Below are 55,288 nucleotides of genomic sequence, written 5' to 3'. Positions count from 1 at the left end.
GGCGGTGCTCACGCAGCTGGAACCGGCTGACCGGCAAGCGGTAAGGCAGATCGTCTCCACCCTCAGCGAAGGCATGGAATTCGACCTGCGCACGTTCCCCGACGAGCGCGCCGGCCGCATCGTGGCACTGCCCGACCTGGCGGCGCTGGACCACTACACCTACATGGTCGCCGGATGCGTCGGCGAATTCTGGACCCACATGACCGCGGCGCACGTGCCGGGTGCGATCAATGGAGACCTCGGCGCCATGCTGCGCAGCGGGATCCGCTTCGGCAAGGCGTTGCAGATGACCAATGTGCTGCGCGACTGCGGCAAGGACCTGCGCATCGGCCGCTGCTACCTGCCGGCGTCGCTGCTGGTTCAGCACGGGCTGGGTCCGCAGGACTTGCTGCTGCCGGACGCCTCGGTGCGCGCGCATGCCCTGATGCGGTCGCTTTCCGGCATGACGCTGGCGCATTTCCATGAAGCCATGGCCTATACGCTGGCCATCCCGCGGCGTTTCGTCCGGCTGCGGCTGGCGTGCCTGTGGCCGATCCTGATCGGCATGGAAACCTTGCTGCTGCTGGTGCGCAACGAACACTGGCTGGACCCGGCCAGGGCCTCGAAGATGCCGCGCCGCGAGGTCTACCGCATGGTTGCGTCTTCACTGCCGATGGTCTGGTCGAACGGCTTGCTGCGCAGCTGGTTTGCGCGGCAGGTGCGCAGCATCGAAGCCGTCATCGGCTGACCTGGTCCCTGGCCTGTTCCCTGCCCCGGCGCCAGCCCGTTCAATGGCTGGTGAATACCGTCAGCACACCGGTATAGCCATAGAGGTGATCCCGGGCGATCTCGCCGCCTGCAAAGAAGCCTGCCAGCGGAAGGTCACCCAGTGCGCCGCGCACGGTTTGCAACTCCGCATGCGGCGCGCCGAAATGCGGCCCGCCCCGGCCTGAGCAGCTGATGTAGAGCGCGCCTCGCGCGTGGCCGCCGCCTTGCTCGATGTCCGTGCGGATTTCCGTGGCGATGCGTTCCAGGTCCGCGCGAGCCGCGGCGGCGTTGCGCATGCAGAACGCCAGCCGCATGCCCGGCGCGACCTGGTCGGCCAGCGCGAGCACGCGATGCTGCACATCCAGGCCGATCAGGTGGCGCACCAGCGTATCCGAGCCGAACCTGCCCGGCTGCACCGGCGCATCGTCGGTGGCGGCGTTCAATCCCGCAAGCGTTCCCGACAACGCTTCGGCCATCGCTTCCACGGGTGCGTCGCGCTCGACGCCCAGGTCTTGCAGCACGCAATCCAGCGCGGGCTTGCCGTCTAGTGCGAAGAGCAGGTTGTGTTCGCTGCGCGTCACCGCGCGTGCCGGCCCGATCGGCTGGCAGCCCTGCGTGACGCGGGAGACGAGTTCGACTTCCGGACCAAACAGCACGCCGGACAGTCCGCCGGAATACACACCGTCTGCAATATGCAGGGTACGGTTGCGTGCCGAGCTCAGTCCGCCGAACAGGTAGCCGGTGGCGGTGCGCGCGCTCAGTTCGTGCAGCAGCTCCTGCACGTCCGGTGTGCTGCACTCGGCATGCACCAGCGCGGTATGCGGGACGAAGTCCGAAGACGCGGCCGGCAAGGGCTGGCGCCCCGAGAACAGCTGGAAGCTGCCGCGCGGGAACGGCGCCGCCAGCAGCGCCATGGCCGGCTGGTCGAAGTATTCCACGCCGCTCGCCGACACGCCGAGGCCAACCGTGCCGACCCACGACACCCCGGGCCAGTTCTGCTGCAACGCGGCGAGGATCGCCTCCGCGGCCAGCGCGTAGTAATCGCTGAGGTAGCACCAGCCGAGCGTCAGCGGCGGCGCATGGTCCAGCCGCGCCTGGCGCAGCAGGTCCTGCGTGTCCAGTTGGCGCTGGCAGTCGGCCAGCGCAACCTGCCACTCGGTATGCGCGGCGTCAGCGTGAACAAAGGTCAGGTCATGCATGGCTTGCCTCCGGGTCCAGGCTGGCGTCATACCATTGGACTCCCGCAGGCAGCAGGTGTTCAGGGCCCGCGTGATGCGGATGGCGCTCGCTTATTCCGCCTTCGCGCCCGAATCGCGCGCGACCCTGACCCACTTGTCGGTCTCGGCGCGGATAAACGCCGCGAGCTGCGGCGGCGTCATGTCGCCGGCGGTCACGCCCTGCTCTTCGAAGCGCTTCTGCACGTCCGGCGCCCGCAGCAGCTTGCCGAGTTCCGCCGACACACGCTGCCCGATCGCCGCCGGCGTGCCACGCGGCGCCATCAGCGCGAACCACGTGGTGACTTCGTAGCCCTTCACGCCGCTCTCGGCCAGGGTCGGCACGCCCGGATAGGCGCCGGAGCGCTTCGCGGTGGTGACGGCCAGCGCCTTGACCTTGCCGCTGCGCACGTGCTGCGAGGCCGACGGGCTGGTCTCGATCGCCATCTGGATCTGGCCGGCGATCAGGTCGGTCATCATCGGCGCGCCGCCCTTGTACGGCACGTGCGCGATATCGGTCCCGGTGAGCGAGCGGAACAGCTCGCCGGACATGTGCTCGGTGCTGCCGATGCCGGCCGAGCCGTAGTTGACCTTGCCGGGGTGCGCCTTGATATAGGCGATCAGCTCCGGCACCGACCGCGCCGGGATCGCGGGATTGACCACCAGCACATTGGGCGTCAGCGCCACCAGCCCCACGGGATCGAGGTCGCGCGTGAACTCGTACGGCAGGCTCTTGTAGATGGCCGGCGCCATGGTGTGCGCCACGGTGGCGAGCAGGAAGGTATAGCCGTCAGGCTGCGCGCGTGCGACGTTGGCCGCGCCGATGGTGCCGCCGGCGCCCGGACGATTGTCGATCACCACGGGCTGCTGCAGCGCCTCGCCCAGCTTCAGGCCGACGGTGCGCGCGAGGATGTCGGTGGTGCCGCCGCTGGCAAAGGGCACCACCAGCGTGATCGGCTTGGCCGGCCAGCTGTCGGCGGCGAATGTCGTGCTGATGGCGGCGGGATTGGCCAGCACGGCGCCGGCGGCCAGCGCCGCCAGCACGCCGCGGCGGATGCGCGAAACGGAAGGCATGCAGTCTCCTTTGCGGGAAGTCATGTTGTTATGGGACGGCGGGCAGGCGCCCGCTTCGGGTGGGGCGACTCTACGCAGCCGCCGCGGCGCGCGCCATCGGGCGGGCGTTAAGGGGTCTTCAGGATTCGTGAACCGTGGCGGGTTTTCCGTTACCATGCCGCCAATTTGCGGCAGCGGGGACGCGACATGGAACTGAGGCAACTGCGCTATTTCGTCAGCGTGATCGAGCATGGCAGCATGGGCAAGGCGGCGCTGGAGCTGGGCGTGGTCACCTCCGCGCTGAGCCAGCAGATCAGCCGGCTGGAAGGCGAACTGTCGACGCGGCTGCTGCAGCGCACCTCGACCGGCGTGGTCGCCACCGATGCCGGCCTTGCCTTCTGGCGCCAGGCCCAGCTGGCGCTGCGCCACATCGACGACGCCGCGCTCGCGGCGCGCCAGGCGCGATTGTCTGGCCACGTCAGCGTGGGGCTGCCGCCCAGCACCGCAGGCGTGCTGGCGCTGCCATTCATGCAGGCCATGCGCGAGCGCTACCCAGACGTGCGGCTGCGCATGGTGGAGAGCCTGTCCGGCTATCTCGGCGCCATGCTGAGCGCGCGCCAGATCGACCTGGCGGTGCTGTTCAGCGAGGAGCCGGCGCAGCGCTGGAGCGTGCTGCCGCTGCTCGACGAACGCCTGTTCGTGATCGGCGCCGAGGGGCTGGCCGGCATGCCGCGCGGCGAACGCACCTCGGTGGCGGCGCTGGGCAAGCTGCCGCTGATCCTGCCGAGCGGCTCGCACGGATTGCGCGCGCTGGTCGCCGCCTGCTTCCGGCAGGCAAAGCGCGAGCCGCAGGTGGCGGCCGAGATCGACGGCCTGGCGATCCTGATGGATGCCGTGCAGGGTGGCCTGGGCGCCACCATCCAGCCCGGCGCGGCACTGGCGCGCAGCCAGGGCACGCCCTACCGCAGCGTGCTGCTCACCGACGCCGGCGCGACCCGCCCCAACCTGCTGGTGAGCCTGTCCGACGATGAGCTGTCCCCGGCGGGGCTGGCCGCGCGCGTGGTGCTGGCCGACGTGGCCGCCACGCTGGTGCGCGAAGGGCGCTGGCCGGGCGCTACGCTGCGGCCGCGCTGATCGCTTCGACGCCGGGCGAGATCGAGCCGCCAGGGCTTCACGAAAGCTGAAGCCCCCTTGCCGCGTCCCTGCTGGCGGCTTCGCGCCTTGCCGGCCAAGATGGCGCCAGCAAGGAGACAATGCCGATGGTCGACGTATTGGTGGATGTATTGATAATTGGCGGCGGCAACGCGGCCCTGTGCGCGGCGCTGATGGCGCGCGAAGCCGGGGCCTCGGTGCTGATGCTCGAATCTGCGCCGCGCGCCTGGCGTGGCGGCAATTCCCAGCACACCCGCAACCTGCGCTGCATGCACGACGCGCCGCAGGACGTGCTGGTCGACGCCTATCCCGAAGAAGAGTACTGGCAGGACCTGCTCAAGGTCACCGGCGGCATCACCGACGAGCATCTGGCGCGGCTGGTGATCCGCGCCTCGTCCACCTGCCGGCCGTGGATGCGCAAGCATGGCGTGCGCTTCCAGCCGCCGCTGTCGGGCGCGCTGCACGTGGCGCGTACCAACGCCTTCTTCATGGGCGGCGGCAAGGCGCTGGTCAACGCGTATTACCGCAGCGCCGAAGCGATGGGGGTGCAGGTCCGCTATGAAACCCCGGTCGACGCGATCGAGATGGATGGCGACCGCTTCGTCGCCGCGCGCAGCGGCGATCAACGCTTTGCCGCGCGGTCCTGCGTGCTGGCAGCGGGCGGCTTCGAGTCCAACCGCGAATGGCTGCGCGAGGCCTGGGGCCAGAACGAACGCGGCGAATGGCCCGCCGACAACTTCCTGATCCGCGGCACGCGCTTCAACCAGGGCGTGCTGCTGCGGCACATGATCGAATCCGGCGCCGATGCCATCGGCGACCCTTCGCAATCGCACTGCGTCGCCATCGACGCGCGCGCGCCCTTGTATGACGGCGGCATCTGCACGCGCATCGACTGCGTTTCGCTGGGCATCGTCGTCAACCGCGACGCCGGGCGCTTCTATGACGAGGGCGAGGACTTCTGGCCCAAGCGCTATGCAATCTGGGGCCGGCTGGTGGCGCAGCAGCCCGGGCAGATCGGCTATTCGATCATCGACAGCAAGGCCATCGGCCGCTTCATGCCGCCGGTGTTCCCCGGCGAGAAGGCCGGCACGCTGCCCGAACTCGCGTGCAAGCTCGGGCTGCCGGAGGCGCAGTTCGTGCGCACCGTGCAGGACTACAACGCGGCGTGCCGCGTCGGCACGTTCGACCATACCGCGCTGGACGATTGCCATACCGAAGGCCTGGCGCCGGCCAAGACACACTGGGCACGCCCGCTGGACCAGGCGCCGTTCTACGGCTATGCGCTGCGGCCGGGCATCACCTTTACTTACCTGGGGCTCAAGGTCAACGAGCGCGCCCAGGTACATTTCGGCGGCAAGCCGAGCGGGAATCTGTTCGTGGCAGGGGAAATGATGGCGGGCAACGTGCTGGGCAAGGGATATACGGCCGGGGTCGGCATGTCGATCGGCACCGCTTTCGGGCGCATTGCCGGCACGCAAGCCGCGCAGGCGGCTGGCATCAAGTCGGGAGTGATCCATGCAGAAGCTTGAAGCCCTGGCACGCGAGGCCGCGGAACTGGCAGGCAAGGACGCTGTCGCCAGGCACGGCAACGCACGCGTGATTCGCGTGCTGCCACTGACCGACAACGAAGCCGAAGTCGCGCGGCAGATGCAGATCTGCAATGCCTGCCGCTATTGCGAAGGCTTCTGCGCGGTATTCCCGGCGATGACGCGGCGGCTTGAGTTCGGCAAGGCCGATGTCAACTACCTGGCGAACCTGTGCCACAACTGCGGGGCGTGCTACCACGCTTGCCAGTATGCGCCGCCGCATGGCTTCGGCGTCAATGTGCCGCAGGCCATGGCCAAGGTGCGGCTGGAGACGTACAGCGAATACGCGTGGCCCGCGCCGCTGGGCAAGCTGTACCAGCGCAACGGCCTGACGGTGTCGGTCGCGCTGGCGCTCGGGCTGGCGTTGTTCCTGGTGCTGGCGGTGGCGACGGGTGGTGCCCTGTGGCAGCGGCATGCCGGCGGCAACTTCTACGCGGTCTTTCCGCACAACACGCTGGCGGCGATGTTTGGGGCGGTGTTCGGGTTCTCGGTGCTTGCGCTCGGGGTTGGCGTGCGGCGGTTCTGGCGCGATGTCTCGGCCGGTGCGGCGTCAGCGCCTGCGGTGGCCGAGGCGGCGAAGCATGTGCTGGCGCTGACCTACCTGGACGGTGGGCATGGCGATGGCTGCAATGAGGCGAGTGATCGCTTCACGCTGGCACGGCGGCGCTTCCACCATTTCACGTTCTACGGCTTCATGCTGTGCTTTGCCTCGACGGCGGTCGCTACCGGGTATCACTACCTGCTGGGCTGGCACGCGCCATATCCGGTTGCCAGCCTGCCGGTACTGCTGGGCATCGCTGGCGGGCTGGGACTGCTGATCGGGCCGGCTGGCTTGCTGTGGCTGAATCTGCGGCGGCATCCGATGCAGGGCGACAGGCGGCAGCGCCCGATGGATCGGGGATTCATCGCGCTGCTGTTGTTGACCAGTGCCACCGGGCTCGGGTTGCTGGCGTTGCGTGAGACGTTGGCGATGCCGTTGCTGCTGGCGGTGCACCTTGGCGTGGTGATGGCGTTGTTTGCGACGCTGCCTTACGGCAAGTTTGCGCACGGTATCTATCGCAGCGCGGCGCTGCTCAAGTCTGCGATCGAGAAGCGGCAAGGGGGCGGGCCGCAGCTGGGAAGCGACTGAGGCTTGCGAGCGAGCCTGTGCTCCACTACGCATCGGCATGGCAAGCCAGCGCGGCGATGGCCACCAAAAAGCAAAACCCCACATTCCGAAGAATGTGGGTTTTCAGCCAATCGGCCCGACGGGACCGGCGATTTTCAGGCTAGGGCAGCATCGGTCTCAGTCCACCGTAGCGCCCGAGGCCTTCACAACCTTGGCCCACTTGGCGGTTTCCGCCTTCATGAACGCCGCCAGCTGCGCCGGCTTTTCCGGGTTGGGCTCGGCACCCTGATCGGCCATCTGCTTCTTCACTTCCGGCATGGCCAGGATCTTGACCAGTTCCGCGTTCAGGCGATCGACGATGGGTTGCGGCGTGCCGCCCGTCGCGTAGAGCGCGAACCACGAAGTCGCCTCATAGCCCGGCACGCCCGATTCGGCCACGGTCGGCACGTTCGGCAGTGCCGGCGAGCGCTTGGCCGAAGTCACGGCGATCGCGCGCAGCTTGCCCGCCTTCACGTGTGGATACGACGACGGCATGTTGTCGAACATCAGGCCGATCTGGTTGCCCAGCAGGTCGTTCACCGCCGGGGCGCTGCCCTTGTACGGGATGTGCTGGATATGCAGGCCGGTCATCGAGTTGAACAGCTCGCCCGACAGGTGCATCGACGAACCGCTGCCCGACGAGCCGTACGACAGCTTGTCCGGATTGGCCTTGACGTAGGCGATCAGTTCCTTGACGTTGTTGACCGGCACCTTGGGGTTCACCACCACCAGGTTCGGCACCATCGCCACGCGGCTGATCGGCGCGAAATCCTTGACGGGATCATACGGCAGCTTGGAGTACAGCGACTGGTTGATCGCGTGCGTGCCGATGGTGCCCATGAACAGCGTGTAGCCGTCGCCCGGCGCCTTGGCCGCCAGTGAAGCGCCGATGTTGCCGCCCGCGCCCGGACGGTTGTCGATCACCACCGGCTGGCCGAGCGCCTTGCCCAGCTGCAGGCCGACGATGCGGGCCAGGATGTCGGTGGTGCCGCCGGCCGAGAACGGCACGATCAGCGTGATCGGCTTGGTCGGGTAGCCGCCCTGTGCGTGCGCGGCACCGGCGAAGCCGGCAATGGTGGTGGCCAGCGCCACGCCGGCGGCGAGCAGGCGGCGGCGCGTGGTCGAGGTCTGGGAATCATGTCTCATCGGTATTACTCCGGTAAAGCTGTCCCGACGGAGATTGGGGCCCGTGCAGGACGTTGTGCTGAAATGGCGTGATTGCCGTTCCCGAACGGATGCCGCGCAAAGGCAGGCATTCCGGTTGACGGCCTGGCTCTGGGCCGACATGCGTGACGTTTGGTTAACGTCTCTTCTTGTTGAATCCTTGAGTGACGGCGCGCGCTTATACCGGCGCAACCCCCAGCGTAGTGCCGCCGCACACGTACATCACCTGGCCAGTGACAAAGCCGTTGTCAGGCGACAGGAAGAACAGCGCGGCACGCGCGACATCTTCCGGCGTGCCCATGCGCTTGACCGTGATGCTGGCGAGGATGCGCCTGGTCTGCTCCGCGCCTTCCGGATTGCTCTTGCGGAACAGCTCGGTGGCGATCGGGCCCGGGGCCACGGCGTTGACGGTGATGCCGTCGCCGCCCAGTTCCATCGCCAGCGTGCGGGTCATGCCGATCAGGCCGGCCTTGGTGGCCGAGTACACCACGCGCTCGGGCTTGCCCAGCGCGGCGCGCGAGGCCATGTTGACGATGCGGCCGAAGCCTGCGGCGCGCATGGCGGGCAGGCAGGCTTGCAGCAGCAGCAGCGGCGCTTGCAGGTGCAGGCCGGTTACGTAGTCCAGGTCGGCAACGGTGGCGCTGTCGGCGGTGCCGGGGCGGGTGGCGCCGGCATTGTGCACCAGGCGCGTGATGGCAAAGCGCGACGTGACCTGCTCCGCCGCGGCGCGGGTCGCCTCGGCATCGGTCAGGTCGGCCTGGAAGAAGGTCATGTTGGGATGCGACCAGGCCGGCGCGGCGTAGTCGACATTGACCACCTGGGTCACGCCATCGGCCAGCAGCATTTCACAGATGGCGCGGCCGATGCCGGAACTGCCGCCGGTGACGAGGGTGGCTACGGGGAGGGACATCTTTGACTCACTTTCAAAACTACTGCGGTCTTGCGCCCTCTCCCGCTTGCGGGAGAGGGTTGGAGTGAGGGCAGGCGTTTGCAGAAACGACCTGCACGGCAATCCGTGCTGACGTGCGTCGCGATTGCATGCGCCGGCCCTCACCCCCGGCCCCTCTCCCGCAAGCGGGAGAGAGGAGCAAACAAGCGGAAGAGCCTGCGCTTAAACGCGCTCGATCACCATCGCGATACCCTGGCCCACGCCGATGCACATCGTGCACAGCGCGAAGCGGCCGCCGGTGCGGTGCAGCTGGTACATCGCGGTGGTGACCAGGCGGGCGCCGCTCATGCCGAGCGGGTGGCCCAGCGCGATCGCGCCGCCGTTGGGGTTGACGCGCTTGTCGTCGTCGGCCACGCCCAGCTCGCGCAGCACGGCCAGGCCTTGCGCGGCAAACGCTTCGTTCAGCTCGATCACGTCGATCTGGTCCAGCGTCATGCCCAGCTGCTTGAGCAGCTTCTGCGAGGCGGGTGCCGGGCCGATGCCCATCACGCGCGGCGCCACGCCGGCGGTGGCCATGCCGACGATGCGCGCACGCGGGGTCAGGCCGTGTTGCTTGATGCCGGCTTCGCTCGCCAGCAGCAGCGCGCAGGCGCCGTCGTTCACGCCCGAGGCGTTGCCGGCGGTGACGGTGCCGTCAGGACGGACCACGCCGCGCAGCTTGGCCAGCGCTTCCATGCTGGTGGCGCGCGGGTGCTCGTCGCGCTCGACCACGATCGGGTCGCCCTTCTTCTGAGCGATGGTGACCGCGGTGATTTCTTGCGCCAGCGTGCCGTCGGCCTGCGCGCGCGAGGCCTTTTCCTGGCTGCGCAGCGCCATCAGGTCCTGGTCTTCGCGGCTGATCTTGTAGTCGGTGGCGACGTTCTCGGCGGTTTCGGGCATCGAGTCCACGCCGTAGGCCGCGCGCATGGCCGGGTTGATGAAGCGCCAGCCGATGGTAGTGTCGAAGATCTGCGCATCGCGCGAGAAAGCGCTGGTGGCCTTGCCCATCACGAACGGGGCGCGGCTCATGCTTTCCACGCCGCCGGCGATCATCAGTTGCGCTTCGCCCGCCTTGATGGCGCGCGCGGCGGTGCCGGTGGCATCCATGCCGGAGCCGCACAGGCGGTTGATGGTGGCGCCCGGCACGTCTTGCGGCAGGCCCGCGAGCAGCGACGACATGCGCGCCACATTGCGGTTGTCTTCGCCGGCCTGGTTGGCGTTGCCGTAGATCACGTCGTCGATGACCTTCCAGTCAACGTTGGGATTGCGGGCCATCAGCGCCTTCAGCGGCACCGCGCCAAGGTCGTCCGGGCGCACCGCGGACAGGCTGCCGCCGTAGCGGCCGATGGGCGTGCGGATGGCGTCGCAGATAAAGGCTTCGGTCATGGTGTGTCTCTCTCTTTGTGATGGATATCGATGCCGGCGCTCAGGCCTGCTTCAGGGGCACGCCGGTCAGGCGCTGCAGTTCTTCAAAGCTCAGGCCCTCCACCAGGTCGCGCGCGACCAGTCCGTCGGCGGTCACGTCGAGCGTGGCAAGGTCAGTGTAGATGCGCGTCACGCAACCGATGCCGGTCAGCGGATACGTGCACTGCGGCACGATCTTGCTCTCGCCCTGCTTGGTCTGGTGTTCCATCATCACGAACACCTGCTTGGCCCCGATCGCCAGGTCCATCGCACCGCCCACGGCGGGGATGGCGCCGGGAGCGCCGGTGTGCCAGTTGGCCAGGTCGCCCTTTTCCGACACCTGGAACGCGCCCAGCACGCAGAAGTCGAGGTGGCCGCCGCGCATCATGGCGAACGAATCGGCGTGGTGGAAGTAGGAGCCGCCCGGCTTGATCGTCACCGGCTGCTTGCCGGCATTGATCAGGTCGCCGTCTTCCTCACCGGCCGCGGGCGCGGGGCCCATGCCGAGCAGGCCGTTCTCGCTGTGCAGCAGGATTTCCTTGTCTGCGGGCAGGTGGTTGCCGACGAGCGTCGGCAGGCCGATGCCGAGGTTGACCACGGCACCTTCGGGAATGTCTTTGGCCACGCGGGCGGCCATCTGGTCGCGGGTCAGGCGTTGCATGCTGTTTCTCCTGTTGCCGCGCTCAGGCGACCTTGACGACGCGCTTGACGAAGAGGCCCGGCGTCACGATGTGTTCGGGGTTCATCTCGCCCAGCTCCACCACCTTGTTGACCTGCACGATGGCGCACTTGGCGGCCATGGCCATGATCGGCCCGAAATTGCGCGCGGTCTTGCGGTAGGTGAGGTTGCCCCAGCGGTCGGCGGTGTCGGCCTTGATCAGCGCGAAGTCGGCGTGGATCGGCGCTTCGAACACATAGCCCTGGCCATCGATGATGCGGGTTTCCTTGCCCTCGGCCAGCGGCGTGCCGTAGGCGGTGCGGGTGAAGAAGCCGCCGATGCCGGCGCCGGCGGCGCGGATGCGCTCGGCCAGGTTGCCCTGCGGCACCAGTTCGAGCTCGATCTCGCCGGCGTGGTACAGCGAATCGAACACGTACGAATCGGTCTGGCGCGGGAACGAGCAGATGATCTTGCGCACGCGCCTGGCCTTCAGCAGCGCGGCCAGGCCGGTGTCGCCGTTGCCGGCGTTGTTGTTGACGATGGTCAGGTCGCGCGCGCCTTGCTCGATCAGCGCGTCGATCAGTTCCGCGGGCATGCCTGCGAGGCCAAAGCCACCAATGAGGATGGTGGCGCCGTCGTGGATGCCGGCCACCGCCGCTTCCACCGTGTCGTATAGCTTGTTGATCACTTGCGTTCCAGGTCGGAAGATCCGCAGGCTACCGGAGCGGGCCGCAAGGCGCGGCGCATGAAAGACTGTCTCCGATAGTCCTGCCGGAAGGATGTTCGTTCGCGGCCGGCGGCATTGGCGCCGCCGGTACCGCCCGTTGAACGGTCCAGCAGTCTGCGTGGTGTTGTTTGGGGCCGCGCGGTCGGCACAGCCGCGATCCGAAAGCTGCCAGCGGTGACCGGCTATTGTTCGCTGTTCGAACTTGAATTCGCAGAATGAACAGATTACACCTGCGCGCGGGCGACGGTCAACCCGCCGGCCGGCCTGGCGCATATACGTTGGGCGATCACCGCGCGGGGTGACGGCGGCGTCCCGTGTAGGACAGAACCGACAGGGGAATCGGTTCGCTGTCGATGTTGCGCCGGGGCCGCGGCGGCTATTGTGGAATCAGAAGAGGCAGCGCCCCGACAGCATCCCCCGGACCACCCGGCTCAGGCGCGCCGCCCGGCAACAGACAAGAAAGAGGAGTCCGACCATGGGCACCGCCACCGTCCCGAATGCCTCCACACAACATGCCGCAGCCCTTGCGCGCATCCTGCAGGTCACGCAGCGGGCGTGGGGATTGGGCCACGCAAGCGACGAAACCTTCGCGGCCGCGACAGGCCGCGGCGCTTGCGCGCAGCGCGCGCCCAGGCTGTCGCGACGCGCGCGGCTGGCGCAGGCCGCCGCACGCGCGTTCGAGGCGCAGGTCATGGCGATCCGCTGCCGCCAGGTGTTCGTCGGCTGACCGGCATGCCGGCCGGTCCCGGCCGGCAAATACTCTCAGGCCGCGGCCGCCACGCCGCTCAGCGTGGCGCGGCTGCCGCCAACCCCCGGCCGCACTTCCAGCCGCACGTCGATGCGCTCGCGCAGTTCAGCCACGTGCGAGATGATCCCGACCAGCCGACCGGCTTGCTGCAAGTCCAGCAGCGTACGGATGGCAAAATCCAGGCTTTCCGGATCCAGCGTGCCGAACCCTTCGTCGACGAACAGCGTATCGAGCTGGATGCCGCCGGCGCGCGACTGCACCACGTCGGCCAGGCCAAGCGCCAGCGACAGCGACGCCAGGAAGCCTTCGCCGCCTGACAGCGTATTGGCAGGGCGCGGCGCCCCGGTGTCGTGGTCGAACACTTCGATATCCAGCCCGCCGGCACTGCGCTGGTCGGCCTGCTCGCGCACGCGCTGCAGCACATAGCGGCCCCGGCTCATCGCCAGCAGCCGCGCGGAGGCGGCTTCCAGTACCTCGTCGAGCAGCGTTGCCAGCACGAAGCGCTGGAAGGTCATGCGGCGCGGGTTGTTGCCGTTGGCGACCTCGGCGAGCCGGCCCAGCACCGCATAGCGGGCTTCGATATCGCGGCCTTGCGCGTCGAGTTGCTGCAGGCGCAGCTGGCATTGCTGCAGTGTGTCGCGCGCGCGGCCGCGATCCGCCTGTTGCCTGACCAGGGCTTCCACCGCATCGGCGGCGGCCTGCCCGGCGGCGCGCAATCCGTCCAGGTCCGGCACGGCGAGGCCCTGCGCGGCGGCTTCGGCGCGCTCGCGCAGCCGGGCGGCGGAGACCAGTTCCGTATCGAAAACACGCAACAACTGGTCGATACGCGCCATGTCGGCATCGGGCAGGCTGGCCGCGGCGTGCGCCTCTGCATCGGCAAGACCTTCACGCGCCAACGCTTGCGCCAGCGCGTCTTCGGACTCGGCGAGGCGTGCGGCGGCTTGCACCTGGGCCTGCCGGGCCGAGCCGAGCGCGGCATGCGCGGCGGCGGCGTCCGTGGCGGCCTGCCGTTCCGCCGCCTGCGCGGAGGCGAACGCGTGCTCCAGCGCGGCGGCATCGGCCTGCGCCTGGCGCAGGGCTTCGGCCAGCACCACCGGGTCGCGCGAGTCGTCCGGGACTTGCGCGCAGGCAACCTGCCATTCAACCTGGCACTGCGCCAGCGCCTGCGAAGCGGTTTCCGCAGCGGCGGCGGCTTCGCGGCCGGCGAGTTCCGCCGCCGCGCGCGCGCCACGGCTGGCGGCGATGGCGGCCTCGCACTGGCCGACGCCGGCCGCTGCCTGCTGCCCTGACGCCAGCGCGGCTTCCAGCGTTGCAATCTCTGTCTTCAGCTGGCGTGCGGCCTCGTTCGAGGCGTCGCCCAGCGCCTGCGCGAGTTCGTCGGCACGCTCGCGCGCCTGCGTGGCCGCGGCCTGCGCGGCCTGTACGTGGGCGGCGCAACGCACTGCCTGCGACTCGGCCTCGAGCATGGCGCCGCGCGCCTGCTCCAGCGCCTCGTCGGACAGCGGCGTGTCGACATGCTGCGCCGGAAGGGGATGCGAACTGCTGCCGCATACCGGACACGCCTCGCCGGTGGCAAGCGACGCCGCCAGCCGCGCCGCCTGGCCGGCGCGCCACGCGGCTTCGGCTTCGGCCAGCGCGGCACGGCGGCGTTCGCGCAGGCGCTCGGCCAGTTGCAGCGCCGCCTCCACGTCCGCCGCCTGCGCGACGGCGCTGGCATGCGCCTGCACCGCCTGCGCATGGCGGCTGAATTGCCGCGACTTCTCCTGCAGCGCGGCGAGCTGCAGCTGCGTACCTTGCAACTGCGCGGCAGCAAGCTGCGCCTGCGCGAGCGCGGCTTCCGCCGCGACGGCATCGGCCTGGCTCGTTGCCAGCCTGGCATTGGCACGCTCGCGCGCCGCGACGGCGGCGGCTTGCTTGCGCTGTGCCGCGTCCAGGGCCTCGCGCAGCGTGCCGAGCTGGCGCGCCCGCGGCAGCATGGCGTCCAGTTCCGTGCAGCGCCGCTGTGCGGCCGAGCGCAAACCGGCACGGCCGGTCTCGGCCTGCAATGCGGCGGCGGCCTGCGCGGCTTGCTGCGCGGCACGCGCAGCGCCCGCATCGGCCCGGTCCAGCGCGGTCCCGGCCGCCGCATGGTCGCGCTGCGCGAGCTGCCACCGCTGCAACGCCGGGTTGACGCGCGCCGCCCGCTGCGCCGCCTGCAGCCGCACACGTTCCGCCTCCATCGCGGGTTGCCGTGCCAGCAACGCAGCGTGCGCGGCTTCGGCCTGCTGGCGCTCCTGAAGCCGCGCCGCCACCTGTTCGCCCGCGCCCAGCGCCGCCTGTGCCGTGGCCAGCGCCTGGCGTGCGCCCTGCTCCTGCCCCTGCAGCGCATGCATTTCCGCCTGCAGCGCGGCGATGCCGTCGGCGAGCGCCTGCACGCTCTCCATGCCGGCCTGCCGCAGCGCTTCGTCGCGCTGGATGCCGATGCGCTCGGCATCGCGGCGGATGCCGGCTGCGTGGGTCTTCAGCAGTTCTTCCACGCGGCGATAGAGTTCGGTGTGGAACAGCCGCTCCAGGATCGCCTGCCGCGCCTGCGAACTGGCGGTCAGCAGTTCACGGAAGCGCCCTTGCGGCAGCACGATGACCTGCCGGAACTGCGCGCTGTCGAAGCCGAGCAGCTCGCGGATGGCATCGCTGACCTTGCCTGGCTGGCCAGCCTTGCTGACCCAGCCGTTGCCGTCGTGCTGGTCGAGTTGCGCCTTGGCGGGTTCCGTCAGCCAGCCCTCGCCGCGTTGCTTCGGCCGCTCCTGCGCGGGCGAGCGCACCACGCGCCAGCGCTGCGCGCCCAGGCTGAATTCCAGCGTGACTTCGGTGCGCAGCCCCGGCGCGGCATTGGCGCTGCGCATGGCCTGCGCGCTGCGCTCGCCGCCGGAGGTATCGCCATACAGGGCAAAGCAGATCGCGTCGAGCAGCGTGGTCTTGCCGGCGCCGGTGGGGCCGTGGATCAGGAAGAAGGCCTGGTCGCCAAGCCGCGTGAAATCGACCAGCTCGGTCGCGGCAAACGGCCCGAAGGCCTGCAGGGTCAAATGCAGCGGTCTCATGCCGACTCCCGCTCCGCCGCCGCCATGCCGGCCAGCAGCTGGTCCAGCACTTCGCGGTGGCCCGGCTCCAGCTCGGCATCGGCCACCTCGCGGAAAAAGCTGGCAAACAGCTCGCCGGTGCCAAGCTGGCGCAGCTGGCGGCCCGCTTCCGAGGCCGTGCCGCTGCGCGCCAGCACCGCGCGCTCGATCGCCAGCGCATTAGGGTAGACCTGGCGCAGCTTGGCCATGGGGTCGAGCAGCGCGCCGGCATCGGTCAGGCGGGCGTGGATATAGTCGTCGCGCTGCGGATCATCGGCGCCGGCGGCAAGCAGCGCGGCCAGTTCGCCTTCGACCACGCGCACGTCGCGCAGCGGCTGCAGCGGCACCGGCGTGATCGACACGGTGCCGTCGGCATCCAGCTCGATGCGCGACACCGACTTGTGGTGCGCACACTCGGACAGCGAGTACTTGAGCAGCGAGCCGGCGTAATGGATGCGCCCGCCGCCCAGCGTCTGCGGCCGGTGCAGGTGGCCCAGCGCCACCAGGTCGAACCCGGCGAACAGGTCGGCCGCCACGGCGCCGCTGCCGCCGACCGACAGCGGCCGCTCCGATTCGCTGGCCGCGCCGCCGACCACGAAGGCATGGCCCACCACCACCGCGCGCACGCCCGGCGGATGGACCGCGCGGATCGCATCGAGCTGCGCGCGCAGCGCGGCTTCGTGCGAGGGCAGCTCGGCGCCCATGGCGTCGCGCACCACCGCGGGCTCGGCATAGGGCAGCGCGTAGAGGCGCACTTCGCCGTGCGCGTCGTGCAGCGTCACGCTGGCGGCCTCGGCCAGCGTGCGGCCGGCCACGTGCAGGCCCTGCGCGCGCATCAGGCGCGCGCCGAATTCCAGCCGCTGCGCGCTGTCGTGGTTGCCGGCGATCATCACCACCGGCACGCCGGCATCGACGACGATGCGGCCCAGCACGTCGTCGAGCAGCGCCACGGCCTCGGGCGGCGGCACGGCACGGTCATAGACGTCGCCGGCGATCAGCACGGCGTCGGGTCGTTCGGCTTTGACCAGTTCAACGAACTGGCCAAGGATATGGGCCTGGTCTTCCAGCAGGCTGCGGGCATGGAAGAGCCGGCCGAGATGCCAGTCGGCGGTGTGCAGGAAACGCAATCTGGGATCCGGTGGAAAGGTGGATGCGGCGCGCGCAGCCCGCAATGATAAATCGTTGCGGGGGCTGCGCGGCCATTCAGCGACGGTTCAGCCGTGCCGGCGCATCATCCATGCCATCGCCCCCGGGTTCCAATCTTGATGGAGAACGCACATGAAACACATCCTGACCGCCACCGCTGTAGTCTTCGCCCTTGGCCTTGCCGCCGCCGGCGCCAGCGCCAGCGCGCAGTACACCGGCCCTTCCTCGATCCCGGCCATGACCGTGAAAGCATTGCAGGCCGATGGCAAGGACGACCAGCACGCGGTGCTGCGCGGCAAGATCGTCAGCAGCGTCGGCGACGAGCGCTACCTGTTCGCGGACGGCACCGGCCAGATGAAGGTGAAGATCAAGCAGAAGGTGTGGCCGGCACAGAAGCCCGTCGACGCCAGCACGACGGTGGAGCTGGTCGGCGAGTACGACAAGGAGCTGATCGGCGAATCGCACTTCGACGTGAAGGAGATCCGCCTGCCCTGAGCCGGCGGCGATGCGCCAGCATCAGACCGGCTCGGCCTCGCTGTCGGCGATCTGGAACTTGCGCATCTTTTCCCACAGCACCTTGCGGCTGATGCCCAGGCTCGCCGCCGTATCCTGCCGCCGCCAGCCATTGGCATCGAGGGCGGCCAGGATGCGGCGGCGTTCTTCCGTATCGGCGCGCAGGTCGTTGCGCTCGCCAGCGTCGAATGCGCCCGGATGCAGCGCGCGGAACAGCGGCCGGATACGTTCCTCGTCCCAGCTTCCGGTCTGCCGCACGGTGATGCCCACGCGCTCGGCCAGGTTGCGCAGTTCGCGCACATTGCCGGTGAAGTAGGCGGTGCCGACCGCGCCCCGGAGCCAGTCGGGCATCGGCGGCAGGTCGTCGAAGCCGGACGGCCCCAGCATATGGCGCAGGAACGATTGCAGCAGCGCGATCTTGTCGGCCGGCCCGCGCTCTTCCAGGCTGGGGATGCGCATCTCGATCACGGCCAGCCGGAAGTACAGGTCGGCGCGGAAGCGCCCTTGCCGCACCGCGTCGCGCAGGTCCTTGTTGGTGGCGGCGACCAGGCGGAAGTCGAGCTTGACCGAGAGCGTCGAGCCCAGCCGCGTGATGGCGTTCTCTTCCAGCACGCGCAACAGCTTGACCTGCTGGAACAGCGGCAGGTCGCCAATTTCATCGAGGAACAGCGTGCCGCCGTTGGCCTGTTCGAAAAAGCCCCGATGCGCGAAGGCAGCGCCGGTGAAGGCGCCCTTGGCGTGCCCGAAGAACTGCGATTCGAACAGCCCATCTGGGATCGCGCCGCAGTTGACCGCGACAAACGGGCCCTTGCCGTAGCTGCGGTTGCGTTCATGGAACAGGCGCGCGATGCGCTCCTTGCCGGCGCCGGTCTCGCCGTACAGCATCACGTTGCTGCCGAAGTCGGCAAAGGTCTCGACATGCTGCAGCAGCTGCCGCATCGCTGTGGAACCGGCCACCAGCTCGGCCTCGCGCGCGCCGCCGGCGTCGGCGGCCAGCAGTTGCGGCAGCAGCTTGCCGATCTGGTTGCGCAGGTCCGCGCCGGTGAAGTCGTCGGTGAGGATATGCGCGTATTCGGGCGGGAAGCGGCCGGGATCGGTCTCGCGGCCCGGTGCCGCGACCCAGATCACCGGCATGCCGTGCGCCGCCTCCCAGTCGAGCGTGAAGCGCGCCGCGCCGATCACCGAGACGCTGATCACGGCGATGCAGGGCTTGGTGCGCGGCTCGGTGGGCAGCGCCTCGAGCGCGCCGGGGCGGATCACGTCGACGCCCAGCGGCGACAGGAAGCGGGTCACGCGGTCGGCAATCTCGTACTTGCCTTCCCACACGTAGACTTCGAGGTTTTCGTAGGCCCAGCGGTCGGTCTTCATTGCATCTCTGCCATCAGGCGGTTGTGGGGCACGGCCATGGCTCAGTACACCAGTTCGGAGTTGTTGCAGTCGATGCTGTGCAGCCAGAGGTCGGCGGTGCCGAGCTGGATGCCGAGGCTGGCGAGCAGCGGCGGGACCAGGGCATCGAGCGCCGCGCCCAGGGGGGCCAGCAAGGGTCCGATGTCGAGAGGCACGCTGAGCAGGCCCAGTACCTCCGTGCGCACCTTCAACGACAAGACTTGCGAGAACAGGCCACCGAAGGGGTCGGCCGTGCCGATCTTTGCTTGCCCGCCCGGCGCAAGGGTAACGTCCTGTCCGACCGTGTTGCCGTAGCGCTGGCTGTCGGTGGTGGTGACCTTGACGACATTGAGCCCGCCGAGCGCCTTGGTGTTGGCGAGCATCACGGTGCCACTGCAGGCGTCGGTCAGGCACGCGGTGACCAGGGCGCTCTTGACATGCAGGGTGGCGCGCCGGTCGGCGGGATTGGCGGCGCACTGCAGCCGGGTCAGGTCGGCGGCGGCATCGGCGACTTCAAGATGCACCGGGACATTGATGCCGACATCCACCACCGGCGCAAGCACGTTGGCATTAACCTGCAGCAGCAGGTCGAGCTTGACCTGCGACGTCCTTGCCGTCGTCTGCCAGGTCTCCGGGCTGGCGGAGAGCTTGCGGGCCGGTCCCACGGCCATCACCGGCGGCTGGATCACGCGCAGGCTGGCGCTCATGCCGCCCAGCCCCGCCGGCAACGGCACGTTGAGCGGCACTGTCGCCGCCGCATCGCCCCGCGCCACTTGCGCCCCCAGCATCAGCAGTTGCGCCACGTTCAGGCCCACCTCGGCCGCCGACGAGGCGGCGGGCGCCAACACGCCCAACTGCAGCAGCTTGTCCAGCGACACCGCCACGCCCGCGCCCGCCGCGCCCAGCGTTGTCGGCGGGCTGCCCAGCATGGTCGTCAGCAGCACGTCCCGATTCGCCGCACCGAGCACCAGCGCGTAGTAGTCGCGCAGGCTCAGCGACGTCTTCAGCAGCTCGTCGACGGTGCCGGCCTCAGCCTGAAGACGCAGCTGGTCCAGCGTCACCGTGGTATTGGCGAGCCCCTGCCAGTCCACGGCGGACAGCTGCACGGCGTTGCCCAGCAGCCAGCTCAGCATGCTGTTGGCCGTGCTGACGTCGAGCAGCCCGGTTCCCAGCGAAAACGCCGCCACCGGCGGGCTGCCGCTGGCGATCGCTTCGGCGCGCAGCTGGCGGCCGCCGCCGCCGCTGATGACGAACAGGATTGGCACCGTCTGCGTGGCCTGCACGCGCACGGCGTTGGGCGACACCTTGGTGGCATCGTACGCAGCGCTGAAATGCCGCTGTCCGCCGCTGGCCGGGTCCCACACGCCCACGCACGCCGTCATGCCGTCGGCATTGCCCGCGGCGGCGTCCGCGCAGCCCAGGGCGATGCCGGACGGATAGCCATTCTGCGCGCCGATATTGCTGACGGTGGCGCGCACCGCCGTGTTGAGCTGGTCGGCGCTGGCCGCCTGCTTGAGCTGCTGCGCGGCCGACATCGCCGCCAGGTCCACCATGTTCTGCAACTGGCGCTGGCGCATGAACACATGGCCGACGTCGATCGACACCAGCGCGGCGATCGCCACGGTGGCAATCAGCAGCGCCGCCATCACACTGATGGCGCCGCGGGCGGCAGGCCGCGCGAGCCGCGTCCGGTGCCTGCACTGCATTGTCGGCGCGCGCCAGCTCATTTGCCGTTCAGCATCTGTCCGGCCGATCCGGCGCGCGCGGTGCTGGCGTTGGCCTGCCCGGTGTAGAACTCCGGCAGCGCGAAGCGGAAGCTGTTCATGTAGCGCTCGTAGCCCAGCGCGGCCTGCTCGCCGTGCATCGGCAGCAGCGGGCCGGCCTGCGTGCCTTCGCGCTGCACGGCCAGGATGGCGCGCGTATCGGCGCCGATCTCGCGCGCGGCGGGCCGCTCCGCCGGCATGCCGATGGCGTCGGCAGGAGCTTCGGCCGACGGCGTGGCGGGCTGTGCCTGCGCGGCCGGCGCCAGCAGCAGGCATAGCGCCACGCACAGTGCCGGCACTGCCGGCGTGGGGAAGGCAAGGCGGATCATGTCGGTCATGGGCTGGCGCTCTCGGGGGCGGCCACGGCCGGCGACCGTGCCGCGACGGCCACGGTGGCGGGAGTGCCGGAGGTTGAAGGTTTGGGTACGGCGCGCACGGCCGGCGCGGACCGCACCGCCGCGCGTTCGCGTGCGGCCGCGGCACGGGCCACGCGGTCGGCTTCCTTGCGCACAGCACTGCGGGTCGCTTCGGGCATGGCGGCCTTCTGCATCATCGCGTTGGCCTGCACGCGCTTGCCGTCGGCCATCAGCCATACCGCGGCATTGCTGATCACGCGCGGGTTGCGTGCATCCAGCTCCAGCGCCTGCATCACCGGCACGCGCGCGTCCTGCAACGCGCCGCTGCGCATCAGGGCATAGCCCAGGTCGCTGGCGATGCGTGCGTTCACCGGGTCGAGCGCGGCCGCCGCGCGCAGCTCGGTCACCGCCTGCGCAAAATCTTCCTGGCGCCCGGCCAGCAGCCCCAGCCCGTGGTGGGCATGCGCCGCCTGCACGCCCTGCGAGCTGGCGGCCAGCTGCTGGTAGGCCTCGGTGGCGGCCTTGTCCTGCTCGGTCTCGCGCAATGCATCGGCGCGCATCACACGGATCTCGTTGTCGTTGCCGAAGCGCTGCACGTAGACGTCGATATGCGCCAGCGAGGCAAAGTACAACCCGTCCTGCTGCATCTTGCGGATCAGTCCCAGGTAGACCGCCTGTTCGTTGTACTCGGCACGGGCAGTCTTGTCGCGCATCCTGGCCAGTTCCACCTGCGCCTCGGCCTGCTGCTGGATCATGGCGGCGCCGATGTCGCGCGTGGCGCAGCCCGCCAGCGCCGCCGCTGCCGCTGCCGCTGCCGCGGCCGCGGCCATGAATCTGGAAATGCGGCCGAACGACGGGCCGGCTGTGCGCATCATTGCATCGCTCCCATATTTTTGATCATGCGGATCACCCCAAGGAAGCCGGGGCCCGCGGTAATGATCAGCAGCACCGGCAGCAGGCTCACCACCATCACCGCTGTCATCTTGACCGTGAGCCGGCCGATCTGGTCCTTCAGGCGTGCCTTGCGCGCCTCCTGCAGGCGCAGGCCGAACTGGCGCAGCGGCTCCTGCACCGCGCCGCCGTGGCGGTCGACCTGGGTCAGCAGCATGATCAGGCCCTTCAGGTCTTCGTTGTCGAACAGCCGGCCGATGCGCAGCAGCGTCTGCTCGCGCGAACGGCCCGAGGCAAACTGCTGGTTGGCGCGCGCCAGTTCCGGGCCCAGCACGCGCAGCATGCTGCCGAACTCGGCCACGATCACCTGCAGGCTCTGGTCGATCGACAGGCCCACACCCTGCAGCAGCCGCAGCATGTCGATCAGCACCGGCAGTTCGTCGTCGACCAGGCGCAGCCGGGACGTGGCATGCCGGCGCAGCAGGGTCTTGGGCGCGAGGTAGCCCACCGCGAACACACCGAAGCCCCACGCCAGCATGACGGCGGCACCCGCACCGACGTGCCACAGCATCGCGGCCAGCGACAGCGCCAGCGGCAGCGCCAGGCGCAGCACGCCGAACAGCATGCGCGCGTTCAGCCCGTACCAGCCGCATTGCTCCAGCAGTTGCTGGTCTTCGGGCGTCACCACCGCGCGGCCCAGGCGCGATTCCAGCCAGTGCGCATCGATGCGTTCGCCCACGTGAGCGCCAAGTTGCGCGCCCAGCTGTACGCCGATGGCCGCCGCACCCGGCCGGCCCGGCTGAACCGGAAGCGCCGCGCCACGTGCGCCAGGTTGGGCGGCGGCAGCGCCCGCATTCGGCTGCGCTGCGTTTGCCGGCGCGCCCTGCGCCGCATCGGCAGCGCGCTGCCGCGCCAGCGCGGCGTCGATGGTGCGCGCCGCCAGGCGCCGCTGGCGCCAGTCGCGCAACAGCGGCAGCGTCAGCAAGGCCACGCCGCATGCGGCGGCGAACAGGCTCAGCGAGATCAGTGTCAGGCGGTCCATGTGTGCGTGGTTCCGTGCATGTGCCGCTCAGATCGACTTGGCCAGCCGGTACAGCATCAGCACGCCCGCGGCTTCCAGGCCGAGCGCGCTCAGCAGCATGGTCTTGCCGGCCGGGTCCTTCCACATCAGCATGATGTAGCCGGCATTGAGCATGAACAGGCCACCGGCGACCACCAGCGGCAGCAGCCCCAGGATCCATGCCGACAGCCGCGTCTCCGCCGACAGCGCCAGCAGCTCGCGCTGGGCCGCCTCGCGGTCGCGCATGAAGGCCGCGGTACGCTCCATCACCATGTCGGCGCGGCCACCGTAGCGCACCGACAGGCGCAGCACGGAGGCCACCAGCACCAGTTCGTCGACCTTGTACGCGCGCCCCACCTGCAGCACCGCCTGGTCCAGCTCCTTGCCGGCGCGCTGCAAGTGCACCGCCTGCACCAGGCATTGCCGCAGCGGTGCCTCGGTATTGGCAATGGAGTTCTGGAACGCCGCCGGCACGCTGCTGCCGATGGTCATCAGCCGCACCACGCCATCGAGAAAGCCGGGCAGATGCGACAGCAGCTTCTTGTGCAGCCGGCGCACGCGGTTCCACAGCAGGCAGGCTGCGATTGCCAGCGCGACGATGCACGCCGCCGCTGCGCCCAGCCACTGCCCCGCGAGCGCGCCGATGGCGGTGAACAGCGCCACCGGCGCGCCCCACAGCATGGCGGTGCGGCGCGTCGGCGCGAGGTCGGCGCGGCGCAGGAAATCCTCCCAGTGGCGGCGCAGGTCGCGCGCGGGCAGCTGCGGTGCCGGGTCCGGCGCCTTGGCGTAGCGCAGCCGCACCTGCTCGGTCTGCGCGCGCAGGAACGCCTGCGACTGCTCGCGGCGCGCGCGCGCCTGCGCGCTGGCCAGCAGCAGCAGCCCCAGGCCGGTGACGACCAGCGCCACCGCGGCGAGCATCAGCGTGGCGCTAGACATCGAAGCGGTCGTCCAGCATGAAGCCCGGCCCGCGCATGCGCGCCAGCTTGGGCGAGTGCGGCAGGATGCCGAGCGAGAGCCAGCGGTCGGTCTCGGTGCCGTCCGCGTTGATGGCCGGCTCGTGCCGGTACAGCTCCTGCGTCGAGACGATGTTGTCGCCCAGGCCGGTGACCTCGGTGATCGAGACGATGCGGCGCTTGCCGTTGGAGAGCCGCGCGATCTGCACGATAAAGTCGATGGCATTGGCGATCTGCCGGCGCAGGCTCGCCTCGCTGCCCTGGAAGCCGGCAAACCCGGCCAGCATCTCCAGCCGGTACAGGCATTCGCGCGGGCTGCTGGCGTGGATGGTGCCCATCGAGCCGTCGTGGCCGGTGCTCATCGCCTGCAGCATTTCGAGCACCTCGCCGCCGCGCACTTCGCCGACGATGATGCGGTCGGGGCGCATGCGCAGGCTGTTGCGCAGCAGGTCGCGGATCGACACCACGCCGGTGCCCTCGAAGCCGCCGGGCCGGCTTTCCAGCCGCACCACGTGCGGGTGGTTCAGCGCCAGCTCGGCGGTGTCCTCGATGGTGATGACGCGCTCGCTGGCCGGCACGAAGGTCGCCAGCGCATTGAGCAGCGAGGTCTTGCCCGAGCTGGTGCCGCCGCTCACCAGGATATTGCAGCGGGCCTGCACCGCGGCCTGCAGCAGGTTGGCGATCTCGGGGCTCATGGTGCCCAGCGCCTCCAGGTCGGCCGGCGTCATCGGGTCCTTGCGGAACTTGCGGATCGACACCACCGGGCCTTCCAGCGCCAGCGGCGGGATCACCACGTTGATGCGGCCGCCGTCGGGCAGGCGCGCGTCGACCATCGGGTTGGATTCATCCAGGCGCCGGCCGATCGGCGCCAGGATGCGGCGCACGATGCGCAGCAGGTGGCCGCCGTCGGCAAAGCGCACCGGGATGCGCTCGAGCACGCCGTGGCGCGACACGTAGACGTCGAGATGCCCGTTGACGAGGATGTCCTCGACCGCAGGATCGCTGAGCAGGTCTTCGATCGGGCCGAAGCCGGCCAGCTCCTTGGTCAGCGCCTCGGCGATCTGGCGCAGCTCGGCTTCGTTGATGGGGATGCGGCGCAACCGGGTAAAGCTCTCGAGTTCCAGGTCGACGAAGCGCTGGATCGCGGTGCGCGACCAGCGGCCGAACTCGGCGCCCAGCTCTTCGATGCGGGTCAGCAGGTGCTCGTGCGCGGCTTCCTTGATGTTGTGGAATTCCTGCGAGACCGGAAACGGTGCGGGGGCGTGGTCGGAGAATTCGATCGCTTGCGTCATGTCGGCTTCCTGGGCTTGCTCAGCTTCCGGCCTTGGCCGCACGCACCGCGCGCAGCGCTTCGGGCAGTTTTTCCTTCATGCGTCCAAGCAGGCTGGTGTCCTTCGCCGCTTCGGGGCGATAGCCAAGCCGCGCCAGCAGTTCGGCCAGCGCGCGCACGTAGGGATCGTGGGGGTCGTCGTCGGCCAGTACCGCGCCGCGGTTCATCGCCAGCACCAGCGCCTCGCGGCAGTCGGGCAGCGTCGCCACCGACTGCACGCCGACGCGGCGCGCGATCTGCGCGGCGTCGACGCCCAGGCGCGCATCGAAGCGCGACACCAGCAGGTGCAGGTCGTCGCGCTCCACCTCGCGCGCGCGCAGCTCGTGCACCAGCTCGGCCGCCGAGACGATGGCGCCGACGCTCTGCTCGGCGACCAGCACCACGCTGTCGGCGGCCTTGACGATCTGCGCGGTGAACTCGGCATTGCCGAAGCCGCCGAGGTCGATCACCTGCATGTCGAAGAACGCGCGCAGCCGCTCCAGCAGGCTGATCGCTTCCGAATAGGAGATGTCGCGCAGCTCGCCCAGCGCCCCCGGCAATGGCAGCACGCAGACACCGTTGGCATGGCGCATCAGCGCGGTCTGCACGAAGACCTGGTCGAAGCGGCGCAAGTTGCGCACCGCCTCGACGAAGTGGAAGCCCGGGGTCAGGTTCAGGTACAGCGCGCCGTCTCGCGCGGGCAGGCCCAGGTCGAGCAGCAGCACCTCGGCGCGCGCGTCGGACTTTTCGCGCAGCGGCAGGTGGCGGCGCGCGGCGGCCGCCAGGTTGACCGCCAGGCTGGTCACGCCCACGCCCGGGCGCGCGCCCAGCAGCGCGACGATCTTGCCCTGGCGCACGGCCTCGGCGGGGCGCACCTGCTCGCGCGGCACGGCCAGGCGCTTGACCACGGCCTCGGCGTCGGCCGGCGCGTCGCGCAGGTCGATAAAGTCCTTCACGCCCATGCGCAGCGCGGCCAGCATGACGCCGGGATCATCGGCGCGGCCGACCGCGACCAGCGGCAGGCCGGGAAAGAGCCGCAGCAGCTGCTCGCCCAGGCGCGCCGAGGCGCTGGCCAGTTCGGGCGAGAAATGCAGGAACACCAGCCCGGGGCGCAGCTCGCCGACGCGCGCGATAAAGGCCTCCTGGGCTCCGCCCTCGGCCACCAGCGTGCCCAGCCCGCCCAGGACCTTGCCCAGCCAGTCCCTGACTTCGCCCTGCGTGGCATGCAACAGGAAATAGTCCATCGTTCCGCCTCAGCGTGTTGGCCATGCCCGCCGGCATGGCCGGCGGCTATTTTGAGAAACCCGGCAACGTCGGGTCCGCGTACTCGCCCACCATGTACCAGCCCCAGACATTGGGGCTGGCGCTGGTGCGGCCGTCGGCACCGACGGCGTGCGCCGCCGGCGCGCCCTTGGCCAGCGGCTTCACCAGGCGCGGCGTGACGACGATCATCAGCTCGCGGTCTTCCTGGTGGAAATTCAGGTTCTTGAAGAAGGCGCCGATCACCGGCAGGTCGCCCAGCAGCGGCACCTTGCTGACATTGCTGACGGTGTTGCGGCTGACCAGCCCGCCGATCACGAAGCTCTCGCCGTCGCCCAGCTCCACGGTAGTGTCGGCGCGGCGCGTGACGATGGCGGGAACCACCGCACCGTTGATCGAGATGCCGCGCGACGGATCCAGGTCGCTGGCCTCCGGCGCCACCTTCAGCGCGATCCGGTTTGCCGAGAGCACCGTGGGCGACACGGTCAGCCCGATGCCGAAGGGCTTGAACTGGATCGTGGTGGTGCCCAGCGCCTGCGGCACCGGGATCGGGATCTCGCCGCCGGCCAGGAAGCTGGCGCTCTGGCCAGAGAGCGCCACCAGGCTGGGCTCGGCCAGCACGCGTGCCAGGCCGTTCGCCTCCAGCAGGCTGATGTTGGCGAAGATGCCGTTGCTCAGCGACGCGGCCACCAGGTTGAAAGCGCTGCTCATCGGCGATGACAGGTCGGCGCTGAAGCTGCCGGGATTGCCGTTGGCGCCGGGGGTGAAGGTGAACTTGTTCAGCGTCGACGGCGAAAAGGAACCGAAGGCAAAGCCGGAATGGTTGCGGAAGAAGTTGATGCCGGCTTCCTTGAGCACGGTCTTGCTGACCTCGACCACCTTGACGTCGACCTGCACCGTGCCGCTGACCGGCACCGTCGAGCGGTCGATCACCAGGCCGGGCCTGCCGTCGGCCTTGCCTGCGGTGGCGGCACGGGCCGATGCCTGCGCGCGCGCCGCGGCGTAGGCATCGGGCGACTGCCCGCTGATCGCCGCGCCCGCTGCGGAGTAGCCCACCCTGGCGCCATCCGCATCGGGGGCGATGGCGTCGACCTGCACGCTGTACGTCACCGGTTCGGCGTTGCGCGTCCACATCATGACGTCGGTCACGCCCGGCTGCCTGGCGACCAGCAGCACGCTGGGCGTGCCGCGGGTGCGCAGCACCAGCGCGTCGGCGACGGCCGGGTTGCCGACCGCCACGCGCTCCACCGGCTGCGCCGTGCGGATTTCCTTCTGCGCGCCGGCCATCAGGCGCAGTTGCCGGGCTGGCGCCGGGTCCTGCGCGGATCCCGGCACGGCCTCCTGCGCCAGAGCGCGCGGCGCCAGTGCACACCAGGCGGTGCTTGCCAGCATCGCGGCAAGCACCACCTGCGTCAGCTTGCGGCGCGCTGCCGCGGCGGGGGACTGAGTCTTGTTGGTATGCATGCGATAAGCGCCCACGTTCTTACTCGATCTCGCGCTTGCCGGCACGAATCACTTCCACGCCCGCGCTTTCGCGCGCCTGGCGCGCTGCAGGCTGCGCGGACACCTGCAGCGGGCGCGCCACCGGCGCTGCGGGCACCGGCGCTTGCGGCGCCCGCGCGGCTTTGCCGCCCGCGGCGCCGGTGGCCGCCATGCCGGACAACGCCACGCCGGCGACGGCCCGGTCGGGCGCGGCGCGCGGCGCATCGGCCGGCACGCCGGTGCGCAGGGCCAGTGCCGGCGGCGGCTCCACGAACATGCCTTCGCTCGGCATGGCCTCGTCGTGCGGGTTGCGCAGCGCCAGCAGCAGGCGCCCCGACTGCTGCGCCATGGCGAGCCGGCTGACCTGTTCCAGCGGTACCGCCAAGACCGCGGTCTTGGCGCCTTCCTGCCGCGCCATCATCTGTTCTGGCTTGTCCGGCTGCGGCCGGTGCACCGCGGCGGCACCGTAGGACAGCACCCGCAGCCGCGACAACAGCATGCGGGCGTGGCTCTCCGGGATCTCCTGCTGGTCGCGGCGCAGCACCAGGAACACATCGACGTAGTCGCCCGGCTGCACCTGGTTGCCGACACCGATGACCTCGTCGACCTGCACCGCCACGGCGCGCTCGCCTTCCGGCACCTGCGTCGCCAGGCCGGCCAGCAGCTGGGTTTCGAGCACGGGCACGTTGGCGCCCAGCGGCACCAGCAGCACCTGTCCGCTGACGCGCGCCACGTCGGTGTAGGCGCCGGCCGGATCGATCGGCAGCATCTCGACCTTGAGCGCGTCCGCGCCGATGGGCTTGCCGGCTTCCACGGCGCGCGTGGTGACGACTACCGGGTGCATGGGCGACGCCCCCCTTGGCGCCTTCTCCGCAGGCGCCGGCTGGCTGCCGACCTGCCAGGCCAGTACCGCAAGCAGCAGCGCCAGCCCCAGCAACACCACCGCCACAAGTCGGATCTGCTTGCTGGTCATGAGAAGTTCCTTTGTGCGGACAGCGCTAGAAGTACCTGGAGGTGCGCCATGGCGTTCACCGCGCTCAGATATCGGGCGAAAGCTGGACCATGGCCGTGCCGGACAAAGTCGCCGGCACCGGCACCATCGGCACGGCTGGAAGGATGTTGGCGGTCGGCAGCCTGAGCGTGACCTGCACGCACAGGTCGGCGGAACCGCTTGCACATGGCACCGCCTGCGCGACGTTCGCCGGGGTGATGGCGCTGCTGATGGAGGTGGGCAGCGTGCCCAGCGCGATGGCCGAGGCGGCGCTGACGCGTGCCGCCTGCGTTGCGGCCGCGCCCGTGCCGGATACCCCGGACGGATAGCGCAAGGCGGCGCGTGCCCCTTCTTCTGCCGCCAGCGTCAGCACCTGCTGCAGTGCCAGCACCATGCCGTAGTAGACGATGCCGATGACGATGGCGAGCAACAGCGGCACCACGATCGCAAACTCGATCGCGGCGCTGCCGGCAGCTTGCCTGCGCCGGACGCATCCCGAGGGAGACTGCCCGCTGTCCCGGTCTACCCTCTTGACCCTTGCGTGCTGCCACATCTGTCCGGTCCCTTTCTTGTTCTCGCGCCGACCGGCGGCGCAGACTGCGTTCCTGTCGCTGTGCCCGGGCTATCCGCCCGCGGCCAGCCACCACAGCACACCAGCTGCCAGGTATGCCGCGTACGGAATGCCCCGCGCACATGCAAACTGCGCTGCCGGCGCCAGTCCGTTGCCTTGCGCATCCGTGCCCTGCGCGAACGCCGGCTCGCCCTCGACCGCAGGCATCCGTGCCGCGGCGCGCTGCCGGCGCGCCGCCAGCCCGCTGCCGTCCAGTGCCAGCGCAAGCAGCGCGTGCACCATCCCGAGCAGGCTGCCGACGACCCATGCCATGACCAGCCCCTGGGGACCGGTGAACAGACCCGCCACCGCCAGGAACTTGACGTCACCCGCCGCCATGCGCCCGAGGGCGTAGACCGGCAGGGTGACCGCAAGTCCCAGGCCCGCGCCGGCCAAGCGCGTGCCGGCCGGCAGTTCCGTGCCCTGCCCGGCCAGCAGCGCGAGCCCGAGGGCCAGCACGGCAGCCGCCAGCATGGCGTTGGGAACGCGCCGGTAAGCGAAGTCTGTGTAGAGGGTCGCCGCGCACAGGAGCGCAGCAATCACGTGGATACCGCCGGCTCAGGATGCCGGCAGCCAGGCGATCACGCGTTTGGCAAGGTTGTCGAAACCCGTGTTGAGGTTGGTGCCAAGGGTACCGGCACCGACAGCGACGGCAAGGGCCACCAGGCCCGCGATCAGCCCATACTCGATGGCCGTGGCGCCGCGCTCGTCCTTGATGAAGCGTGCAATGAGGCGTTTCATGTTGTCACTCCCGAGTGATCGAAAAAGACCGCGATCACGCTTCCCCCGTTCGATTATCGCGGTACTCTGTGGCCCGCTCTTTATCGACATTTCACGCTGCGCTGCGCTTTTTTTATAAGGCACGAAATGTCTCAACCATACCCCTCCAACGGGTGATGGGAATGACCCGAAAGGGTCATGCGCGCGTGTTTGAACCGGCCCATGCCAGGCTACGCGCGCCTTGTCAAAAATCCGGGAAAAATGGCCGGGAACCGGCCTGTGGCCTGGCGCCGCGGCCTTTTGGGGCAGCGGCGCCAGAGGAAGAAAAAGATGCGCTGCGACGGGGTGATGAGCGACAGCGCACCGTGAAAACCCTAGGGTTGGATTGAGACAATTCAGTGCAGCAGGCCCCCCAGCAATGGCAGCTGCAGCAACTTGCCATCGCTGTCGCCATAGCCGCCCTTGCCGCCCTTGCCGCCATGGCCGTTGCCGTGACCGTTGCCATAGCCGCCGCCGTGGCCGCCACCAAGCAGCGGCAGGTTGTCCAGCAGCCCGCCTACGGGGCTGCCGTTGTGGCCACCCCCATGCCCGCCGCCGTGGCTGCCACCGTGACCGCCCAGCAACGGCAGACTGCCCAGCAAACCGCCGCGCGGACCACCGTCATGCCCGCCGCCATGGCCGCCCAGCAGCGGCAGGTTGCCCAGCAACCCGCCCAGCGGATGGCCGCCGTGCCCGTCGCCATGGCCGTAGCCACCGTTGACCAGGCCACCGGCGGCTGCCACCGGCTTGCCGGTTTCCTTGAACACACCGCCCAGCGGCGCATCGCCGTGGCCGAGCAGGCTGCCGCCGCTGGCGACCGTGTAGCCGAGCTTGCGCAGCAGGCCATCGGCCGGCTTGCCCAGGCCAGTGACCGCGCCCAGCTTCTGGGTGCCGTCGGTCACCTTGCTGGTGAGCGGCACGATGACCTTGCTGACGCTCTCGGTCACGTTCTCGATCGGGCCTTCCGAGAGCACGTGGTAAAGCTTGTGGCCGCCTTCCTTGACCCCGTAGCCCACTTCCTTGACCAGCTTGCCCGCCGGCGTCGTCACCGGCGCCAGCGGCGCAAGCTTGTCGGTACCCAGGCCATAGACCAGCTTGCCGGCGCTGATCACGGCCTCGCCACCCTCTTCGACCACGTTGCCGGCGCTGGCCACGGTGATGCCGACCGGATTGCGCACCTGGCCCATCTTGCCGAGCCCGTCGTGCAGCCCGTCGCCAAGCGCGCTCACGGCGTCGCCGGTGTTGTCGACCACCCCGCCCAGCCCATAGCGCGCCTTCCCGGGCAGCAGCGGAACCGGAGCATGCTTGATGTCCTCGCCAATCTCGCTGATGGCATTGCCCGCGGCCGCCACGGTATGGCCCGCACCGTGGACCACCTCGGCGGTCGGGGTGGGCTCGCCCCGCGCGCTGCTCGGTCCCGGCATGCTCATCGTTTCGGTACCACCGCCGCCGTTGGGGCGCGGGTTGATGCCGCTGCCGCCGCCGCTCGACGAGCAGCCCGCCAATAGGACGGCGGCTATGCAAGCCGCGGCCAGTAATGTCATGGAATGCTGCGCCGGATGCTGGGTTCTCATTGCCTTGCTCCTCTGTCAGGTCGGCCGCGGCCGTGCCGTGGCCATCGCGTCTTGGTCTGTCGCACGGATTGCCGACGAGCCTCCCCAGGGCCCCGCTTTGCCCACCGTCGCTGGCCGCATCCTTGCAGGGCACGGCCACGCGGTGGAGCGCAGGATCGCCGGCGCGTCGGGACCTGAATGGCAAGGCGCATGCCAGCCTGGCAAGGAGCGCTGGCGCACATTGGGGGCAGACGCGCATACACGGTCGCGCGCCTTGCCGGGCGCGGCTTGCGGGGAATTGCTGGCCGTCTGTCCGGTGCCCGCCGTAGCGTTACGGCGGGCGCGAGCGGCGTTACGTGCTACGTAACGTGTTCCGTCTGCCCGGGAACATCGGCGTTCGCCACCGCACGCAACGGCGGCGGGCGGCAACGGTCGTTGCGGCGTGATGGAGATCCGGCCCGGCCCCGGCGTGGCACGTCACGACCCTGTCATTTCAGCCATTTCTGTTCCGGCCAGGCGACACACGTTACGTAACGCGTAACGTCCCCAGACCCATTCCGTCCCGCCTCACCGCACTCCGAACCGCTTCGCGGCATCGCACGCAATGGCAGGCCCCATGAGGCTCTACGGGCCACGCACCCCGCTTTGGCGGGGTGCCCGCCGCGGGCCGGCTCCGGCGCTGGCATGGCCGTTGCGCCAAGCCAGCGTGCCGCCGCACGCAGGACTGAAAAGGCGTTGCGCGGCCGAGCGATTGAAACGACGGGAACAGAGGGAATCAACCATGCGCAAGCAACAATTCGCCGTTACGGCACTCCTGGCAACCCTGCTGGCACTGGGCGGTTGCGCCAGCGGCAGCGGCTCGACCTCCATGGGCACTTCGGGCACCAAGGGCGGCAGCAACAATGCGGGCACGAACGGTACCGGCGGCCTGGGGGGCGGCACCGACCTGTCCGGTGGTGGTGGCAGCGGTAGCGGTGGCGGCGACGACAATGGCGGCAACGACGGCGGCGGCCAGGCCCCCGCGCTGACGCCGACGGCGGCCATCATCCACAACGCGGGCTCGGTGCTTGGCGGCGCCGGCAGCACGGTCGGCGACCTCGGCACACAACTGGGCAGCACCAACCTGCCGCTGGTGCCGGCGCAGACGCAAAGCGGCCTGGGCGGCGTGGTCGGCAACACCGGCGACGCCGTAGGCGCGCTGGCCGACGGACTGCAGGGCGGCCTGGGCAGCATGTCCAATGTCTCCAACCCGGTCGGGGTCACGGTGGCAAGCACCGGCAATGTCGTCGGCGAACTGGGCGCCGCGGTATCGAGCGCAGGCACCGCGGTCAGCGGCCTGGGCACCGGCCAGCTCGCGCCGCTGGCGCCCCTGGCCACGCCGCTGGGCGCAGTCGTCGACAAGGCCGGCGACACCGTCACCGCGACGGGTGCCAGGCTGAACACGGCCCTGTCGACCGGCCCGGTCGAGCAGGTCACCAGCAGCGTCAGCAAGCTGATCGTGCCGCTTACCTCGCAGCTGACCAGCACCACACAGACCGCAGGCGCAGCGACCGGGCTCGCCACCCCGACTGCCAGCCTGTTGGCCACGGTCGGCGGCGCACTGGCCACGGCCGGCACCAGGCTGCAACAGACCAATACGCCGATGGTCTCCGGCCTGGGCGGCACCATCAATGCTGCCGGCACCACGGTGGCATCGCTGGGCAGCGCAGTGAACGGCCCGGCCACCGGCGGCGGGCTGGGCGCGCTGAGCCCGGCGCTGGCACCGGTGACGGGGCTGGCTAGCGGCGTCACCGGCGCGACCGGGGGCAACGCAGGCTCGCCGCTGGCTCCCGTCACCGGGCTCGTCAGCGGGCTGGCCTCCACCGGCGGCAGCACGCCGCTGGCGCCGGTCACCAATGTCGTCGCCGGCCTCACCGGTGGCACTACGTCCACCTCCGGCGGCACCGCCGGCAATGGCTCTGCCACCGCGGCCGGCCCCGTCGGCGGCTTGCTGGGTGGCCTGACCGGGGCGCTCGGCAGCAAGTAATACCGCGCAGGCCAGTTGTCCGCGCCCGCGCGCGCGGCAACTGCATGATCCGATTCAGCGTAGCGGCCACGCACTCATCCGCAACAGCAGGGTCGAGCAGGCGCCGGGGGTAGCGGCAATTCCCGGCGCCAGTGGCACGCGATGCAAATAGCCGCAAGCATTCTTACAGGGGTATTGCCATGCGTGCACGTCACCGCGTTGCCGCGCTGCTGGTCGGCGTCGGCGCGTTCCATCACGGCCTGGTCCAGGCCGATCCCCGCAGCCCGGTCCAGGGCGACCCGACCCTGACCCTCCCGAAGATCGCACCGGCCCGTCCGGACAGCAGCGTGACCGTGCAGGTCGAGCGCCCGCAGTCGGCGCTGCAGGAACTGCTGGAAGCGCGCCTGACGCCGCGGCGCTTCCGCATCGAGGGCGTGAAGACGCTGCCGTTCGCCGAGGTGGCCGCGCAGTTCTCGCCGCTGGCGAACCGCGAGATCACGGTCGCGCAGCTGCTCGAGGCGGCCAACACGGTGACGAAGATGTACAAGGACAAGGGCTACCCGCTGTCGTTCGCCTTCGTGCCGGCGCAGGATTTCGCCAACGGCGACGTGCTGGTCACGGTGGTGGAAGGCTACGTGGCGCGGGTCACGGTGACCGGCAAGGCCGGCCCGGTGGAAAGCCGACTGCGCGCCATCGGCGAGAAGCTGCAGCAAGACCGCCCGCTGCGCCAGGAGACCTTCGAGCACTACGTCAACGTGCTGGCGCTGCAGCCAGGCATGCAGGTGGCCGCGACGGTGCAGCCGCCGACGACCACCGACGGCGCCAGCGAGATGGTGCTCGACGTCAAGCGCAAGCCGATCACCGTCGGCACCGGCATCGAATACATGTCGCCGGGCCTGCGCGCGATCGCCACCGCGACCACCAACGGCCTGACGCCGCTGGGCGAGCAGGTGTCGGTGTCGGCGCTGTTCCCCAAGGGCCGCGACAACGAGGAGTACTACGCGGCCAGCTATGCGCAGCCGCTGGGCACCGAAGGCATGATCGCGCGCGTCCATGCCTCGCACTACCGCGGCGTGCCACAGAACGCGACGCTGCCTGGGATCGGCTTCAACCAGCGCTACATCAACGACACCAAGCGTATCGGCGGCTCGCTGAGCTATCCGCTGCTGCTGAACAATGCCCATTCGCTGACGCTGACCGGCGGCTTCTACGGCGCCGACCAGTTCGAGCGCTACACCCACACCGCCACCGGCACCAAGGTCACGCTCGGCACCAACGTGCGCGTGGGCACCGCCGAGCTGACCTACGTGCAGCGCGGCGAGGGCGTGACCCGCAACGCCACGCTGGGCCTGTACAAGGGTTTCGATGCACTGGGCGCCAGCCGCGAGAACAACGTCAATGACCTGAGCTTCTTGCGCACGCGGCTGCTGCTGTCGCAAGCCATGGACCTGCCCGCGCGCTTCGGCCTGACGCTGTCCGCGGCGGGCCAGTACAGCGGCAACAGGCTGGCCTCCGGCGAGCAGATCAGCTTCGGCGGACGCTTCTTCGGTCTGGGCTATCCCGCCGGCGAAGTGGCGGGCGACAAGGGGTGGGGCGCATCGGCGGAGATCAGCCGGCTGTTCACGCCGGACATGGCCTATCTGCGCACGATCCAGCCCTATGTGCTGGCCGACGTGGCGCGGGTGTTCTCCAACAGCGTTTCGCTGTCGCACCGCAAGCTGTCATCGGTGGCGCTCGGCGCGCGCTTCTCGGACCGGCGCTTCTACACGCTCGACCTGTCGGTGGCGCAGCCGGTCGGCGACATGCCGACCAACGCCAGGCACCGCTCGCCGCGGATCAACGCCACCTATTCCTACCAGCTCGACTGAGGCGCGCCCGATCGGCTTCCAGGTCTTCCAGGTTTCCCTGCACCCGGCCGGCGGCCGTATTGCGCCGGCCGCCTTTTTTCAGGCAGGCGGTCCAGCAGGAGCGAAGCGCGGCGCAAACAGCGAGCGCGGCGCGCTCAGGTCACGCGGAAGCCGACCTTGAGCGTGACCTGGAAATGCGCGATCTTGCCATTCTCGATATGGCCGCGCGTTTCCACCACTTCGAACCAGTCGATGTTCTTGATGGTTTCGCCAGCCTTGGCAATGGCGCTGCGGATCGCCGCATCGCAGCCATCCGGCGAAGAGCCGACGATTTCGACCAGCTTGTAGGTATGGTTCGACATGTCCCTCTCCTTGGCGGGCGGACCCGCGGGGTTCCATCCATCATAGGCGCCATGCGCCGATAGTCCCAAGGCCGGTGCCGCCGGCGCATATCCTGTTACACATCGCCCTTTGCCAGTGGCGTATGCGGCTGCTACGCTGCGGTCCCGCGCAACACTGCCCGCGCCGTGGCTTACCGAATGTTCCGCCGTACCTTACTGGGCCTTGCCCTCGCCGCCGCCGTCTCGGCCTTCACCTCGTTCAGTCCCTTCGCCCTGATCGCGCATGCACGTTCGGCGTCCGGCTTCGATCAGGTCACCGAATCCATCTCCAACAGCATCAGCGACACCTTCAGTGAAGCGGTGGCCAAGCACCTGCCCTCTCGGTCCGGCAAGCCGGCCCAGCCGCCCGAGGCCAGCCCCGCGCCGAGCAAGCCGTTCGCGCAGGGCAGCGGCTACACGCTTTGCTTCGTGCCCGACGGCGCGAGCTGCCAGGCGCTGCTGGTCAATGCGATCCGCAGCACGCGCCGGCAGCTGCTGGTCCAGGCGTATTCGTTCACCAGCGCACCGATCGCCGAGGCCGTGGCGCAGGCGCACCGGCGCGGCGTGGACGTGCGCGTGATCCTCGACAAGAGCCAGCAGTCGGAGCGCTATACCAGCGCCACCTATCTCAAGCACGCGGGCGTGCCGGTGGTGATCGACAACAAGCCCGCGATCGCGCACAACAAGGTGATGGTGTTCGACGACCAGGCGGTATTCACCGGCTCGTTCAACTTCACCAAATCGGCGCAGGAGCGCAATGCCGAGAACGGCATGCTCATCCGCGGCGATGCCGCTGTGGTAAAGGCCTATACCGACAACTGGCACAAGCGCTACCGGCAATCGCGCGCGTATTGAGGCGCTTGTTGCACGACCAATGGCAGCGCCAGCACGACGGCGCTCACGGTGGCAAACTTGCGGCTGGCGCGCGGCACGCGCCGCGCATTCCGCCTACCCATGAGCCATTCCGGAGAGCCTTTGTCATGACAGCCATTCCCGACAGCCAATGGATCCGCGTCGACAGCGACGCGGGCAGCTTCGACGCCTACCTCAGCCTGCCGCCGGCGGGCGTCCGGCCGGGCGCACCCGGCATCGTGCTGCTGCAGGAGATCTTCGGGGTGAACGAGCACATCCGCGCGGTGGCTGACCAGTACGCCGCCGACGGCTATGCCGTGCTGGCGCCCGACGTGTTCTGGCGCCAGGCGCCGCGCGTCGAGCTGGGCTATGCGGGCGACGACATGACGCGTGCGATGGCGCTGCGCCAGGCGGTCGACATCGAAGCCACGCTGGGCGACATCGCCGCCACCGTGCAGGCGCTGCGGCAGCGCACCGGCGCCGGCAAGGTCGCAGCGGTGGGCTACTGCTTCGGCGGACTGCTGGCGTACCTGAGCGCGGCGCGCGGACTGGTCGACGCGGCGGTGCCCTACTACGGCGGCGGCATCCAGAACCAGCTGCAGGAAGCTGCGAACATCCGCGTGCCGGTGCAGTTCCACTACGGCGCGCTCGACGCGCACATCCCACCCGCAGCGGTGCAAGGCGTGCAAGATGCGATGGCCGGCAAACCCGGCACCGAGATCCACGTCTACGGCAACGCCGATCATGGTTTCAACTGCTGGGCGCGGGCCTCATATCACCAGCCCAGTGCCGCGCTGGCACACGGGCGCGCGCTTGCCTTCCTGGCACAAACGCTGTAACAGCCCCGAGGATTTCTCAGATTGCCTGGGCGCTTAAGGGCGTTTAAGGGCGCTTAAGGGCGCTTAAGGGCGTTTAAGGGCGCCTAAGCGCGCCTCGCCGCCTTGCCATCGCAAGGCGGCTGCCCTTATCCTCGGCGCCTGGCTTCAAAGACTTGCTGGACCCTCGAACCATAACAACGGAGACCACCATGCAGTCAGAGCAGCAGCGCGCCCTGCGCAACACCATCCCCGATGCCATCGCCCGCGCGGTACGGCGCAGTCCCGCCAAGACCGCGATCCGCTTTGGCGAGCGGGCCTGGAGCTATCGCGAACTCGACCTCGCCGCCGCGCGCGTGGCTGGCGCGCTGGCACGATGGGGCCTGCGTCCCGGGGACCGCGTCGCAGCCTTCGGCAAGAACTCGGATGCATACGTGCTGCTGTGGCTGGCCTGCCTGCGCAGCGGGCTGGTCCATGTGCCGGTCAACTTCTCGATGACGCGGCCGGAAGTGGAATATCTCGTCACGCAATCCGGCGCCAGCGCGATCTTTGCCGACCCGGCACTGGCCGGGCGCATCGATGGCCTGCCATGCCGCATCAGCGGCACGCTGCACGGCGGCAGCAGTGCGCGCGATATCCTCGCCGCGGCGTCCAGCGGGCCCGCGGCACCAATGCTCGACAGCCTCGCCGACACCACGCCGGCGCAGATCCTGTACACCTCCGGCACGACTTCCGCACCCAAGGGCGCGGTGCTGACCCATCGCGCGCTGCTGGCCGAGTATGTCAGCACGATTGCCGCCTGCGACATCCGCGCCACCGACTACTCGCTGGCCGCGCTGCCGCTGTATCACTCGGCGCAGATGCACGTGTTCCTGATGCCGCTGCTGCTGTGCGGCGGCACCACGCTGATCGCCGACAGCCCCGAGCCGGGCTACTGCCTGCGCACCATCCACGCGCAAGGCATCACCAGCTTCTTTGCCCCGCCCACGGTCTGGATCTCGCTGCTGCGCCATGCCGAGTTCGACCCTGCCAGGCTCGGCGCGCTGGTCAAGGCCTACTACGGCGCATCGATCATGCCGGTGCCGGTATTGCTGGAGCTGCAGCAGAAGCTGCCGGCGCTGCGCTTCTACAACTGCTACGGGCAAAGCGAGATCGGGCCGCTGGCGACAGTGCTGGGTCCCGACGAGCATGCGGCGCGGCCCGCGTCGGCAGGACGGCCGGTGCTGAATGTCGAGACGCGCATCGTCGACGAGACCATGCGGGACGTCCCCCCCGGCCAGCTCGGCGAGATCGTGCACCGCTCGCCGCAGCTGCTGACCGGGTACTGGGACAAGCCGGAACAGACCGCCGAAGCCTTTGCCGGCGGCTGGTTCCATTCCGGCGACCTCGGCTACATGGATGCCGAGGGCTACCTGTACGTGGTCGACCGGATCAAGGACGTGATCAATTCAGGCGGCGTGCTGGTATCGAGCCGGGAAGTTGAAGAGTGCCTGTACACGCATGGCGCGGTGGCTGAAGCGGCCGTGTTCGCGCTGCCCCATCCGAAGTGGGTCGAGGCAGTGGCCGCATGCGTGGTGCGCAAGCGCGGCCAGGAGGCCAGCGAGGACGCGCTGATCGCGCATGCGCGCCAGGCGCTGGCGCCGTTCAAGGTGCCCAAGCGCATCGTGTTCGTCGACGACCTGCCGCGCAATACGGCCGGCAAGCTGCTCAAGCGCCAGCTGCGCACGGATTACGCGCAGCTGTTCAGCACCGAAGCCTAGCCGGCCGGCGCCGGCATCGGCGCCGGCATCGGCATCGATCAGTACGGCACCGCGACGCCGTTCTCGACCTTGACGCGGTCGCCGATGCGCATCTGGTAGGCGTTGGACTGCGTCAGCGTCAGGTAGGCGTTGTCGCTGGTGCGCACACGCACGCGATAGGCGGCCGGCGCGCTGGTGCCGGTGCGCTTCTCGACCTCGTTGCCGGCCACCGCGCCGACCACCGCGCCGCCGATGGTCGCTACCGTATTGCCGCGGCCGCCGCCGACCTGGTGGCCGAGCAAGCCGCCGACGATGCCGCCGACCACCGCGCCCGCACCACTGGCCGAGGGCGGCTGGCCGGCAACCACTTCGATGGCCTCTACCCAGCCGTAGCGCACGCCGTACGCCTGGTTGCCGTAGTTGTTGTTGCCATAGTTGCTGTTGTCGTAGCTGCCGTCCGGATATTGCTGCTGCGGATACCCCTGTTGCGGATAGCCTTGCTGCGGATACTGTTGCTGGGGGTAGCCCTGCGGGTAGCCCTGCTGCGGGTAGCCCTGTTGTGGATAGCCCTGCTGCGCGGGGTAGCCGCTGATGGTGGTGCCGCTGGTGCCGTAGTTGCCGCCGTAGCTTCCACCATAGCTGCCGCCATAGGCCGTATTGGTGCCGTAGCCGCTGCCATACCCTCCGCCATAGCCGTTGTCATAGCCATACGGCGCGGCACACCCGGCCAGCGCACCGGCGCCCAGCACCGCAAGCACAACCGAACGAAAAGGGATGGACATGGCTCGACTCCTGCGCACTGCGCGTATTGATGAATGCGCGCGAGTCTAGGGCCGCCCGCGGGTGGCGGGTGTCACCGGAGCTTTTGATTGGTAACCGCCTGTAACCGGATGCGCGGCGGCCGGCTGTCGGGCTCAGCCCCGTTCGGCGCCGTCGTCGTTGAACTGCGTGATGCGGGCCACGCGGAAGGTGTTGCGCAGCGATTCCAGCTCGGTCCGATGCAGCATCGCGAGCCGGTTCAGGCTGCGCTCGCCCTTGGCCAGCAGATGCACCTGCACCACGCGCCGGTCCTCGGGGTTGAGGCGGCGCTTGACCAGCCCGGCCGCCTCGCAGCGGTTGACCAGCGCCACCACGCCATGCTGCTTGGCCTGCAGGCGTTCGGCCAGTTCGCCGATCGAAGCCCAGTCCTTGTCGGCGCTGCCGCGGATATGCAGCAGCAGCAGGTACTGCTGCACGGTCAGCCCTTCCTCGCGCGCCGCATCCTCGGAAAACCGCAGGAAGCGCCGCAGCTGGTAGCGGAAGTCCGAGAGCGCCTCGAAGTCCGCCTTGGTGAGCGGCGCAGGGTTGCGGGACGAGGCTGGCTTGCTGGGCATAGGACTAGGCGGAAGAACGGCGGAAAGCGCGAAAAAAAACGGGAACGTGCCCGCCGGCGGCGCAGTGCGGCCGCGGGCGCTCGCAATTATAGGGCGGCGCCGGCATGTTGGACGCGCCACAGGCATCCGTCCCGGATGTGCCGATGTGACGTCCGGCTATGGCAGAATCTGTGCGGTTGCAGACACCCTAACCCACCGGAAACCGCATCGATGTTTACGGAAATCGCCCTCTTCCTGCTGGATACCATCTTTACCTTGTTCGGCATGGCCCTGCTGCTGCGCGTCTGGATGCAGCTGACGCGGCTGCCGACGCGCAACCCGGTTTCGCAGGGCGTGTTCCAGATCACCGACTGGCTGGTGCGGCCGCTGCGCCGGATCATTCCGGGCGTCGGCGGCATCGACTGGGCCACGGTGGTGGCAGCCTGGCTGACGGCGGTCGTGTTCCTGTTGCTGGTCGCGCTGCTCAGCGGCGCCGACCTGCTGGCATTCCTGCCGGCTGTGCTGCTGACCGCGTTGCTGTACGTGCTGAAGTGGGCGATCAGCCTGGTGATGTGGGTCACGCTGCTGATGGCAATCCTGTCGTGGGTCAACCCGCATTCGCCGATCACGCCCGCCATCGACCACCTGACCGCGCCGGTGCTGCGCCCGATCCAGCGCGTGGTGCCGCGCCTGGGCGGCTTCGATGTCTCGCCTCTGGTGCTGTTCGTGATCGCGCAGATCCTGCTGATGGTGATCGCCAGGCTGGGTGCGAGCGTGTTCAACATGCATTTCTGAGGACTGCAGGCCGCTGCGATGGCGGCGGTGCGATGGCGGCGGTGCGATGGCCGGTGCGGGCCGGGCATTGTCCAGATGCCTGGACAGTGTTTCGAGAATCGAAGCTTTTTCTGCTTAGTGTGAAGTCCTACATTACAGGCAACGTGGCGCTGCAGCCACGCACCCTGCCACCTGCCAAGAAGGACCACACACCATGAAGACCCTCGCACAACGCCGCAACCTGGCGCTTTCCCTGCTGTGCGCGGCCGGCCTGTCGATTGCCGCCGCTGCCGCGCACGCCTCTGAACCCCTTTCCGATATCGCACGCCTGGACGGCGGCATTGCCCACGTCGGCAAGGCCGACCCTTTCCTGGACGGCGCGCGCATTGGCCGCGCCGACCCGTTCACTGACGGTGCCAGGCAAGGCAAGGTCGATCCGTTCACCGACGGCGCCGCCATTACCGACCGCCGCGACAGCTTCACCGAAGGCGCCTGAGTCTCCAGCGTTTTCCCTTGCCACGGCCTCGCGCCGTGGCGGCCCCGCCGGCGTTCTCAACCCGCTGGCCGGGCCTCTCCCTGTGCCAGGCCACTTTCGTCTGCCTGCGCGTCGTCTTCGGGCCAGGCGCCCTCCCTTGCCCACTCGCCAGGCTCGATCCCTTCCAGTCCCGAGTCGGGCCCCAGCTCCGACACCATCATCGATTCGATCGCCTCCATGAACACGCGCACCTTGCGCGGCTGCAGGCGCCGGTCCGGCAGCAGCGCGAACACGCGCAGCGGCGGCAGCGGGAAGTCCGGCAGCACCCGGACCAGGCGGCCTTGCGCGATCTCGGCCTCACAGTAGTTCACCGACAGGCGCGCGATACCGAGCCCCGCCAGCGCGCCCTGCAGGCGCAGCTCGGCGTTGAAGGTCTGCATGCGCGGACGGATCGGCACGGAGACGGTCTCGCCGTCGCGGGTGAATTCCCAGACCGTGTCGCCCGGCGTGGTCAGCGTCGGCATGTTGGCCAGGTCTTCCGGGCGCAACTGCGCCGGCAGGCTGTCCGCCAGCGACGGGGCGGCGAACAGCCCGCGCTCGACGTGGTAGATGCGGCGCGCCACCGTGCCGGAGTCGGGCAGGTCGGCATCGACGATGACGAAGGCCACGTCAAACCCGTCGCGGATCGGGTCGACCAGTCCCTGCGTGATCTCCACCGCCACATCAAGCGCCGGATGCGCGGCGAGTGTGCGGCAGATCACCCCGCCCAGTTGCTGGGCACCAAATTCATAAGGCGTGGCGATGCGCAGCACCCCCTGCACGCGCTCCTCGCGCGCCAGCGTTTCCTGCCGGATCTCGCGCAGCCGCGCGAACAGCGGCGCCACATCGCGATAGACGGCCTTGCCGGCATCGGTGAGGCGCATGCGCCGCGTGGTGCGCTCCAGCAGCTTGGCGCCGATGGCGGTTTCCAGCCGCGCCACCGCGGCCGAGACGCGCGACTTGGGGCAATCGAGCTGCTCCGCCGCGGCGGTAAACGTTCCCTGCTCGACGACACAGCAGAACGCTTCCCAGTCGTTCCATTGAATTGTTTGATTCACCGGACAATGTTTCCCTGACAGCCTGTAGTTCTCTGCGGCAGGCGACATTATGCTTGAGCGATGCAACAAACGCCCGCCCCGGCCTCACCCGCTGCTCCGGACGGCTCAGCCCCAGCGCTGGCAACATCGGTCCCCGCAGCCCTCGCCCCCGCAACGACACCGGTCCCGGCCCCAGCGCGCCCCCGCCTGCGACTCGCCAGTCACCCCGAAATGGGTCACTGGCGTCTTTCATTGTTCGGCCTGACGCTCGGCCTGGTGACCGGCATCGACTTTTCTTCCACGCTGATGATGGGCGTGGCCAGCCAGCATATCCAGGGCGGCGTCGGCGCCGCGCCCGAAGACTACCTGTACGCGGTCTCGGCCTATGCCGCCACCGCGGTGCTGATGAACATGGTGCTCGACCAGGTCGCGCGCCGCATCACGTACAAGCGCTTTACGCTGGCATCGCTGGTGGTGTTCATGCTGGGTTCGCTGATCTGTGCCGAGTTTGCCAGCCCCGCCGGGCTGATCTCCGGCAAGGCGGTGCAGGGCCTGGGGGCGGGGGGCCTGTTCGCGGCCTCGCGCATCCTGGTGCAACTGGTGTCGACGCCGGCCGAACGCGGCGCGCTGATGCTGCGTTTCGGCGGCGGCGCGTTCTCGATGCTGGCGATTGCGCCGTGGCTGACCAGCATTTTCCTGGACGATATCGGCTGGCGCGCGGTGTTCCTGTTCCAGGCCGTCATTGCCTTGCCGGTACTGCTGTCGGTGGCGTTGACCTACCCCACACGCGCGCCGCGCGACCCGCATCCGCCGGTGTCGACGCTGGACTGGCCCGCCGCGATTGCTGCCGCGGCCGGCGCGCTGGTGTTCCTGCACACGCTGCAGGAAATGCGCTACACGCGCTTCTTCAGTTCGCTGGAAATGCCGCTGGCCGCGCTGTGCGGCCTGGCGTTGTTCGCGTTCGCCGGCTGGCGCCTGTACCGCCATCCCGACCCGTGGATCGACCTGTCGCGGCTGGCCGGGCGCCAGTATCTCTACGGCCTGGGCTTCTACACGCTGTATTACCTGATGTCGTCGGCCTGGGCCTTCCTGCTGCCGTCGCTGACGCAGACCGGCCTGGGCCTGACCTTCCGCACCACCTGCATGCTGCTGGCAACCAGCGGCACGGTGGCGACCATCGCCGCCATCGTCATCACGCTGGGCATGGCGCTGGTGTTCCGCAAGCGACGCGTGATCGCGCTTGGCTTTGTGTTCTATGCCTGCGCCGCGATGCTGTTTTCGCACCAGTTGATGCCGGGCGCACCCGACTATGCGCTGGTGCCGGTGGTGCTGCTCGAAGGGCTGACGCCGGTGCTGCTGATGGTGCAGGTGGCATCGATGACCTACCTGGAGGTGCCGGTCGAGGATTTCTCGCACGCCTACCAGTTCAAGAACGTGTGCAAGCAGATTGCCTCGGCCGTGGGCACCGGCCTGGCCAGCGTGTTCATGCAGGACGGGCTGGCCGAGCACCGCACCCACCTGGTCGAGCAGGTCACGCGCTTCAACCCGGCGCTGCAATCTCCGGATGCGCTGTCGGCCGCGGGGCTGGCGAAGATCTCGCTGGAAATCGACCGGCAGGCCACGCTGCTGGCCGGCATGGACATGCTGCACGGCTTCGCGGTGATCTGCGCGCTCGGTGCGGTGTTTGTGCTGGTGCAGCGCAGCTTCCGCTAGGGCGCCGTTCCAGCCTCCTGGGAGGCGGTGCAGGAGACAGCATGGCGGCGGCGCTCCGCGCGGGCACCGCCACGTCCATGCCGCCATTCCCCGCCGGGGGACCGGCACTGGCGTTGTGCCGGCATTTCCTCTACCCTTTCGGCCTTTCCGTGCCAATCCGGCGACCCGCGCCGGTGCTACACCGATGGCCAGTTCCACCGACTCCCCCCGCGACGCGCAGGCGCCCCAGAGCGCAGGCAGTGCCGCCGCGCCCGAGAAGCCAAGCGACAGCTATGTGCAGTCCTTTGCACGCGGGCTGTCGGTCATCCGGGCTTTCAATGCCCAGCACCCGGCGCAGACGCTGACGGAAATCGCCCAGGCCAGCGGCCTGACGCGCGCGGGCGCGCGCCGCATCCTGCTGACACTGGTGGGACTTGGCTATGTGCAGGCCGACGGGCGGCTGTTCCGGCTGACGCCCAAGATCCTCGACCTCGGCTTTGCCTACCTGACCTCGATGCCGTTCTGGAACCTGGCCGAGCCGATCATGGAGACGCTGTCGCAGCAGGTGCATGAAAGCTGCTCGATCTCCGTGCTGGACGGGACCGAGATCGTCTATGTGCTGCGCGTGCCGGCGCGCAAGATCATGACCATCAACCTGTCGATCGGCAGCCGGCTGCCGGCGTATTGCTCGTCGATGGGCCGCGTGCTGATGGCGGGGCTGAATGAAGCCGAACTGGACGGCGTGCTGCGCGCCAGCGAGTTGCGTGCGCGCACCATCCGGACCGTGACCGACATTGAAGCGCTGAAGGCCATCGTCGCCGATATCCGCACGCGCGGCTGGGCCCTCAACGACCAGGAGCTGGAAGAGGGGCTGGTGTCGCTGGCGGCGCCGATCCGCAACCGTGCCGGCCAGACCATCGCCGCGATCAATATCAGCGGCCAGGCCAACCGCACCAGCGCGCAGGAAATGCTGGAACGCTTCCTGCCGCCGCTGCTCGAAGCTTCGGAAAAAATTTCGGGGCTGGTCGGGCTGCGTACCTGAACGTCGCTCCCGCCGCCCGCGCCGGCTGCCTCAGCCGGCCACCGGCAGCGCCACGCTGCCGAACTCGGCCGAACGCGTGCCGTCCAGCGGCCGGTTGCTGGCGCCGAAATACGCAAAGGCCACCGACAGCTTGACCGCGTTTGAGGCATTGCGGCCCGCCGCGTGGAACAGCCGGCTGTCGAAAAACAGCACGTCGCCGCGGTGCAGCGCAAGCGGCCGCGCCGCCTGCAGCAACGGCTGGCTGGCGGGGTGCGCCTCGATCAGGAATTCCGCGGGATCCAGCTGGCCCGGCTCCAGCGCCGCGCGATGCGATCCCGGGATGACGCGCAGCACGCCGTTGCTTTCGTCCTCGTCGCCCAGCGCCAGCCATACCGTCACCAGCTCGGGCTTGGCAAACGACCAATAGCGCGTATCGCGGTGCCAGCCGGTCTGGCTGCCGTAGTGCGGGTGCTTGGTCATCACGCAGTTGTGGTGCGCCAGCGTCAGGCAAGCTGGTTCGCCCAGCAGCGCCTGCACCACTGACACCAGCTTCGGATCGCTGGCCCAGCCGCGGAACACCTCGTCGCGGCCGTAGGCCTGGCGCAGCCGCCTGACGGTGCCGCCGCCAGCGGCGTCGCGCGCGGCCGGGGCCCCGGGATAGCCCAGGTCGGCCTCGAACTCCACCGGTGGCACCGCCGCCGCCAGGTGCCTGCACGCCACCGCTTCCAGCGCGGCGCAGTCTGCCTCGTTGCCGAAGCCGCGCAGGATCACGAAGCCGTTGGCATGGAAGGCCTGCGCCAGGCGCAGCAGCGCGTCGGAATCGGCAGCGTCGGGGGTCAGCACGGCAGCGGCGGGGAGGTCGGCAGGCAGGTCGGCAGAGGGGTCCAGCGAGGCGGTCATTGCAGCGGGCAGCGGAAGGGGGAAAGAAACACGGGCGGGCCGCGGTGGCCCGACAGGCTCATGATGCCAGAACCGGCGCAATCTGGCGCAGCTGCTGCGCCATCCAGGCGCACGGCCACCGGCCCGTGGTGTCTCCGTTCGGAAACAGACGGTGCCGCGTGCCGCGCACGCCGCTACAATGCGCTGCACCGCATCCCCGTTTTTGCCGCCGGTCCGGATTCCTTCCCACTCCCTTGCGCCGAGGTCCAACGTGACAGCCCGCCCACGCATCGTCGCTTCGCTGGCCGAGGCCCAGGCCCAGCTGGGCCGCATCGTCCTCGGCAAGCCGCAGCAAGTCCGGCTGGCGCTGGCCTGCATGCTGGCGGGGGGCCACCTGCTGCTGGAAGACGTGCCCGGCGTGGGCAAGACCACGCTCGCGCATGCGCTGGCGCGCACGCTCGGGCTGCAGTACCAGCGCGTGCAGTTCACCAGCGACCTGCTGCCGGCGGATCTGATCGGCGTCTCGGTGTTCGTGCGCGATGCGGGCGAATTCCGCTTCCACCGCGGCCCGGTGTTCGCGCAGGTCGTGCTGGCCGACGAAATCAACCGGGCGCCGCCCAAGACCCAGAGCGCGCTGCTCGAAGCCATGGCCGAGCGGCAGGTGACCCATGACGGCACCACGCACGCGCTGCCGGCACCGTTTTTCGTGATCGCCACGCAGAATCCGCTGGAGCAGCTGGGCACCCATGCGCTGCCTGAATCGCAGCTCGACCGCTTTACCATGCGCGTATCGCTGGGCTACCCCGATCCCGCCTTCGAGCGCGTGCTGTACCTCGGCGGCGCCAGCGCGGCAGAAGCCACGCCGGTCATGGATGCCGCGCAGGTGCTGGCCCTGCAGCAGGCGGCCGCGCAGGTGTACGCCAGCCCCGCGCTGGTCGACTATGTGCTGGCGCTGGTGCAGGCCACGCGGCACCACGGCGGCTTTGCGGCGGGCCTGTCGCCGCGCGCCGGGCTGGCGCTGCTGGCCTGCGCGCGCGCATGGGCCCTGCTGGCGCAGCGCGAACTGGTGTTGCCTGAGGATGTGCAGGCGGTCTTTGCCGCCGTGGCCGCGCACCGGCTGCTGCCGGCGGGCGGCGGCAGCCCCGCCGCGGTGGACGGCGAGCTGGCGGCACTGCTTGCCGGCGTCCCCATCCCCTGACGCCCATGGCGAGCGATCCGCCGGCGGCGCCGCACGACAACAGAGACGCCGCCGCACACCATCGCCTGCCGGGGCCGGGGCTGTTCGCCTCCGCCAGGTTCTTCGGCCAGCGCATCGCCGCGCGCCGGCCCTCCGGCGGCACCGTGCGGCTGGACCGGCGCCATCTCTATATCCTTCCCGCGCGCGGCGGCATCGGCTTTGCCGTGCTGCTCGGCGCGATGCTGCTGACCTCGCTGAACTACAACATCGGCCTGGGTTTCGCGCTGACCTTCCTGCTGGCCGGCATCGGCATGTCGTGCATGTGGCTGGCGTACCGCAACCTGCTCGAACTGGCGGTGAGCGCGGGCACGGTGGCGCCGGTGCATGCCGGCCAGCTCGCGGTATTTGCGCTGCGCGTCGACAACGCCGACGCCGGCGCGCGCATTGGCATCGAGGCGCGCGCCCCGGCGCTGCCAGAAGTGGTGCCGGCCACGCTGACGCTCGACGGCCACGCCAGCGGCACGCTTGCGCTGCACGTGCCGGCGCTGCGGCGCGGACGGCTGGCGCTGCCGCGCGTGGTGATCAGCAGCCGCTTCCCGTTCGGGCTGTTCCGCGTCTGGAGCCATGCGGAGCTGCCGCTGTCGACGCTGGTCTATCCGGCGCCGGAAACCAATGCACCGCCCCCGCCCGCCGCGTATCGCCCTGGCGCGGACGACGCGCATGCCATAGCCGCCGTTCCGGGCGATGACGGTATCGACCAGTTGCGGCGCTACCGCAGCGGCGACCCTTTGCACCGGATCGCGTGGAAGCACAGCGCGCGCACCGGCCGATGGCTTAGCCGCAGCGGCGATCCACCGCAGCGCCCGGCGCGCTGGCTCGACTGGCAGGCGATGCCCGCCGGCATGGACGCCGAAGCACGGCTATCGCGGCTGTGCGCCTGGCTGCTGGCCGCGCCAGACGATGCCGAGATTGGCCTGCGCCTGCCGGGCCTCGAACTGCCGCCCGCGGGCGGCGCGAGCCATCGCCGCGCCTGCCTGGAAGCGCTGGCGCTGTGGCCGCGGTATCCGAAGCAGCCCGGAGCCCGCCCGTGACTGCCGTGGCAAGGCCGCTGCGGCATGAAGACCACGGCATGCTGCTCGGCCAGCTGGCGCTGGTGCTGGCGCCGCAGGCGCGGACGTTGCCGGTGTCGGTCAGCCTGCTGCTGTTGCTGCTGCTGGGCTGGCGCTGGCTGCTGTGGCGCCGGCGCGCGCCGCTGCCGTCGCGCTGGATGCTCGGCACGACCGCGCTGCTGGTGCTGCTGGTGGCCAGTGCGCTGGCCTGGCAGGCCGGCGGCGGCGTGGGACGCGAGCTGGCCGTGGCGCTGCTGGGTGCATTCGTCATCCTCAAGCTGCTGGAGTGCCGCGCGCTGGCCGACGCCACGCTGGTCACGCAGTTGTCCTTCTACCTGCTGCTGACGCTGTACCTGTCGGACCAGCCCTTCTGGCTGGCGCTGTACAGCCTGGCGATCGGCGCCTGGGTGTTGCGCAACTGGCTGCTGCTGCACCACCCGGAGGCGCGCAGCCGGCTGGCGATCTGGCCGATGCTGGGCCGCATGGCGCTGCTCGGCCTGCCTTGGGCGGTGGCCATGTTTGTGCTGTTCCCGCGGCTGGAGCACCCGCTGTGGCAGCTGCCGCAATCCGCGCCCACCGGCACCACCGGCCTCAGCGACACAATGCGGCCTGGCAGCGTCGGCCAGCTGATCCGCTCGCCGGCGCTGGCACTGCGCGCCGAGGTCGCTGGCCCGCCGCTGCCTGCCGCGGTGCTGTACTGGCGCGCGCTGGTGCTGTGGGAGTACGACGGCACCACCTGGCGTCCGGCGCGGCAGCGGCTGCACGCGCTGGCGCCTGCGCCAGCCGCTGTGGCCGCTGTGGCCGGCAGGCACGGAATCGACTACAGCATCACGCTCGAACCGAGTTCTCAGCACTGGCTGCTGGTGCTGGACCGCGGGCAGGCCCTGTCGCCATCCGCCGAAGCCGCCGTCACGCCAGATGGCGAATTCATGTCGCGCCGGCCGGTGGACCAGCGCATCCGCTACCAGGCGCGATCGACGCTCGCCCCGGCACCGGAGGCGCTGGATGCCGCCACGCGCCGGCTGGCGCTGGCCCTGCCCGCAGGCGGCAACCCGCGCGCCCGCGCGCTGGCGTCCGCATGGGCCGCGCAGCACTCCGATCCCGCCGCACGGGTGCAGGCGGCACTGCGCCTGTTCGCCGCCGCGCCGTTTGCCTACACACTCAGCCCGCCACCGCTCGGCGCGGAGCAGGTCGACAGCTTTGTGTTCGACACCCGGCGTGGCTTCTGCGAGCACTACGCCAGCAGCTTCGTCTTCCTGATGCGCGCCGCCGGCGTACCGGCACGGGTCGTCACCGGCTACCAGGGCGGCGAATACAACCCCATCGGCGGCCACTACGTGGTACGCCAGTCCGACGCCCACGCCTGGGCCGAAGTCTGGCTCGACGGCCGCGGCTGGGTGCGAGTGGATCCGACCAGCGCGGTCGCGCCCAACCGGATCGAGCGGGGCCTGGACGCCGTCCTCGGCGCCGAGACCTCGGCCTGGCGTCCGGCCCACCAGCCGGGCTGGCTGCAGGATGTCCGCTGGGCCTACGAGGGCATGGTCTACCGCTGGCAGCGCTGGGTCCTGCAGTACGACCATGCGCAGCAGGCGCGCCTGCTGGCCACCCTCGGCACGGGGGCCAGCGCCGGGCAGCTGCTGGCCGGTGCGCTGGGGATGCTTTGCCTGCTCGCACTGGTGCCGCTGTGGCGGCGCCGGGAGCATGCCGATCCGCTTGACGCCGCCTACGACCGCTTCTGCGAAATGTTGGCCCGGCACGGCTGCGTGCGCGCGCCGGCCGAAGGTCCCCAGGACTTCGCTGCACGGGCCAGCGCGCGGCTGCCGCAGGCGGCCGCGGCCATCGCGGCGGTTGCCGCGGCCTACATCGGGCAACGTTATGGCAACGCCGATCCGGCGCGCGCGCGGCAGGTGGCGGAGCGCGTGCGAGCGGGCACGCGAGACATCGCCGGAGTGCTGCGCCGGCAAAAATCCTCCCGCTTATAACTGCTGCGCACCGCACGCCTGCTGCGCGCACACATCGACCAGGCCCTCGCCCCTTCGAGCTGGACATGAACCAGTACCTGCTGATGAGCATGCTGTCGGCATGCTCTCCGAGCTGGGTACGACACTGACGCCACCCGCACGCCGATGACGCGGCTGCTGGACGGGATCGAAGCGCGCGGCGCCTGCTGGCGCGGGCCGCGCCGGTGGTCCATGCCGCTTACGGCGAGGCGTGGGCACCGCTGGGCGCGAGCGTCCTCGCTGGTACCGCGCGCGCTGACGCAATTGCACCAGACCCTGCAAGCCCTGCAGCCATGACGAACGGCACGTCCTGGCAGCCACTGTCGCGTCTGCGCGTCGGGCTGCACCAGGCGGCCTATGCCGTCGGCAGCATGCTGATAATCCTCGCGCAGCAGTGGCTGTCGCGACGGTTTGGGTACCGCTATTAGCTGATCGGGGTGCTGTTGCTGTTCATGGCCGGCACGCTTGCGGCGGCCACCCGCCATACGCTGGCGCGGATGGTGGCGGCGCGTTTTGTCCAGGGCGTGGCTGGCATGGCGCAGGCACACCAAGGAGCACTGTCGCAACTCGCAGCAACAGTCGAGCAACAGGCCAGGCTGCGCCTGCGAGGATATCTACCGGTTGATTGCGGTGCTCGCGCTTGGCGCGGCGGCGGACATGCTGGCGCAGCGGCGTCTGGCCTGAAACGCGCGAATGTTCCGGCCATCAGTGGCGGAACGCTGGATCGACTGCAGTGCGAAGAATCGGGGAGGTGCGGAGTCGCCGCGCAGCGGATGATGGCGCGGACGGGTTGCAGTGCCGGCAGACGCGGCAGCGGCGAAATACCTGCTCAGAACAGCGACAACTGGCGCATGCCGAAACCAATGGTTTCTTCGACGCGCGCGCGAGCATGGACCAGCGATCCTTCGGCGCCAGAGTAATTGCCGGCGGCCCAGTGGTAGACCACGGGAACTTCGCCGCGCTCGGACAGGCGCACTTCGCCAAGCTTGTCGCCGCGTTCATTGCGGTAGAAATGCGAGCGGTAGCCTCGCTCCCAATGCGGGGCGACTACTTTCTTGCGCCGCCGGGGCTTCGGCGCGGAGCCGGCCGCCGACGTCGTTGACGCCAGTCGCCGCGCTCTATCGGTACCCGGCGTTGTGGCGCGGGTGAAATCCAACTGCATAGACTTCCTTTTTGTCGATTCAGCAGAACCAGGGCCGGCGGGGGCTACCGCCGCATGCTTCGTGCATCGCAGTCGAGATAATACCTGTTGGCGCGCCTTCTGTAAGTAGTTGGTTGCGCGGAATGCCGCTTCCCATAAGGCTTAGCGGGCCGTATACCGGTCTCGGTATACGGCCCGCGCGGCCCGTGTAAACCGCAAAGCCTTGCCTGTTAACGATTCACGGGCAGTGACGCATCGATCGGCATTAACCGATATCGAGCGGAATGAAGATGCGTGCATCGTCGCGTTGCACCAGCAGCGCCACCTGCTTGCCGGACTTTGTCACCAGCGATTTCAGTTGCTCGGCCGAAGTGATCGGCGTGCCGTTTAGCGACAGGATCACGTCGCCCGGCTGGATGCCCACCCGCGCCGCGGGTCCGGCCACGTCTTCGACCACCAGGCCGCCTTCGATGCCGCTGTCGCGCTTTTCCGCCGGCGACAGCGGACGCACGGCCAGCCCGAGCCGGCCGCTGGCCTCGTTGGCGCCGCCCTTCTGCGCCACCGCCCGGTCCTTGGCCGTGCCGATCTTCACCGACAAGGTCATCGGCTCGCCCTTGCGAATGATCTTCAGCGAGCTCTGCGTGCCGGGCTTGAGGTCGGCCACATGCTCGGGCAGGTCGCCCGAATGGTCGATCACGTCGTTGCCGAGCTGCACGATCACGTCGCCCGGCTTCAGGCCGGCTCGCGCTGCGGGACTATCCGGCTCGACCGAGTTGACCAGCGCTCCGGTCGGCTTGGGCAATCCGAACGATTGCGCCAGCGCCTGGTTGACCTCCTGCACGCTGATGCCGAGGCGGCCGCGCGTGACTTTGCCGGTCGCCACCAGCTGCTGCTGGACCTTGGTGGCCACGTCTATCGGGATCGCGAACGACAAGCCCTGGTAGCCACCGGTCTGGCTGTAGATCTGCGCGTTGATGCCGATGACTTCGCCACGCTGGTTGAACAGCGGGCCGCCCGAGTTGCCCGGATTGACGGCCACGTCGGTCTGGATGAACGGCACGTAGGTGTCGTCGGGCAGCGAGCGCGACTTGGCGCTGACGATGCCGGCTGTCACGGTGTTCTCGAAGCCGTACGGCGAGCCGATGGCCAGCACAGGCTCGCCGACGCGCACCTGCGAGGGATCGCCCAGGCGAACCGTCGGTAGGTTCCTGGCATCGATGCGAATCACCGCCACATCGGTCTGCGGATCGGTGCCCAATACCTTGGCCTTGAACTCGCGACGGTCGGTAAGCTTGACGGTTACCTCCTGCGCACCGTCGACGACGTGTGCATTGGTCAGGATCAGGCCGTCAGGGCTGACGATAAAGCCGGAGCCCAAGCCGCGCACCAGTTGCTGTTGGCCACCTTGCGGGCCCTGTAGCTGAGGGCCGAAGCGCTTGAAGAACTGAAACAGCGGATCGTCCGGATCAATCCCCGGCGGCATCTGCGCCGCGGTGCGTTGGGCGCGCGCGGTCACGCTGATATTGACCACGGCGGGCCCATTTTGCGCAACGATGCCGGAAAAGTCCGCCGGCGTGGCCACGGCAGCGGCTGGCTGCGCGGCCGCGACGGGCGCCGGCATGGGGGCGGCGTATCCGGGCGTAACGACTTCCTTCTGCAGATAGGCATACCCGCCGCCCAGGGCGGCGAGGGCTGCGATACCAACGGCCGTGCGAGCAATGGTCTGGCGAATCATGTCGGGATCCTTTTGTAGAAGATCTGGCGTCGGCACTTTGCGACGCGACGGGATCATGCTAGCGACCGAGACTTAAAACAGAATTAAGGCTCACAAGTGTCTTACTAATCTCTTTCATTAAGGCGCTGTATTTAACTTGCACACAATCAAATTGTGTCTAATATATCGATATGGAACGCGATAACGACGACACCTCGAATTGGCTACTGCTCGATCGGCAACTATGCTTTGCCCTGTATTCGACCTCGCTGGCGATGACCAAGCTGTACAAGCCAATGCTTGGTGAGCTTGGACTTACTTATCCGCAATACCTGGTGATGCTCGTATTGTGGGAGACCGAAACGCTGACAGTGTCGGAACTGGGTGGCCGCCTTGCGCTGGACTCCGGCACGCTGACGCCGTTGTTGAAGCGGCTGGAAGCTACTGGCCTCGTTTCGCGCAACCGCGATACCGGTGACGAGCGCCGGGTGCTGGTACGCCTGACCGAGGCTGGACGGGCGCTGCGCAACGCAGCCGAACGCATTCCTGAACAGATGTTGTGCGCCACGCAGTGCCCGGTCGAAGAAATCCAGGCCCTGACGCAGCGCCTGCATGCATTGCGGTCCACGCTGGAAGCAGCGCGTACCGATTTCCCACCGCCGCACGACGGCAAGCCTTGATACGCCCCTGGGGGCAACCAAACCGGAGCCTTAAATGAAACTCGAAAAAGTCGTTTATACTGCCCATGCCAAAGCCACTGGCGGCCGCGATGGCCGGGCCACCACCTCCGATAGCCAACTCGACGTCAAGCTGGCAGTGCCCAAGGAAATGGGTGGCGCCGGCAACGGTCTGAACCCGGAACAGCTGTTTGCCGCAGGCTACTCTGCCTGCTTCCTGGGCGCGATCCGGTACGTGGCCGGCCAGCAAAAGATCAATGTGCCGGCAGAAGCTTCGATCGAGGGCGCTGTCGGCATCGGGCCGATTCCCCAAGGTTTCGGCATCCAGGTCGAGCTGAAGATTTCGCTGCCGGGGTTCGAACGCGAGGCGGCTGAGAAACTGGTGGAGCAGGCTCACCAGGTTTGCCCGTACTCGAACGCCACCCGAGGCAATATCGACGTGACACTGACGGTAGTCTGATTCCGCGTATCAAACAAAACGGCCAGGACCGCATTGCGGTCCTGGCCGTTCTAATTTGGATCCTCGTGCTGCGCACAGAATGCACGCTTCTGCGCTGCACTCATTCGCTTGATCTCGATTTCCGCCTTCAACGCTTCCGATTTGGTTTCGAAGCGTAGCCGCATCATGACTCGGATCGGCTTGCGCGAACGCGTATATTTGGCGCCTTTTCCCGACAGATGCTCGGCAAAGCGCCGGTCGACGTCAGTGGTGATCCCGGTATAGATCGAGTCACCGGTACATTCGAGCAGGTAGAGATACCAGGCGCAGTCGTCTGACATGAAGTAATAGTCTATTCGAGCCAATAAACCGCAGACAAATTCGAAGCCGCGCCAAAGCAAAAACCCCTCGCAGCACACGCTGTCGAGGGGTTTTGCACAATAAGAGCCTGGCGATGACCTACTTTCAC

51 protein-coding genes and 2 pseudogenes (1 of these 53 cut by a window edge) are annotated in these 55,288 nt (G+C 69.1%); 22 read left to right on the top strand and 31 right to left on the bottom strand.

Features of this window, described 5'->3' with window-relative positions; translation table 11 throughout:
• Window positions 1-727, top strand: partial view of a phytoene/squalene synthase family protein gene (locus J8I82_RS14240; protein WP_209758452.1) — the 3' portion only. 323 nt of this gene lie to the left of the window's left edge; 727 of the gene's 1,050 nt are visible here — the last part of the coding sequence; its start codon lies off the left edge, out of view; its stop codon occupies window positions 725-727.
• 40 nt (window positions 728-767) lie between these two features.
• On the opposite strand, the gene J8I82_RS14235 is transcribed toward J8I82_RS14240, so the two are convergent.
• Both J8I82_RS14235 and J8I82_RS14230 read right to left on the bottom strand, forming a co-directional pair.
• A complete protein-coding gene (locus J8I82_RS14235) occupies window positions 768-1,946 on the bottom strand; it encodes an FIST signal transduction protein (RefSeq protein ID WP_209758450.1) in 1,179 nt (392 codons plus the stop codon).
• Between the two features lie 90 nt (window positions 1,947-2,036).
• Complete coding sequence (locus tag J8I82_RS14230; RefSeq protein ID WP_209758448.1) at window positions 2,037-3,035, bottom strand: tripartite tricarboxylate transporter substrate binding protein; 999 nt, start codon at window positions 3,033-3,035, stop codon at window positions 2,037-2,039.
• A gap of 186 nt (window positions 3,036-3,221) precedes the next feature.
• Between J8I82_RS14230 and J8I82_RS14225 the strand changes: the two genes are divergently transcribed.
• The 3 genes from J8I82_RS14225 to tcuB all read left to right on the top strand — a co-directional run bounded on the left by J8I82_RS14225 (window position 3,222) and on the right by tcuB (window position 6,881).
• Window positions 3,222-4,148 (top strand): LysR family transcriptional regulator, encoded by a 927-nt coding sequence (locus tag J8I82_RS14225; RefSeq protein ID WP_209758446.1) that lies wholly within the window; start codon window positions 3,222-3,224, stop codon window positions 4,146-4,148.
• Between the two features lie 137 nt (window positions 4,149-4,285).
• Window positions 4,286-5,695: an FAD-dependent tricarballylate dehydrogenase TcuA gene (gene tcuA / locus J8I82_RS14220; protein ID WP_209758758.1), complete on the top strand. Its 1,410-nt coding sequence runs from the start codon at window positions 4,286-4,288 to the stop codon at window positions 5,693-5,695.
• Entirely contained in the window at window positions 5,682-6,881 is a 1,200-nt protein-coding gene (gene tcuB, locus J8I82_RS14215; protein WP_209758444.1) for a tricarballylate utilization 4Fe-4S protein TcuB, read from the top strand. Before tcuA ends, tcuB begins: the two co-directional genes overlap by 14 nt.
• A gap of 156 nt (window positions 6,882-7,037) precedes the next feature.
• Here tcuB and J8I82_RS14210 read toward each other — a convergent pair whose 3' ends face one another.
• The 5 genes from J8I82_RS14210 to J8I82_RS14190 all read right to left on the bottom strand — a co-directional run bounded on the left by J8I82_RS14210 (window position 7,038) and on the right by J8I82_RS14190 (window position 11,741).
• Window positions 7,038-8,045 carry a Bug family tripartite tricarboxylate transporter substrate binding protein gene (locus J8I82_RS14210; RefSeq protein WP_209758442.1) on the bottom strand — a complete coding sequence of 336 codons (1,008 nt, stop codon included), beginning with the start codon at window positions 8,043-8,045 and terminating at the stop codon, window positions 7,038-7,040.
• Between the two features lie 196 nt (window positions 8,046-8,241).
• On the bottom strand, window positions 8,242-8,973 hold the full coding sequence (locus J8I82_RS14205; protein ID WP_209758440.1) for an SDR family NAD(P)-dependent oxidoreductase: 732 nt from the start codon (window positions 8,971-8,973) through the stop codon (window positions 8,242-8,244).
• Window positions 8,974-9,174: 201 nt separating this feature from the next.
• A complete protein-coding gene (gene pcaF / locus J8I82_RS14200) occupies window positions 9,175-10,377 on the bottom strand; it encodes a 3-oxoadipyl-CoA thiolase (protein ID WP_209758439.1) in 1,203 nt (400 codons plus the stop codon).
• 40 nt (window positions 10,378-10,417) lie between these two features.
• Window positions 10,418-11,056 carry a 3-oxoacid CoA-transferase subunit B gene (locus tag J8I82_RS14195; protein ID WP_209758437.1) on the bottom strand — a complete coding sequence of 213 codons (639 nt, stop codon included), beginning with the start codon at window positions 11,054-11,056 and terminating at the stop codon, window positions 10,418-10,420.
• A gap of 22 nt (window positions 11,057-11,078) precedes the next feature.
• Entirely contained in the window at window positions 11,079-11,741 is a 663-nt protein-coding gene (locus tag J8I82_RS14190; RefSeq protein WP_209758435.1) for a 3-oxoacid CoA-transferase subunit A, read from the bottom strand.
• Window positions 11,742-12,255: 514 nt separating this feature from the next.
• Here J8I82_RS14190 and J8I82_RS14185 point away from each other — a divergent pair.
• Window positions 12,256-12,507 (top strand): hypothetical protein, encoded by a 252-nt coding sequence (locus J8I82_RS14185; RefSeq protein WP_209758433.1) that lies wholly within the window; start codon window positions 12,256-12,258, stop codon window positions 12,505-12,507.
• 35 nt (window positions 12,508-12,542) lie between these two features.
• Here the strand turns inward: J8I82_RS14185 and J8I82_RS14180 are convergent, their stop codons facing one another.
• Window positions 12,543-15,605 (bottom strand): AAA family ATPase, encoded by a 3,063-nt coding sequence (locus tag J8I82_RS14180; protein WP_209758431.1) that lies wholly within the window; start codon window positions 15,603-15,605, stop codon window positions 12,543-12,545.
• Entirely contained in the window at window positions 15,602-16,750 is a 1,149-nt protein-coding gene (locus tag J8I82_RS14175; RefSeq protein WP_209758429.1) for an exonuclease SbcCD subunit D, read from the bottom strand. The genes J8I82_RS14180 and J8I82_RS14175 overlap by 4 nt, the downstream gene beginning before the upstream one ends.
• A gap of 151 nt (window positions 16,751-16,901) precedes the next feature.
• Here J8I82_RS14175 and J8I82_RS14170 point away from each other — a divergent pair, with 151 nt between their 5' ends.
• Window positions 16,902-17,264 carry a YgiW/YdeI family stress tolerance OB fold protein gene (locus J8I82_RS14170; RefSeq protein WP_209758427.1) on the top strand — a complete coding sequence of 121 codons (363 nt, stop codon included), beginning with the start codon at window positions 16,902-16,904 and terminating at the stop codon, window positions 17,262-17,264.
• A gap of 21 nt (window positions 17,265-17,285) precedes the next feature.
• Here J8I82_RS14170 and J8I82_RS14165 read toward each other — a convergent pair whose 3' ends face one another.
• From J8I82_RS14165 to J8I82_RS14100, 14 genes are all read right to left on the bottom strand, one after another.
• Window positions 17,286-18,650 carry a sigma 54-interacting transcriptional regulator gene (locus tag J8I82_RS14165; protein WP_209758425.1) on the bottom strand — a complete coding sequence of 455 codons (1,365 nt, stop codon included), beginning with the start codon at window positions 18,648-18,650 and terminating at the stop codon, window positions 17,286-17,288.
• A 41-nt stretch (window positions 18,651-18,691) separates the two neighbouring features.
• Entirely contained in the window at window positions 18,692-20,395 is a 1,704-nt protein-coding gene (locus tag J8I82_RS14160) for a TadG family pilus assembly protein (RefSeq protein WP_245179756.1), read from the bottom strand.
• Window positions 20,392-20,769 carry a DUF3613 domain-containing protein gene (locus tag J8I82_RS14155; RefSeq protein ID WP_209758423.1) on the bottom strand — a complete coding sequence of 126 codons (378 nt, stop codon included), beginning with the start codon at window positions 20,767-20,769 and terminating at the stop codon, window positions 20,392-20,394. The genes J8I82_RS14160 and J8I82_RS14155 overlap by 4 nt, the downstream gene beginning before the upstream one ends.
• The gene (locus J8I82_RS14150; protein WP_209758422.1) at window positions 20,766-21,662 is read right to left on the bottom strand and encodes a tetratricopeptide repeat protein; all 897 of its coding nucleotides are present in this window, start codon (window positions 21,660-21,662) and stop codon (window positions 20,766-20,768) included. Before J8I82_RS14150 ends, J8I82_RS14155 begins: the two co-directional genes overlap by 4 nt.
• On the bottom strand, window positions 21,659-22,720 hold the full coding sequence (locus J8I82_RS14145; protein WP_209758420.1) for a type II secretion system F family protein: 1,062 nt from the start codon (window positions 22,718-22,720) through the stop codon (window positions 21,659-21,661). The genes J8I82_RS14150 and J8I82_RS14145 overlap by 4 nt, the downstream gene beginning before the upstream one ends.
• Before the next feature lie 27 nt (window positions 22,721-22,747).
• Window positions 22,748-23,674, bottom strand: coding sequence for a type II secretion system F family protein (locus J8I82_RS14140; RefSeq protein WP_209758418.1), 927 nt, complete (start codon window positions 23,672-23,674; stop codon window positions 22,748-22,750).
• Window positions 23,667-24,983, bottom strand: coding sequence for a TadA family conjugal transfer-associated ATPase (locus tag J8I82_RS14135; protein WP_209758416.1), 1,317 nt, complete (start codon window positions 24,981-24,983; stop codon window positions 23,667-23,669). Before J8I82_RS14135 ends, J8I82_RS14140 begins: the two co-directional genes overlap by 8 nt.
• Before the next feature lie 19 nt (window positions 24,984-25,002).
• On the bottom strand, window positions 25,003-26,244 hold the full coding sequence (locus tag J8I82_RS14130; protein ID WP_209758414.1) for a CpaE/TadZ family protein: 1,242 nt from the start codon (window positions 26,242-26,244) through the stop codon (window positions 25,003-25,005).
• Between the two features lie 46 nt (window positions 26,245-26,290).
• Complete coding sequence (locus J8I82_RS14125; RefSeq protein ID WP_209758412.1) at window positions 26,291-27,724, bottom strand: type II and III secretion system protein family protein; 1,434 nt, start codon at window positions 27,722-27,724, stop codon at window positions 26,291-26,293.
• Window positions 27,725-27,743: 19 nt separating this feature from the next.
• Window positions 27,744-28,715, bottom strand: coding sequence for a Flp pilus assembly protein CpaB (gene cpaB, locus J8I82_RS14120; RefSeq protein ID WP_209758410.1), 972 nt, complete (start codon window positions 28,713-28,715; stop codon window positions 27,744-27,746).
• A 64-nt stretch (window positions 28,716-28,779) separates the two neighbouring features.
• Complete coding sequence (locus J8I82_RS14115) at window positions 28,780-29,286, bottom strand: TadE/TadG family type IV pilus assembly protein (protein ID WP_209758408.1); 507 nt, start codon at window positions 29,284-29,286, stop codon at window positions 28,780-28,782.
• 69 nt (window positions 29,287-29,355) lie between these two features.
• Window positions 29,356-29,886 carry an A24 family peptidase gene (locus J8I82_RS14110; protein ID WP_209758406.1) on the bottom strand — a complete coding sequence of 177 codons (531 nt, stop codon included), beginning with the start codon at window positions 29,884-29,886 and terminating at the stop codon, window positions 29,356-29,358.
• A gap of 15 nt (window positions 29,887-29,901) precedes the next feature.
• Window positions 29,902-30,084: a Flp family type IVb pilin gene (locus tag J8I82_RS14105; protein ID WP_209758404.1), complete on the bottom strand. Its 183-nt coding sequence runs from the start codon at window positions 30,082-30,084 to the stop codon at window positions 29,902-29,904.
• 374 nt (window positions 30,085-30,458) lie between these two features.
• On the bottom strand, window positions 30,459-31,676 hold the full coding sequence (locus J8I82_RS14100; protein WP_209758403.1) for a collagen-like triple helix repeat-containing protein: 1,218 nt from the start codon (window positions 31,674-31,676) through the stop codon (window positions 30,459-30,461).
• A 760-nt stretch (window positions 31,677-32,436) separates the two neighbouring features.
• On the opposite strand from J8I82_RS14100, the gene J8I82_RS14095 reads away from it, so the two are divergent.
• Together J8I82_RS14095 and J8I82_RS14090 are read left to right on the top strand one after the other, a co-directional pair.
• The gene (locus J8I82_RS14095; protein ID WP_209758401.1) at window positions 32,437-33,681 is read left to right on the top strand and encodes a collagen-like triple helix repeat-containing protein; all 1,245 of its coding nucleotides are present in this window, start codon (window positions 32,437-32,439) and stop codon (window positions 33,679-33,681) included.
• Between the two features lie 179 nt (window positions 33,682-33,860).
• A complete protein-coding gene (locus tag J8I82_RS14090) occupies window positions 33,861-35,528 on the top strand; it encodes a ShlB/FhaC/HecB family hemolysin secretion/activation protein (RefSeq protein WP_209758399.1) in 1,668 nt (555 codons plus the stop codon).
• Between the two features lie 134 nt (window positions 35,529-35,662).
• Here the strand turns inward: J8I82_RS14090 and J8I82_RS14085 are convergent, their stop codons facing one another.
• Window positions 35,663-35,869 (bottom strand): dodecin, encoded by a 207-nt coding sequence (locus J8I82_RS14085; protein ID WP_029048440.1) that lies wholly within the window; start codon window positions 35,867-35,869, stop codon window positions 35,663-35,665.
• A 177-nt stretch (window positions 35,870-36,046) separates the two neighbouring features.
• On the opposite strand from J8I82_RS14085, the gene J8I82_RS14080 reads away from it, so the two are divergent.
• The 3 genes from J8I82_RS14080 to J8I82_RS14070 all read left to right on the top strand — a co-directional run bounded on the left by J8I82_RS14080 (window position 36,047) and on the right by J8I82_RS14070 (window position 39,314).
• On the top strand, window positions 36,047-36,742 hold the full coding sequence (locus J8I82_RS14080) for a phospholipase D family nuclease (RefSeq protein WP_209758397.1): 696 nt from the start codon (window positions 36,047-36,049) through the stop codon (window positions 36,740-36,742).
• A 125-nt stretch (window positions 36,743-36,867) separates the two neighbouring features.
• Window positions 36,868-37,578, top strand: a complete 711-nt coding sequence (locus J8I82_RS14075) for a dienelactone hydrolase family protein (RefSeq protein WP_209758395.1) — start codon at window positions 36,868-36,870, stop codon at window positions 37,576-37,578.
• 188 nt (window positions 37,579-37,766) lie between these two features.
• The gene (locus J8I82_RS14070) at window positions 37,767-39,314 is read left to right on the top strand and encodes an acyl-CoA synthetase (RefSeq protein WP_209758393.1); all 1,548 of its coding nucleotides are present in this window, start codon (window positions 37,767-37,769) and stop codon (window positions 39,312-39,314) included.
• A gap of 38 nt (window positions 39,315-39,352) precedes the next feature.
• On the opposite strand, the gene J8I82_RS14065 is transcribed toward J8I82_RS14070, so the two are convergent.
• Window positions 39,353-40,075: a glycine zipper 2TM domain-containing protein gene (locus J8I82_RS14065; protein ID WP_209758391.1), complete on the bottom strand. Its 723-nt coding sequence runs from the start codon at window positions 40,073-40,075 to the stop codon at window positions 39,353-39,355.
• Window positions 40,076-40,207: 132 nt separating this feature from the next.
• The gene (locus J8I82_RS14060; protein WP_209758389.1) at window positions 40,208-40,666 is read right to left on the bottom strand and encodes a MarR family winged helix-turn-helix transcriptional regulator; all 459 of its coding nucleotides are present in this window, start codon (window positions 40,664-40,666) and stop codon (window positions 40,208-40,210) included.
• A gap of 210 nt (window positions 40,667-40,876) precedes the next feature.
• On the opposite strand from J8I82_RS14060, the gene J8I82_RS14055 reads away from it, so the two are divergent.
• Entirely contained in the window at window positions 40,877-41,440 is a 564-nt protein-coding gene (locus J8I82_RS14055) for a YggT family protein (protein ID WP_209758387.1), read from the top strand.
• Window positions 41,441-41,633: 193 nt separating this feature from the next.
• Complete coding sequence (locus J8I82_RS14050) at window positions 41,634-41,915, top strand: hypothetical protein (protein ID WP_209758384.1); 282 nt, start codon at window positions 41,634-41,636, stop codon at window positions 41,913-41,915.
• Between the two features lie 56 nt (window positions 41,916-41,971).
• On the opposite strand, the gene J8I82_RS14045 is transcribed toward J8I82_RS14050, so the two are convergent.
• Window positions 41,972-42,991 (bottom strand): LysR family transcriptional regulator, encoded by a 1,020-nt coding sequence (locus J8I82_RS14045; protein ID WP_209758382.1) that lies wholly within the window; start codon window positions 42,989-42,991, stop codon window positions 41,972-41,974.
• 60 nt (window positions 42,992-43,051) lie between these two features.
• Here J8I82_RS14045 and J8I82_RS14040 point away from each other — a divergent pair, with 60 nt between their 5' ends.
• Together J8I82_RS14040 and J8I82_RS14035 are read left to right on the top strand one after the other, a co-directional pair.
• Window positions 43,052-44,683 (top strand): MFS transporter, encoded by a 1,632-nt coding sequence (locus J8I82_RS14040; RefSeq protein ID WP_209758380.1) that lies wholly within the window; start codon window positions 43,052-43,054, stop codon window positions 44,681-44,683.
• 184 nt (window positions 44,684-44,867) lie between these two features.
• On the top strand, window positions 44,868-45,704 hold the full coding sequence (locus J8I82_RS14035) for an IclR family transcriptional regulator (RefSeq protein WP_209758378.1): 837 nt from the start codon (window positions 44,868-44,870) through the stop codon (window positions 45,702-45,704).
• 30 nt (window positions 45,705-45,734) lie between these two features.
• On the opposite strand, the gene J8I82_RS14030 is transcribed toward J8I82_RS14035, so the two are convergent.
• Window positions 45,735-46,583 carry a phytanoyl-CoA dioxygenase family protein gene (locus J8I82_RS14030; RefSeq protein ID WP_209758376.1) on the bottom strand — a complete coding sequence of 283 codons (849 nt, stop codon included), beginning with the start codon at window positions 46,581-46,583 and terminating at the stop codon, window positions 45,735-45,737.
• Between the two features lie 250 nt (window positions 46,584-46,833).
• Here J8I82_RS14030 and J8I82_RS14025 point away from each other — a divergent pair, with 250 nt between their 5' ends.
• The 5 genes and pseudogenes from J8I82_RS14025 to J8I82_RS38335 form a co-directional block, all read left to right on the top strand.
• The gene (locus J8I82_RS14025) at window positions 46,834-47,760 is read left to right on the top strand and encodes an AAA family ATPase (protein WP_209758374.1); all 927 of its coding nucleotides are present in this window, start codon (window positions 46,834-46,836) and stop codon (window positions 47,758-47,760) included.
• 5 nt (window positions 47,761-47,765) lie between these two features.
• The gene (locus J8I82_RS14020) at window positions 47,766-48,830 is read left to right on the top strand and encodes a DUF58 domain-containing protein (protein WP_209758372.1); all 1,065 of its coding nucleotides are present in this window, start codon (window positions 47,766-47,768) and stop codon (window positions 48,828-48,830) included.
• Window positions 48,827-50,830, top strand: coding sequence for a transglutaminase TgpA family protein (locus J8I82_RS14015; RefSeq protein WP_284183072.1), 2,004 nt, complete (start codon window positions 48,827-48,829; stop codon window positions 50,828-50,830). The genes J8I82_RS14020 and J8I82_RS14015 overlap by 4 nt, the downstream gene beginning before the upstream one ends.
• Window positions 50,831-51,145, top strand: a pseudogene (locus J8I82_RS39615) (MarR family transcriptional regulator); the annotation flags it as partial. It abuts the gene before it with no gap.
• 44 nt (window positions 51,146-51,189) lie between these two features.
• Window positions 51,190-51,387, top strand: a pseudogene (locus J8I82_RS38335) (MFS transporter); the annotation flags it as partial.
• 290 nt (window positions 51,388-51,677) lie between these two features.
• Here the strand turns inward: J8I82_RS38335 and J8I82_RS14005 are convergent.
• Both J8I82_RS14005 and J8I82_RS14000 read right to left on the bottom strand, forming a co-directional pair.
• Window positions 51,678-52,010: a hypothetical protein gene (locus J8I82_RS14005; RefSeq protein ID WP_209758370.1), complete on the bottom strand. Its 333-nt coding sequence runs from the start codon at window positions 52,008-52,010 to the stop codon at window positions 51,678-51,680.
• Window positions 52,011-52,254: 244 nt separating this feature from the next.
• Window positions 52,255-53,724, bottom strand: coding sequence for a DegQ family serine endoprotease (locus tag J8I82_RS14000; RefSeq protein ID WP_209758367.1), 1,470 nt, complete (start codon window positions 53,722-53,724; stop codon window positions 52,255-52,257).
• Window positions 53,725-53,894: 170 nt separating this feature from the next.
• Between J8I82_RS14000 and J8I82_RS13995 the strand changes: the two genes are divergently transcribed.
• Both J8I82_RS13995 and J8I82_RS13990 read left to right on the top strand, forming a co-directional pair.
• Entirely contained in the window at window positions 53,895-54,383 is a 489-nt protein-coding gene (locus J8I82_RS13995; RefSeq protein WP_209758364.1) for a MarR family winged helix-turn-helix transcriptional regulator, read from the top strand.
• 34 nt (window positions 54,384-54,417) lie between these two features.
• Complete coding sequence (locus tag J8I82_RS13990; protein ID WP_133097912.1) at window positions 54,418-54,840, top strand: organic hydroperoxide resistance protein; 423 nt, start codon at window positions 54,418-54,420, stop codon at window positions 54,838-54,840.
• Window positions 54,841-54,890: 50 nt separating this feature from the next.
• Here the strand turns inward: J8I82_RS13990 and J8I82_RS13985 are convergent, their stop codons facing one another.
• Window positions 54,891-55,160, bottom strand: coding sequence for a GIY-YIG nuclease family protein (locus J8I82_RS13985; RefSeq protein WP_209758754.1), 270 nt, complete (start codon window positions 55,158-55,160; stop codon window positions 54,891-54,893).
• Window positions 55,161-55,288: the final 128 nt, after the last annotated feature.

Origin of the sequence: Cupriavidus consociatus, assembly GCF_017814975.1 — a bacterium.
GTDB lineage: Bacteria > Pseudomonadota > Gammaproteobacteria > Burkholderiales > Burkholderiaceae > Cupriavidus > Cupriavidus consociatus.
The sequence above is the reverse complement of the archived record's forward strand: the minus strand, read 5'-3'. Positions and strand labels throughout refer to the sequence as shown.

Excerpts from the sequence above, each read along its gene's own strand:
- J8I82_RS14235 (WP_209758450.1), bottom strand. The coding sequence starts at position 1,946 with ATGCATGACCTGACCTTTGTTCACGCTGACGCCGCGCATACCGAGTGG.
- J8I82_RS14230 (WP_209758448.1), bottom strand. The coding sequence starts at position 3,035 with ATGCCTTCCGTTTCGCGCATCCGCCGCGGCGTGCTGGCGGCGCTGGCC.
- J8I82_RS14225 (WP_209758446.1), top strand. The coding sequence starts at position 3,222 with ATGGAACTGAGGCAACTGCGCTATTTCGTCAGCGTGATCGAGCATGGC.
- tcuB (WP_209758444.1), top strand. The coding sequence starts at position 5,682 with ATGCAGAAGCTTGAAGCCCTGGCACGCGAGGCCGCGGAACTGGCAGGC.
- J8I82_RS14210 (WP_209758442.1), bottom strand. The coding sequence starts at position 8,045 with ATGAGACATGATTCCCAGACCTCGACCACGCGCCGCCGCCTGCTCGCC.
- J8I82_RS14205 (WP_209758440.1), bottom strand. The coding sequence starts at position 8,973 with ATGTCCCTCCCCGTAGCCACCCTCGTCACCGGCGGCAGTTCCGGCATC.
- pcaF (WP_209758439.1), bottom strand. The coding sequence starts at position 10,377 with ATGACCGAAGCCTTTATCTGCGACGCCATCCGCACGCCCATCGGCCGC.
- J8I82_RS14195 (WP_209758437.1), bottom strand. The coding sequence starts at position 11,056 with ATGCAACGCCTGACCCGCGACCAGATGGCCGCCCGCGTGGCCAAAGAC.
- J8I82_RS14185 (WP_209758433.1), top strand. The coding sequence starts at position 12,256 with ATGGGCACCGCCACCGTCCCGAATGCCTCCACACAACATGCCGCAGCC.
- J8I82_RS14180 (WP_209758431.1), bottom strand. The coding sequence starts at position 15,605 with ATGAGACCGCTGCATTTGACCCTGCAGGCCTTCGGGCCGTTTGCCGCG.
- J8I82_RS14170 (WP_209758427.1), top strand. The coding sequence starts at position 16,902 with ATGAAACACATCCTGACCGCCACCGCTGTAGTCTTCGCCCTTGGCCTT.
- J8I82_RS14165 (WP_209758425.1), bottom strand. The coding sequence starts at position 18,650 with ATGAAGACCGACCGCTGGGCCTACGAAAACCTCGAAGTCTACGTGTGG.
- J8I82_RS14160 (WP_245179756.1), bottom strand. The coding sequence starts at position 20,395 with ATGAGCTGGCGCGCGCCGACAATGCAGTGCAGGCACCGGACGCGGCTC.
- J8I82_RS14155 (WP_209758423.1), bottom strand. The coding sequence starts at position 20,769 with ATGACCGACATGATCCGCCTTGCCTTCCCCACGCCGGCAGTGCCGGCA.
- J8I82_RS14150 (WP_209758422.1), bottom strand. The coding sequence starts at position 21,662 with ATGATGCGCACAGCCGGCCCGTCGTTCGGCCGCATTTCCAGATTCATG.
- J8I82_RS14145 (WP_209758420.1), bottom strand. The coding sequence starts at position 22,720 with ATGGACCGCCTGACACTGATCTCGCTGAGCCTGTTCGCCGCCGCATGC.
- J8I82_RS14140 (WP_209758418.1), bottom strand. The coding sequence starts at position 23,674 with ATGTCTAGCGCCACGCTGATGCTCGCCGCGGTGGCGCTGGTCGTCACC.
- J8I82_RS14135 (WP_209758416.1), bottom strand. The coding sequence starts at position 24,983 with ATGACGCAAGCGATCGAATTCTCCGACCACGCCCCCGCACCGTTTCCG.
- J8I82_RS14130 (WP_209758414.1), bottom strand. The coding sequence starts at position 26,244 with ATGGACTATTTCCTGTTGCATGCCACGCAGGGCGAAGTCAGGGACTGG.
- J8I82_RS14125 (WP_209758412.1), bottom strand. The coding sequence starts at position 27,724 with ATGCATACCAACAAGACTCAGTCCCCCGCCGCGGCAGCGCGCCGCAAG.
- cpaB (WP_209758410.1), bottom strand. The coding sequence starts at position 28,715 with ATGACCAGCAAGCAGATCCGACTTGTGGCGGTGGTGTTGCTGGGGCTG.
- J8I82_RS14115 (WP_209758408.1), bottom strand. The coding sequence starts at position 29,286 with ATGTGGCAGCACGCAAGGGTCAAGAGGGTAGACCGGGACAGCGGGCAG.
- J8I82_RS14105 (WP_209758404.1), bottom strand. The coding sequence starts at position 30,084 with ATGAAACGCCTCATTGCACGCTTCATCAAGGACGAGCGCGGCGCCACG.
- J8I82_RS14100 (WP_209758403.1), bottom strand. The coding sequence starts at position 31,676 with ATGAGAACCCAGCATCCGGCGCAGCATTCCATGACATTACTGGCCGCG.
- J8I82_RS14095 (WP_209758401.1), top strand. The coding sequence starts at position 32,437 with ATGCGCAAGCAACAATTCGCCGTTACGGCACTCCTGGCAACCCTGCTG.
- J8I82_RS14090 (WP_209758399.1), top strand. The coding sequence starts at position 33,861 with ATGCGTGCACGTCACCGCGTTGCCGCGCTGCTGGTCGGCGTCGGCGCG.
- J8I82_RS14085 (WP_029048440.1), bottom strand. The coding sequence starts at position 35,869 with ATGTCGAACCATACCTACAAGCTGGTCGAAATCGTCGGCTCTTCGCCG.
- J8I82_RS14080 (WP_209758397.1), top strand. The coding sequence starts at position 36,047 with ATGTTCCGCCGTACCTTACTGGGCCTTGCCCTCGCCGCCGCCGTCTCG.
- J8I82_RS14075 (WP_209758395.1), top strand. The coding sequence starts at position 36,868 with ATGACAGCCATTCCCGACAGCCAATGGATCCGCGTCGACAGCGACGCG.
- J8I82_RS14070 (WP_209758393.1), top strand. The coding sequence starts at position 37,767 with ATGCAGTCAGAGCAGCAGCGCGCCCTGCGCAACACCATCCCCGATGCC.
- J8I82_RS14065 (WP_209758391.1), bottom strand. The coding sequence starts at position 40,075 with ATGTCCATCCCTTTTCGTTCGGTTGTGCTTGCGGTGCTGGGCGCCGGT.
- J8I82_RS14060 (WP_209758389.1), bottom strand. The coding sequence starts at position 40,666 with ATGCCCAGCAAGCCAGCCTCGTCCCGCAACCCTGCGCCGCTCACCAAG.
- J8I82_RS14055 (WP_209758387.1), top strand. The coding sequence starts at position 40,877 with ATGTTTACGGAAATCGCCCTCTTCCTGCTGGATACCATCTTTACCTTG.
- J8I82_RS14050 (WP_209758384.1), top strand. The coding sequence starts at position 41,634 with ATGAAGACCCTCGCACAACGCCGCAACCTGGCGCTTTCCCTGCTGTGC.
- J8I82_RS14040 (WP_209758380.1), top strand. The coding sequence starts at position 43,052 with ATGCAACAAACGCCCGCCCCGGCCTCACCCGCTGCTCCGGACGGCTCA.
- J8I82_RS14035 (WP_209758378.1), top strand. The coding sequence starts at position 44,868 with ATGGCCAGTTCCACCGACTCCCCCCGCGACGCGCAGGCGCCCCAGAGC.
- J8I82_RS14030 (WP_209758376.1), bottom strand. The coding sequence starts at position 46,583 with ATGACCGCCTCGCTGGACCCCTCTGCCGACCTGCCTGCCGACCTCCCC.
- J8I82_RS14020 (WP_209758372.1), top strand. The coding sequence starts at position 47,766 with ATGGCGAGCGATCCGCCGGCGGCGCCGCACGACAACAGAGACGCCGCC.
- J8I82_RS14005 (WP_209758370.1), bottom strand. The coding sequence starts at position 52,010 with ATGCAGTTGGATTTCACCCGCGCCACAACGCCGGGTACCGATAGAGCG.
- J8I82_RS14000 (WP_209758367.1), bottom strand. The coding sequence starts at position 53,724 with ATGATTCGCCAGACCATTGCTCGCACGGCCGTTGGTATCGCAGCCCTC.
- J8I82_RS13995 (WP_209758364.1), top strand. The coding sequence starts at position 53,895 with ATGGAACGCGATAACGACGACACCTCGAATTGGCTACTGCTCGATCGG.
- J8I82_RS13990 (WP_133097912.1), top strand. The coding sequence starts at position 54,418 with ATGAAACTCGAAAAAGTCGTTTATACTGCCCATGCCAAAGCCACTGGC.
- J8I82_RS13985 (WP_209758754.1), bottom strand. The coding sequence starts at position 55,160 with ATGTCAGACGACTGCGCCTGGTATCTCTACCTGCTCGAATGTACCGGT.